Source organism: Streptococcus mitis, assembly GCF_009496285.1.
GTDB lineage: Bacteria > Bacillota > Bacilli > Lactobacillales > Streptococcaceae > Streptococcus > Streptococcus mitis_BP.
The window spans coordinates 1-57,671 of the sequence record NZ_WIJK01000011.1 but is presented as its reverse complement, the minus strand read 5'-3'; the positions used below and the strand labels follow the sequence as shown (position 1 = coordinate 57,671).

Below are 57,671 nucleotides of genomic sequence, written 5' to 3'. Positions count from 1 at the left end.
ACCACACCACCAGTGACAAAAATATATTTCGTAGACATAGATTCCTCTTTCTAAAATGCTCAAGGTCTTGTTTACTAACAGGGGATTGAGGAAACAAGACCTTCATCAATAACTACACCCCAAGAAGAAAAGCTTCCTGGAAAAAACAAAAATAGCTCCCTAATAACTAGGGAGCTCCGACCTCTAAAAGAGGTGCCCGAACAATATATTACCTCAAAATGAATCATTTGTCAAATAGAACAAATCGTTGACTTGGCATTCCATCTTGCATAACTCATTCAAACTAAAAAGTAAAAAGAGGCTGGATCTAGGAAATCGAGACTTGAGCGACCGATACCTGTTCCAACGCCTTTTTATTTTTATTCTTCCTCTTCTTCAGAGTCTTCGTCGTCTTCTTCATTAAGATCGACTTCTTCATCTAGATCATCTGGGGCGATTTCATTGATTTCAGCATCGTAGGCTTCCACTTCATTCTTCTCATCATCTGGATTTTCATCATCATAAGAAAGAGCTGGATCTTCTTCGTATGCATCCTCATCTTCTGGATCATCTGCACTGTAATCAATAGCATCTGCATCACCATCCATAAAGGCGTTGACACGTTTTTTCTTAGCCTTAGGTGCTACTTCTTCATCATCACTTTCTTCAAGAGCAATGATTTCCTCATCGATTTCATCGACTCCATACCATGAACGAAGCCCCCATTTGTTATCTCCAAGTGAGATAAAGCTACCGTCAAAGTTCAACTCTGTGTAGAACAAAGGCAAAGCTTCACGAATATCGCTATTAGAGGTACCGAGATAGTTTTGGATTTCATTAACCAAATCACTAAAATGCATTTCGTGATCACGACCACGGCGTTCCAAGATGGCACGAGCCACCTCAATCATAGATAGTTCACTTTTTTCTTGCCCAGCAAATACTTCTAATTCCAAAGCGTTTCTCCTCATTTTTTACTACTAACGCCAGAGTGGATAAACTCTGATCTCATTTTATCATGTACTCTTTATTGTACGATAATTTTGCCTAATAGTCAAAGGTTTAGGAGAAATAAATATGAAATATTTCAGCTAATTAATACTCAATGAAAATCAAAGAGAAAACTAGGAAGCTAGCCACAGGCTGCTCAAAACACTGTTTTGAGGTTGCAGATGGAAGCTGACGTGGTTTGAAGAGATTTTCGAAGAGTATAAAAGACCTGGGAGATACACTCACAGGTCCGTGATTTTATTTATAACTTAAAGCTCGTTTAAAGGTTTTCCAGATCCCCAAATCATCTGTTTGCAGAACGAGACTAGCATACATGCGTCCGATAAATCCTGTTGCTACCACCGCAAAAATCACTGTAATAGCAAGTGAAATCCATGCTTCTACTCCCCCTGCATAGCCATTAATAGCTCTAAATGGCATGAAGAAAGTCGAAATAAAGGGAATATATGAACCAATCTTCAAGATGAGATTGTCACCAGCTGCACCTAGAGCTGTCACTCCAAAAAAACCACCTATAATCAAAATCATCAAAGGCGACAAGGCTTTTCCTGCATCCTCAGGACGAGAAACCATAGAACCTAGGAAGGCTGCTAAAACAACGTACATAAAGAGGCTAACCAAGACAAACAATAAGGTGTTGAGCGAGAAAGCCTCTCCTATATGGTTTAAAATACCAGATTGTGCCAAGATTGGTAGATCTTTAAAGAGAAGAATGGCAGCAAGTCCACCCACGACGTAAATGCCAATATGGGTCAAAATCACAAGAAGCAGAGCCAGCATGCGAGCGTAGAAATAATGACTAGCTCGGATACTAGAGAAGACCACCTCCATAATTTTGGTTCCTTTCTCGCTAGCCACTTCCTGAGCAGTGACACTAGCATAGGTAATCAAAATCATATAAAGGAAGAAACCAAGCCCTGCGGCCGCAAAGGTTTGAATCATTTTTTTATTTTCCTTGGATTCATCAATTTTCTCCGTAAAGTTAACTGTTTGTTCCAAGCGTTTTTCCTGTTCTTGTGACAAATTGGCTGCCGAACGATTGAGTTGATCTTGAAGCTCATTTAACTTGCTCGTTACTCCTAGCTTAATAGCAATCTCAAGGGAAGTTTCACCGTGATAAACTGCCTTTAGAATACTATCTTCTTGATCAATAGTCAGATAGCCTTTTAATTTTTCATCTTTAATCGCTTCTTTGGCACTTGCTTCGTCTTTATAGTCAAAGTTAACACCATTTACATTCTTCAGTCCTTCTGCTACAGACGGCACTGTTGTCACTACTGCCACTTTATCATTTTTAGCCATAGAAGAGCCTTGGAGATAGCCAATTCCTCCAGAGAGACCGATAAACAAGAATGGTGAAATCACCATAAAGAAGAAACTCCACGATTTGACATGTCGAAGATAGGTTTCCTTGATTACAACCCACATATTTCTCATACTTCCACCCCTGATTCTAGTTTAAAGATTTCATCGATTGTTGGCGCTTGCTGGTCAAAGGTTGCGATATATTGCCCTTGAGTCAAGATTGGGAAGAGTTCCCTTCCAGCGCTCTCATCATCTAGAATTAATTTCCAACTGCCTTGTTTGGTCAAGCTCACCTGTTTGACATGAGGAAGGTTTTCCAATTCTTCCTTGCTTCGTTCACTTGAAACAAAGAGACGCGTTTTCCCGTATTGATTGCGGACATCCTGAACCGGTCCATGCAAGACCACACGACCATCTCGAATCATCAGAATATCATCACAAAGCTCCTCGACGTTGGTCATGACATGGTCAGAAAAAATAATGGTTGCTCCGCGCTCTTTTTCCTGAAAAATGACTTGCTTGAGTAATTCTGTATTGACTGGGTCCAATCCACTGAAAGGCTCATCCAAGATAATCAAATCTGGCTCATGAATCAGAGTAATAATGAGCTGAATCTTCTGCTGATTTCCTTTTGACAGACTCTTAATTTTATCTGTCAGCTTCCCTTTCACTTCCAACCTCTTCATCCATTGAGGGAGTTTTTCCTTGATTTCTTTAGCATCCATACCTTTTAGAGTCGCCAAGTAACGAACTTGTTCAAGGACTGTCAATTTAGGCATGAGACTGCGTTCTTCAGGCAGATAGCCAATCCGAGCGTAGGTCTCTTGACGAATATCCTGACCATCTAGACTGATTTCTCCCTGATATTCTAAAAACTTCAAAATACTGTGGAAAATCGTTGTTTTCCCAGCACCGTTTTTCCCGACTAGCCCCAAAATACGACCTGGTCGCGCTTGAAAGTCAATACCAAACAAAACTTGCTTGGATCCAAAACTTTTCTCTAGACTTCTTACTTCTAGCATCTTTCACCTCCGAAATGTCTTGCACTCATTATACTCCTTTTTGATAGCCTTTACAATAATTTCTGTCCATTTTATCATCCTCATTTTAGTAAAAAATCTTAGGGTACTTTGAGTTATGAGTACATTATACACTGGTAAACTCCAATTTATCTTCTCTGTTCCTCAACTGTCTATTTTTGATCCTGAATTGTTATTTGAAAAGCAAAAATCCACCCCGAAGGATGGATTGATACTTTAACGCACTTCTGCATTGACTTTTTCTTCAAGTGATGCTTGGATTTTTTCCATGTAGCGTGCGACTTGTTCGTCTGTCAAGCTATCTTCTGGATTTTGGAATGTCAAGCTATAAGCCATTGACTTCATACCAAGTCCTAGTTTTTCACCTGAGAAGACATCAAAGAGTTTGATATCTGTCAAACGTTTCACGCCTGCAGATTTGATGGCATCAACCACATCTTGGTGAGTCACATCTGCTTTGAGGAGAAGAGCGATATCACGGCTGACTGCTGGGAATTTAGTAATTTCCACAAATGGAGCAGCTGGTTGAAGGGCTGCTTCAATAGCTGAAAGGTTGAGCTCTGCTACATAAGTTTCTGGAATGTCGTAAGCCTTAGCTGTAATAGGATGTACTTGACCGAGGAAACCAAGGACTTGGTCACCGAGTGAGATCAAGGCTGTACGTCCTGGATGAAGACTAGCAATTTCAGAGGTTGCTGTATAAGTCACTTCTAGTCCCAAGCGAGAAAATAGCGCTTCAAGGATTCCCTTAGCATAGAAGAAATCAACTGGAACTGCTGCTGTTTGGAAATCTTTTTCAGCAACCAAGCCTGTCAAGGCAAAGGCAAAGCTGTTGATCTCATTTGGAAGTTCTTCTTTTGGATTTCCTGTTTGTTCAAAGACTTTTCCAATCTCGTAAAGGGCCAAGTTTTTATTCTTACGAGCCACGTTGTAGGCAACAGTATCAAGGATACCTGAGATCATATTTTGACGGAGGACAGAACGATCCACAGTCATTGGCCACATGAGTTCCGTAAGGTTACTTGGTTGAGCCGTAAACTCAACTGCTTTTTCAGGAGTTGTTAGAGCATAGGTGATGATTTCTGTCAAACCTGCTCCTTCAGCAATCGTACGAATTTGACGGCGAAGTTTTTGTGTCGCAGTCAATTCACCAGCTGTACCGTCATCTTTTGGAAGACTAGTTGGCAAGCGGTCATAGCCATAGATACGAGCGATTTCTTCAAAGAGATCCGCTTCGATGGTGATATCCCAACGGCGACGTGGGACGCTGACTGTGAAGGCTTCTGCATTTCCAGAAAGGCCAAATCCAAGACGACGGAAGACATCCTCTACATCCGCGTAGGAAAGCTCCGTACCAAGGACACGGTTAACATCGGCAAGAGTTGAAGAAACTTCTACATCGGAAGTATCAAGCTCACCCGCTGAAACGATGCCTTTACGCACTGTCGCACCAGCCAATTCCGCAATCATGCTTGCTGCTGCATCAAGGGCTTCATTAACGGTTGCCACATTGATGCCTTTTTCAAAGCGAGAAGATGATTCTGAACGAAGGTTGAGGCGACCACTTGTCTTACGGATAGATTTGCCATTGAAGACAGCAGCTTCAAGAACGACACGACTAGATTTTTCAGAGATTTCTGTAGCCTGACCACCCATGACACCTGCAAGGGCTACTGGTTTGTCAGCCACAGTGATGACTAGGTCTGTTTCTGCAAGTTCACGCTCTTCCCCATCCAAGGTCACTAATTTCTCACCAGCACGCGCTTCACGTACACGGATGTCAGTCCCTTCAAAGGTATCCAAGTCAAAGGCATGCATAGGTTGGCCAAAGTAAAGCAGGATATAGTTGGTCACGTCGACGACATTATTAATCGGACGGATGCCTTCGTTCATGAGGAGGTTTTGCAACCATTGTGGACTTGGTACGATGGTCACATTGTCCAGGATACGAGCGGCATAGTAAGGCGCCTTGTCTGTGTCGATGCTGACAGAAAGAGCATCCGCTGCAACTTGGTCTGTTTCTGTTAAAGTAAATTCTTTGAAGTTGACTGCCTTGTCATAGATAGCTGCTACTTCGTGCGCTACCCCACGCATAGAAAGAGCATCTGCACGGTTTGGAGTGATGGAAAGTTCGATGATTTCATCATCCAAGTCTAGATAAGAAAATACTTCCTCACCTGGAACAGCCTCATCTGGAAAAATTTGGATGCCATCTGCAAATTCCTTTGGTACAACGGAGTCAGAAATGCCCAATTCACCAAGTGAACAGATCATCCCTAGTGACTCTAAACCACGGATTTTACCTTTTTTGATTTTGTAGTTATCTGCTATACGAGCACCTGGAACAGCCACCATAACCTTAATGCCTGCGCGCACATTTGGTGCACCACAGACGATTTGACGGGCTTCTTCTTCACCCACATTGACTTGGCAAACATGCAAGTGTGTTTCAGGTACATCTTCGCAAGACAAGACTTCTCCGACGACAATTTTTGAGAGACCAGCAGCTGGTGATTCAACACCTTCTACCTCGATCCCTGTAGTTGACATTTTTTCAGCCAACTCTTGTGATGGCACATCAATGTCCACCAATTCTTTTAACCATTTATAAGATACAAGCATAATTTAGTTTTCCAGAATGACAGTTATCACTCTAGTTCTTTTCCTTTCCTATCATTTCAATAGAAGAATCCTCTTCTTACCTTAATTTCTTTCTCAGTAACCAATCCGTATCTACTTTTTGACCAACCATAAAATGATGTTGGCTAAATTTTTCAAAACCATATCGATTATAAAATGCTTGAGCTTTTGTATTATGCTCCCAAACACCTAGCCAAGCCCAAGAAAAACTATTTTTTGTAGCAAGTTCAAGAGCAAATTCAAACAGTTGCTTACCTAGTCCAAATCCTTGGAATTTTTGTAGCACATAGAGACGTTGAATTTCAAAAGCATTCTCTAATTCTCTCTCAGTCTGAGCACTTCCCCAGTTGACTTTGAGAAAACCAGCTATCTCCTCTTCATGCATAATGAAATAGGTTTCGGAGTCAGGATTTCCCAACTCAGTTGACAAAACTCTCATACTATAAGCCTCTTCAAAGTATTCCTGTAACTGCTCTTCTGTATTATCATGAACAAATGTTTCACGAAAGGTTTGTTTGGCAATTTTGGCCAACACCTCAACATCTGGCATTTCTACTTTTCTAATCATTATTTAAACTGTTCTGAGAAGCGGACATCTCCTTGGTAGAAGCCACGAATATCGTTGATTCCATAACGGAGCATAGCTACACGCTCTTGACCAAGACCAAAGGCAAATCCAGAGTAAACAGTCGCATCGATACCACTCATTTCAAGGACACGTGGATGAACCATACCGGCACCCATAATTTCGATCCAACCTGTTTTCTTACATACGTTACAGCCTTCTCCACCACACTTGAAGCAAGAAACATCCACCTCAACAGATGGCTCTGTGAATGGGAAGTAAGATGGACGCAGACGGATCTGACGCTCTTCACCGAACATTTTTTGCACAATCAACTGAAGGGTTCCTTGAAGGTCTGCCATAGAGATATTTTTCCCAACAACCAAGCCTTCAATTTGGTGGAACTGGTGACTGTGAGTCGCATCGTCCGTATCACGACGGAACACACGCCCTGGCGAGATCATTTTCAAAGGACCTTTAGAAAAATCATGGGCATCCATAGCACGCGCCTGAACTGGAGACGTGTGGGTACGGAGCAAGATTTCTTCAGTGATATAGAAAGTATCCTGCATATCACGAGCTGGGTGGTCTTTTGGAAGGTTCATACGTTCAAAGTTATAGTAGTCTTGCTCCACTTCAAAACCATCTACGACTTGGTAACCCATCCCAATGAAAATATCTTCGATTTCCTCACTGGTTTGTGTGAGGACATGACGGTGACCAGTCGCAACTAGACGACCTGGTAGTGTAACATCGATGCTCTCACTTGCTAGTTGAGCTTCCACTTTCTTTTCTTCCAAGAGCTTAGCTGTTTCTTCAAAGGCTGCTGTCAAGACATCACGAGCTTCATTGACGTGTTTCCCAATGATTGGACGCATCTCAGCAGAGACATCTTTCATTCCTTTAAGAATCTCCGTAAGCGAACCCTTTTTACCAAGGACAGAGACACGCAAGTCTTGCATCTCTTTTTCATTTTCAGCAGTAATCTGCTTCAAGCTAGCCAGCGTTTCTTCGCGCAGCGCTTTTAATTGTTCTTCAATAGTTGACATAATTCCTCCATCAGTCTCTCGTAGATAAAAAGAAAACCACATGCCAAAAACTCCACTCGGAGCGTTGACACGCGGTACCATCCGTTTTTATCTGACAAGTCAGACCTTCATTTCTAAATCCATGCGCAAGTGAATTCACCCAACTTTCATATAGAGAGCTTGCAGTCACGGCTCTCCTCCCTGATATATTTCCCTTGAGTTACTAGTCTTGCAGATTTCTATTTAATTATTATTCATTTTATCAAAATTTAAGTAATCTTGCAAGATGTTTTGCGACTAATCAACATAGTCTCCACCTTCAAATCCATAGTACTCTTCTAAACTGAGACCACTAGCTGCAATTTCTTTGGCTTCTTTGCCAACATAGCGAAGGTGCCATTCTTCAGCCATATAACCGGTTTCCTTTTCCTTACCTTTTAGATAACGAACGACAAAGCCATAGTCTGCTGCATGGTCCAAAAGCCATTGGGCTGCCTTTTCTTCAGTGACTAGGTCTCCATTTGTTCCGATCAGGTCAAAAGCCAGACCAGTTTGGTGTTCACTATAACCAGGTCTTGCCGAATAGCGGTCAGCCTCTGCCTTTCCATCTTGATTAACGTATTCCTGGTAAAGTTGAGTCTGAGTCTCATAACTTCTAAAGCCACTGTAATGATCGCTAATCGGGAATCCTGCCTCTTGCATAGCTTTGATGAGTTTGACCAACTCAGCCTTGGCTGTTGGATTTTCCCCTGGATTATAGTCTTTAGACAATGGATAGTGTTTATTTGCTACGATGATTTCATCGTACTTGCCTTGAATGCTAAAGTAGTCTCCCTTATTGACCACTTCTGCCTTTTTTGGGCTCGCTTCCTGAGACTTACTTCCCGCGGTTCCTTCTTGTACAGTCTTTTGCTCTGAAGAAGCTTTTGCGTCAGAAGTTGCTGGTTTTTCTTGCGAACAAGCCGCCAATGTTAGGGCTAGTAGTCCTGACAAGATAAGGTATCTTTTTTTCATGATTTATCCTTTCATATGATAACTTTATCCAATTCAACAGATAAAGTTTGGATTAAGTTTTCTAATTGTTTCGGTTGCGCTTGGCAATCTTCTGCTGCCATTTCTTCCCAAGGAACCCACCAAACTGGACCACGACCATTAAGACCGTGTCCCTTCATATCACCCTCTCGTCTGGGGAAAATATGCCAGTGAGCATGTGCATCTCCATTTCCCAATAACTCTACATTCATTTTTTCAGCAGAAAAAGCTTTAGAAACTGCTTCCTGAACCAGACTCATTTCCTCTAAAAAACGAAGTTTAACACTTGGAGGTAGATGATGTAATTCTGTGACATGTTCCTTGGCTAAAAACAGAGTGTAACCTTCAAAATACTGATGATCACCAATAACAACATAGCCTGTTTCCAGTTCTTTTACAAAATAGGGATTTTCCCCCGCCTTAATCAATTCAATTCGTTGACAGATGAGGCACATCTTAGTCTACCAATCCACTATTGAGGTAAGCATCCACCATACGCTCAGTAGCAACTACAGAATCGATATGAGTACGCTCATAAGAGTGACTTGACTCAATACCTGCTCCTAGAAGAGCGTGCTTAACCTCTGCTCCAGCTGACATCGCTGCAGAAGCATCAGAACCATAAAATGGATAGATATCTAGTTTGAATGGAATGTCTTGCTCTTTTGCAAGGGCAACCAAGTGTTGACGGAATTCATAGTGATAAGGACCTGAAGCATCCTTGACACAGATAGAGACTGTGTAATCGTCTGTCTGCTGATCATCTCCCATTGCTCCCATATCCACAGCTAGATATTCGACAACTTGACTAGGGATGCTTGAGTTAGCACCATGCCCCACTTCTTCAAAGACTGAAAAGGCAAAATGCGTAGTGACAGGAAGTTCAATTCCTTCTTCTTTGTAGACTTTGAGGAGATTAAGGAGAATAGCTGCGCTGACCTTGTCATCCAAATGACGAGACTTGATAAAGCCTGTCTCAGTCACGACAGTTCGTGGGTCAAAGCTGATAAAATCACCAACCTCGATACCGAGTGCGCGTGTTTCTTTTTCATTGGTCACTTTTTCATCCAAACGAACTTCCATATTGTCCTGTGTACGTTCCGCTGTTCCCGCATCTTTGTAAACGTGACAAGAAGTTTGGTGGATCAAAATCGTACCTGAAATAGTTTTCCCTGTATTAGCTACATGGACCGTACAGTTTTCACCCTCAATCATATTCCAAGGATAACCACCGATACGGTCCATTTTGAGACGACCATCTGGTTTAACAGCGCGAACGATAGCTCCCAGGGTATCCACATGGGCAGTTACATAGCGATGTTGCTCATTATTTTTACCTTTAATGGTAACATTCACTCCACCTTTAGCAGTACGAATAGGTTGATAGCCTAGTTTTTCAAGCGTCTCAACTAAATAATTCGTAATTTCACGCGTAAAACCTGTTGGTGACGCAATAGCAGTTAGTTCTTTGATATATTCTACAGTTTGATTCATTTCTTCACCTCTTTTGCTACCTATTATAACACATTTATCATCGGATAAAAAAAGAAAATCACTCCTGTAGACTTAGCTACAAAAGTGATTTTAGTGATTATTCCATTTCAAAAGCTTCACTTTCTTGTTTATTTGGAAGAACAAGAGAAAGCAGAATACCGATAATAGCTGGTACCAACCATGGCAGAGAAGCCTCCGCAAATGGTAGAGCGTTCACGATATTTGCAAGGACCTCAACTTTAAAAGTAGATCCTAAAACACTTGCAATAGCAATGGCTGTGACAATACCAACCGTTAATTGCATTCCTGGTTTTGAAAGAGCAACAAACTTGTTCACAATCACAATCATGACAATGGCAATCGTAATTGGGTACAAAATAACGAGAACTGGTACAGAGTACTTAATAATAGCACTCAAACCAAGATTTGCAATGGCAAAACCAATCAAGGTAAAGACTGTCGCATAAACCTTGTAGCTGACTTGTGGGAAACGTCCGTTAAAGAACTCGGCAGTTGATACAATCAACCCTACAGTCGTTGTAAAGCAAGTAACGGTTACCATAGCCGCAAGGAAAAGCTGAGCAGTAGAACCAAAGATTTCTTGAGTCGCTTGAGACAAGATATAAACTCCAGGAGTTCCACTCTTCATTGCTTCTTCTGTTACTGGGAAATGATTGCCCAAGAAACCTAGACCGATGTAGAGAGCACTAAATCCGAGTGCTACAACGATTCCAACAACCCAAATGGTTGAAATGTACTCTTTCTTACTTGAGAAACCAAGTTGTTTCAAGGTTTGTACTGCAATAACACTGAAGGCAACCGATGCAAGCGCATCAAGCGTATTGTATCCTTCAAGGAAACCTGCACCAAAGGCTGATGCTTGATAAGCTCCTGACGCTGCTTGTGGTGCGTTCCCGCCATACTTGAAAGCTCCAAGAATAACCAGAATAACAATTAAGATGGCAAAAACTGGAGTCAAGACTCGACCGATACGATCCAAGATTTTTGAAGGATTCAACGAGATTAGGTAGGCAGCTACAAAGTAGAGAATGGTGAAGACAATCAAACCTAAACCTTTATCTGCTTGATCCAAGAGTGGACTAATACCCACTTCAAACGATGTCGTTGCTGTACGAGGGATGGCAAAGAATGGGCCAATCGACAAGTACAAAACTGCAAGATAAATCGTCGCAAACCATGGTGAAATTTTCTTAGAAATTTCATAGATATAACCCTTCGGATTAAGGGTTCCAATAATCAAAGTTAGGACGGCAATCCCAACACCCGAAAATACAAATCCTGCAATGGCAGGGAGAAAGTTTTCTCCAGACTGTGCGCCTAGAGTTGGAGGGAAAATCAAGTTACCTGCTCCAAAAAATATTCCAAACAGGAGTAATCCTGTTAAAGCACCTTTTTTAGCCATAAACTCTCCTTATTAAAAATAAAATACTTTCTTAGTATAACATGATTAAAGGCTAGAAAAGGCTGTCACGAAATAATTCTAAAATGTTTTCAATTTTCCGAATTTTAATGCAAAAAAATCCTTCGAGTCCTTTCTCATTTTTAAAAGGTTTCGAAGGAAATTTTTCTTATTCTAAGGCATCCATGCCACCTTGGACATTGACAACCTCATAGCCTTGTTCTGTTAAAAATTGGCAGGCACGTGCTGAACGGATACCTGACTTACAAATCACATAGTAAGGCTGGGTTTTATCTAGTTGTTCATAAGCATCAGCCAGTTGACTGAGAGGGAAATTACGAACACCTTCTAAATGAAGAGCCTCAAATTCCTCTACTTCTCTCACATCCAATACAGAAAGCGACTCTTTCTGATAAAGCTGGTAAAAATTGTTAAAAGTAATTTCTTTCATTTTTCTTCTCCGAGAATTTTTTGTATTCTATCTTTCAAGTCAGGCACTACTTCTGCCTCAAACCAAGGATTTTTTTTCATCCAGATTTGATTACGGGGTGAAGGATGTACCAGAGGGAAATAATCAGGCAAATAATCCTTGAACCGATGCACACGGTCTGTCACCTTGCCACTAACTTTCTCATGTAGATAGTAGGCTTGGGCATACTGACCAATCAAGAGGGTTAATTGAATATCTGGTAATTCCTTCAAGAGTTCTGGATGCCATTTTTCTGCAAAACCTGGACGAGGTGGTAGGTCACCCGATTTCCCATGACCTGGAAAGTAGAAATCCATGGGCATGACTGCAAAGTAACCTGAATTGTAAAAGGTGTCTTCATCCACACCTAGCCACTCGCGCAGGCGGTCACCACTTTTATCCTTCCAGTATAGTCCTGCTTCCTGGGTTTTGAGACCAGGTGCCTGGCCAATGATATTGATACGAGCTGTTTTTGGTGCTGCAAAGAGTGGCTCGATGCCTTGCTCAGTATAGCTGGCATTCTGTGGATCTTCCATGATAGCTTGCTTGATTCTTTCGATTTGAGACATCTGCTTTCCCTCCAAAAAGAAGTCTAAGCATTAAATCTCAGACTTCTATAGCATTATTTGATCAATTCATAGATAGCTTCGGCATAGATTGCTGCAGCACGGAAAAGATCGTCCAAGGCGATAAATTCATTGGCTTGGTGCATGGTATCGATAGAATCTGGGAACATAGCACCGTAGGCTACACCACGCTCTAAGAGACGTCCAAATGTTCCACCACCGATAACTTGTTCGTGACCTTTAAGACCTGTTTGTTTTTCATAAACATTCAATAAGGTTTGAACGAGTGGATCTTCCATTGGTACGTAGTGAGGAGTGTGACCATGTTCAGAGAGGCTAACTGAAGCAACTGGCAAGGTTTCAAGAACTGACTTGATTTGCTCTGGGCTTGTTCCTTTTGGATAACGGAAGTTGAGGGCAATGGTATTGTCAGCACTTGATTCGTCGAAGCGGAAGACACCAGCATTCATAGAAAGGGCACCCATCTTTTCATCCACATGAGCCACTTTCAAGTTTTTCCCTTCGTGGTCATTCAAAAGAATCTTACCAGCAATGTCAAGGAAGTCTTTTGCAGGTCCTTCAAAAGCAAACTGGCTGAGGAAGAGGGCAAGATAAGTCGCACCATTGACACCTGAAGCAGGCATAGCACCGTGAGCAGATTTACCGATAATCGTAACCTTGTACTTGCCGTTCTCTTCTTGAATGTCTCCTCTAAGCTTGTGCTCTGCAACAAAGGCATCTAGTTTCGCTTGCAAATCAGCCAAATCCCCTGAAACAACTGCCGTTGCTGATTCTGGCACCATGTTTTCACGCAAACCACCTGTGAAGCTGTGAAGACGAGCTTCACCCTTGTTTTCACCAGCAAAGTGAAGATATTCTGTGATATTTCCTTTTTCACCATTAATAATAGGGAATTCAGCATCTGGAGAGAATCCAAAGTCTGGCTTCGCAAGTCCTACATGCTCAAAATAGTAGTCCATATCTGCCCAACCTGATTCTTCATCAGTTCCGACAATAAAGCGAACTTTTTTAGAAGTTGGAAGACCAAGCTCTTTGATGATTTTCAAACCATAGTAACAAGCCGTTGTAGGGCCCTTGTCATCTGAAGCACCACGCGCATAGAGACGACCATCCTTGATGGTTGGAGTATAAGGATCAGTGTCCCATCCACTACCTGCTGGCACTACGTCCATGTGGGCAAAGATTCCGAGAACTTCTTCCCCTTGACCAAACTCGAAATGACCTGCATAGTTATCAACATTTTTTGTTGGGTAACCATCACGGTCTGCGATTTCAAGGAATTTCTCCAAAGCTTTTACTGGACCAGGTCCAAAAGGATGTTGCGCATCTGCCTTACTGTCATCGCGTTCTGAGTTGATTTCCAAAAGGCTAAACAAGTCAGCCAAGAGGTCTTCTTTACGTTTTTCTACTTCTGCTGTAAAATCAATAACTGTCATTTTTTCTTCCTATCTTTTTTCGATAATTTCATCTACTGGCAAGCGGTAACTTGGTTCCAACTTCTCGTCTGTGTATCCTACTGTAATCAAGAGCTCTGGACGGAAGCGTTCTTCGATTTCCAAGACTTCATTGGTTTTTGATTTATCAAAACCAAGGATAATGTTTGAACCGATTCCCTGGTCAGTCAATGCAAGGACTAAGTTCATCGCAACCAACCCTGCATTAAGGGCTAGGTAGTCACTGATTTGTTGTTCATTGTAACGCGCAAACTCTGCTGGAAGATTTTTCATAAAGTACTGAAGTTGTTCTTCTGAGAAGTTCTTTGCTCCACCAACACGGGCAATCTTGCGAGCACGTTTAGCTAGGTCAGTATCTGTAAACAAGGCAATGGTTACAGGGGCAGATGCTACTTGCTCAAAGTTTGAACCGTAAGCTAATTTTGCTAATTCAGCATTTCTCTCACGAACCACAACAAACTTCCAAGGTTGACTGTTGTGAGCACTCGGTGCCAAGGTTGCGATTTCAATAGCTGTTCGAACATCCTTGGGATCAACTGGTTTATCAATAAAATGCTTAGTCGCATGACGTTTTTTATTTAACTCAAGAAATTTCATAATCGATTTCCTTTTCTAATTCTACTGCTTCCATTTTACCATATTTTGAAAGAGCTTGCAGAGATTTTTCATTAGTGAAACAAATTATCTTTTTTCAAATTCCACTTTCAGTTCTAGGCTCCATTTTAAAATTATAATGTTTCTCTATCATCTCCATAAAAAATATATATTGGATATCTGATTGATTGTCTGGTAAGCTAGATACCATTAAGTAAAGGAGACTCTTATGAAAAATTATTCTTATTATTAGCCATTAGTCCCTTGTTGGTGGCCTGTGGACAATCTAAACAGGAAAGTGCTTCAACTTCTACTACTAGCCCTAAAACCATTGTCGTAGCAACTGCTGGAGACATCCCTCCTTTTGATTTTGAAAAAGATGGTAATTTGACCGGACATGATGTTGAGGTTTTCAAAGCAGTCGATGAAAAACTGGATCAATACAAGATTGAATTTCAAAAAACAGCTTGGGAAAGTATCTTTCCTGGAGTGGATGCTGGCCGTTACCAAGCTGCTGCCAACAACTTAAGCTACACCAAAGAAAGGGCAGACAAATACCTCTATTCACTCCCCATCGCTAAAAATCCTTTGGTTCTCGTGAGCAGAAAAGACAAGGCTCTTACCTCTCTTCAAGATATCGCTGGTAAAACAACCCAGGATGACACTGGAACTTCTACCGCCAAGGTTGTTACGGACTGGAATCAAAATCACTCCGACACTCCTGCTACCATCCAATATTCTGGCGAAGATGTGGCTAAGCGTCTGACTGACCTCGCCAACGGTGAATTTGATTTCCTAATCTTTGATAAAATCTCTGTTCAAAAAATTATCCAAGACCGAGGTTTAGACTTGAACCTAGTCGACTTGGAAAGCAATGACAATCCAAACAACTACATCATCTTCTCAAGCGACCAAAAAGAATTTAAAGAACAATTTGACAAGGTTCTCAAAGAACTCTACCAAGATGGAACCCTTGAAAAACTCAGCAAAACTTATCTCGGTAGTTCTTACCTACCAGATCAATCTCAATTACAGTAAGATATATTAAAAACGATTGGCTCGTCCAATCGTTTATTTAGTATCTGTTAATTAAAGCAACTCTTACAAAAAATCAAAATAATTCTTGACATCCTCTACATAGTCATGCTTTTCAATTAGACTAGCTAACAAATCTCTATTATGTCCTTGGTAATTGTCCTCTCGCCGCAATTCTTCATACATTTCGATAAAAGGAAGTCCTTTGGCCTTGGCTGATTCTAGTTCTGCTTCATAGTCATAGGCAATTTTTCGAAATTGAATATTGACTAATTCACCATTTTCAACTTCAAGTAAGGCATACTGAGCTCGGTGATTTTTCAGCCCATTCCAGTCAAAATAAGGCATACCAATCGAACCTGGATTGATGATTTGTTGACCTTGACTACCATAACGCAAAAGCTGTTTATGGACATGTCCATAGACGGCTACATCTGTAGCTTCATCAAGTAGCTGGTCAAATTTTTCTGTACCATTTTCGACCAGCAAATCACCACCGTAATTTTTCTCAGGTAAATTATGAGAAAGAGAAAAACGCAAGCCTTCAACTTCTTTCTTGGCTACCATAGGTAGATTCCTCAACCAATCAATATGCTCTGGGTTTAGGCGCTCCATCAGATACTGAGTCATCCTGAGAAGCTGAATTTCTTGAGGATCCTCTAAACCATATTGCCCATCTAAAGCCTCTAAAACACAATCATCCCAGTTTCCTCGAACGGATGCTGTAATGGGTAGGCCTTTCAAAAGAGCCACCAAGTCATTTGCTCCCGGCCCAGGAAGAAAAATATCTCCCAAAAGCCAATATTCAGTCGCTCCCAAATTTTTAGCGTCCTCAAGTACTCCAGCTAAGGCCGTCATGTTGCCATGTATGTCTGATAAAATTGCAATCTTATGGTTCATTTTCTGCTCTTTCTTTAGTGGATAGCTTTCGGTTTATTCAATCCACTCTTATATTTTTTACTTTTCTTCATTATAGCATAAAATAGCTAGAAGATTTTATAATGGAAATATTCTCATCAACTTTCTTTTAAAAATATGTCAAAAATAGTTGACATTTTATTTTCAAAAGAATATACTATAGTCAAATATATGTGACACAATCTAAAAAGGAGGAAGCATGAATCGTGTAAAAGAATTTCGCAAGGAACTGGGCATGTCCCAACTCGAACTTGCCAAGGATATCGGCGTCTCGAGGCAAACCATCAACATGATTGAAAACGACAAGTACAATCCAACCTTGGAACTCTGTCTCAATCTCGCCCGAAGCCTCCAAACTGACCTCAACAGTCTCTTTTGGGAGGATGATTGTTAAAAAGGAGAAGAAAAATGAAAAAAGAAACTTTCACTGAAAAGCTCATCAAACGCACTTACGGTATTTCTGATCCACTGGACGAATACAAACGGCGCGAAGCTGACCGCATCGGAAATAAAGTCTTTATAATTCTCTTTTATCTGATGATTTTCGGCAATGTTATTCCACTCGTTCTAGCCTATAAATATCCTCAACTAGTGGCTCTAGTCTATCCTCCTCTGATTTTAGTAATTGCCCTCATCTCTGCCGGCTACGTCACCTACCAAATGCAAAAAACAGGGATTACAACTATTGAACCAGATATGTTGAATGAGAAAGAAAGTAAGCAACTACACTACCCTGGTCTTAAAGCTGGTTTATTCTTTGGCCTATGGATATTTTTTATAACCCCTCTTCTCCATATACTTACTGGTGAAGGTCAGGACTATTTCCATTCTCTTCTCACTATAAGAAATGGTTTAGCAAGCATTTTCGGTTCTATCTTCTTCGGAGCGAGCATACAGTTCCTCATCTCCCGTCGCATTGCAAGAGCTAAAAAAGAGCAGGATAAGGATTAGGAGGTGCCCTATGAAATCACTAGTAACTTTACTTACCTATCATCTTTTGTTTGCTTCACTGCTCATCTTCATCATCTTTTCAGGGAACTTGCCAATCTACGATATAGTCCTCCTTCCAGTCTTTGTTCCAGCACTCAACAAAGGATTGACTTACCTAAAGATAGATTCTCAAAAAACGCGCATACTCAACTTAGCACTATTCTTTATGATTCTATCCTTTCTATCCTTACCACAACTGACGCTCATCTCAAGCAATTGGAAATATTATATACTGCTAACTATCGCTATCCTTTCTTCTATCACTTATCTTTATTATCTCTATCAATTCGTAAAAGAAACAAAATAACATCGTTCATTTAGGAGAAATCACCCATGAAAAAAGAACCCCTCTATGAAAAACTAATCAAACGTATCTATGGCATTTCAGGACCACTTGATGAACACAAACGACGCGAAGCTGACCACATCGGGAATAAAGTCTTTATGATTCTCTTTTACCTCATGACTCTAGGCAATTTCATCCCCTTTGTCCTTGCTTATAAATATCCCCAAATGGTCGCTTTCGGATATCCAATCATTATTTTTCTGGTTTCCTTGGTTTGTGCTTTCTATGTCACTACTCAAACTAAAAAAACTGGTATTGCTGCTATCGATCCTGATATGTTGAGCCAGAAGGAAAAGAAACAGTTACGTAATCCTGGCCTTAAAGCTGGTCTGGTCTATGGAATAGCCATGTTCATTGGAATGCCACTTCTCAATATCCTAATGGATGATAGCAAAAGCTATCTTACCGCTCTTTTGAATACAAGAAGCATCTTGTCAACCATCGTTGCAGCCTTCTTTTTCGGATTAACAGTGCATATTGTCATCACTCTTCGTATTCAAAAAGCTAGAGAAGATCAAGACGACGATTAGGAGGAAACTTATGAAATCACTACAAACTTTAATTCTCAGTCATATTTTGGTCAGTATCTTTATGACAGTTTTCCTAGTTTATGGGCAGATTACGCGTCCTTTTCTGATCATCTTCCTCTTAGCCCTTCCTGTCTTGAACAAAGGACAAAGATTTCAGAAAATCACATCAAAAAAAATACGCCTCTTAAACGCATCACTCTGCTTTATCCTCGTATCTTTCCCACAACTGTTAACGAATTCTATGGATTGGAGATATCTACTATTTCTAACCATCTGTATCGTTTTTAGTCTAGTCTACTTCTATACTCTCTATCAACTCTTTAAAGAAGCTAATCAAAAACAAGGTTATTAAGAGGTCACTACCATGAAAAAAGAAGACTTAACCACTCGCTTAGTTCGAAATTTCTTTCATATCCAAGGACCCTTTGATGAATGCCGTCAAGAGGTCATCTACAAGGCTTGCGCCCGTTCCATGGTCCAAATCTTTTACTCTTCCTTCTTTCTCTTCCTATTCTATCTTTTATTTGGGCGCTTTATAGAGATAGTTCGAACGGCTATGCCCTATCTCTACTTCTTGATGATTTTTGCCCTCAGTCTCAAGGCAAGATATACTACTAGAGGGCTCCACTTAGAAGATGATGATCAATCCGAGATTCCACAAATCACTTACAGCAAGCGCCAAATCAAGTTAAGAAGTTGGTTAGTTGGAACTAGCATCCCAACTCTCTACTTATTTATCCTATTTTCCAAAAAAGTAATCCTTGAAAATCACTCGATTACAGATTTCTTCTTGCAGTTTCTAGAACTCAAAATGATTGCATTTTTCCTACTAGTAGGACTTGGAGTAGGATCAATCTTCGGTACTATGACTTATTATTTTTTATCCGAACATGAAGAGCAGTAGGAGAAAGCTGAACTAATTGATTGTTTCTATGCTCGACAACAAACCCCTAACACTTCTCAGTGCTAGGGGCTTTTTTAGTTTCTTAAATACCGCATATATTCTACTAATACATAGACAAGAATCGTTAAACAAATGATAATCTCTAACCAAACGAGAAAGTTAAGGACTGGAAACTGCAGAATGCCTTGGGCCATTTTCAATGAAGTTGCTGTGATGATAGTTGGGAAGGTTAGGGCTGAAAAAGCTGGTTGAAATCCCTGTTTTAAAATCCTTGGTAAACGACTGAGAACAAAGAAAAAGAAAGTCTGTGAGGCAAGGATCATGACTAGCAAAATCCAGCCATGAAGTCCTGAACCTCCGATCCGAACGAGTGCTGCTAACAGTAGAGAAAAGGGAGCACAATAGATTCCTTCTTGCCCCAGTAAAGCCCGTGGCAATGGATTACTTTTCAAATCTTGATAAATCAGAGGATAAAGGAAAAGGGTTAAGGTAAAGCCAAAAATCCAAGCGCCATAGGCAATCTCGACTATGCCCACCACTGGGTAGGTCAAGCTTGCTACTGCTATCCCTACATAAAGAACTGTCCAACTTGGCGTTGCGCTCGTTCTTGGTTTAGTCTGCACATAATTTTTAGTGAAGTAGATGATTAAACCTACATCCAGTAGAAAGGCAAACCACCAAAGAGCTTGTGCTATGATACTCATACTCGTAGGTAAGATTCGCTGTAAGTAGGTTGATAAAATCATCCCTGCCATGGGAAAGGTCGCCATTCCCGATAATAGAGGAGCTTTCTTAAGTTCTTGCTGGCTTTCTTGCCAATCACTAAGATGACTGTATAAAAAATAAAACCATAAAATCAAGCCTGACAAACTAAAGACGTGCGATAATAGTGGAAAAATATCCAATATGAGATTGCCTGCTCCAGCCAATCCCAATAAGCACCCTGAAAAGGCCAAGGGGAGTTTTTTCATGTGAACCTCCAATAGTCATGTTATTATCAGTATAGCATAAAAGCGCTTAAATGAAGTATTAAAAAACGAAGTTTAAAAAGATAAACCTCGTTTTTATTTTCTTTATTTTTAGTTTGTCGCTAGAATATGTCGCAATTGCACAGCACTAGGAGAAACAATTGGTAAAAATGCGCCTTCATTCCAACGACGTATGAAACCGGATGTCGATTTACTAAAGTATCCTCTACCGCCACCAGCTTGTAGTTCTAACAAGAGACTTTGGGCAACAACATCAACAATATCGATTCGTAACTGGAATAGTTCACGCGGATTTTTAACGAAATAGGACTCTTCAGATAGTCCTTGATAGAGAGAATGTCGAATATCATCTAACTGTTCGACCTGATGTTGCCATTCTTCCTTCAAGACACCTCGTTTCCCCAATTCTTTTTCGACTTCTGAGAGTGAACGTTCAGCCAAACCAAAGGCTAGGCCAAATTGGTAGCCTAAAAAGGCTGGACGATTTTGCGCTAAAAATTGATGAGCATCCTTGGATAGAATCCACTCTTCCTTTAAAGGGACCTTGTTAAAAGTCAGGGCTGCTGTATTCCCTCCTTGGAGAGAGACAAATTCCAAATCTTCGGAACGACTAAAGTTTTCTGCGTCCGATGGTACGGCTACTACATAACTTTTACTCGAGTCATCTGCAAATCCTGCTACAAAAATAGTGAGGAAGCGATCCTTACGAGCATTGGTTACCCAAGGAAGTCGTCCTTTTAGGTAATAATTCCCATTTTCTTCAAGGATACGAACATTTAGTTCCTCTAAGTCAGATAGATACTTGACCGCATTAGATAAGGCCGTAGCACCTGTATATTCTCCTGATAAGAGTTTTTCCAAGTAAACTTCTTTGAAATAAGCATTGTCAGTATGTAGAATATTGTCTATTAAAGTTCGTTGCCCCCATGAGATAAAGGAGGCTGTTAAGGAATGTTGAGCGAGTTCTGCAAGGATATCGATAACATCTTGGTCACTTCCACCTAGCCCTCCAAGAACTTTTGGTACTCCTACACGAAAGGCACCTTCTGCAGCAATTTTCTCAATCAGCTCTTCTCCAGCTTGACATGATTTTTTGTCAATTTCATCGGCGTGCTGGTCTAACCAGCTAAAAAATTCTTCTGAAAAAAATCCCATACTTTGTCCTCCTCTTATGCATAAGGTTGTAATTCTGGATTAATCGGTGTATTAGCCAGATTATTGGCATAGTTACAAAGACTTGCTAGACTGACACCGAGAACAACATCCAAGGCATTTTCTTGCGTGTAGCCAGCTTCAAGGAATTCACCCAGTGCTTCATCTCCTACGCGCCCTTTGGTATTGATAACTGCCAAGGTAAACTTAGCTAGGGTATCCAGCTTAGGATCGCTTTCGATTGGAGTACGATTGCGAAGGGCTTGAAGTAGGTCATCATTCATCTGGATTTGCTTGATAGAAAAGGCTGTGTGACCAGCGACGCAGAAGGCACAACCATTAGTTACGGCTGCAGTGATTTGTACCACTTCACGCTCTACAGGTGTTAGACTGTTGCGACGGTTAATAGCGCCGACAGTGCGATAAGCCTCTAGGGCTGTAGGGGCATTGGCCAAAAGACCGATTAGATTTGGGATATAGCCATTGTTGTCCTTTTGTACTGTTTTAAGAACTTCTTTCACTTCTGCTGGTGCTGATTCTACTGTGTGGATAGTAAATGTTGTCATAAGGGGACCTCTTTTCATTTTGTAATTAAATGGTTTCTGCGAAAATCTTACGAAATCTCATCAGCCTATTGAACAAATCCTTGCCTTGATTGATGACTCATTAGCTTTTCGTTGACAATAAGTCTAACACAGAATCTATACCTTGCATAATATATATTTTAAATTGCACTGATAAAAAATTTTTATGAAAACAAAAAAATCACACCAGATGTGTGATCATAACTGTTAATTTATCTGATGCTTGTTTCTTAAAACTAAGATGTACTCTACTAGCAAACAGAATATAGCCAAGCCAAAGCCAGTAAATACACCAAAATATTCTGTGATAAAACTCATTAGAAAAACAGAGACAAAAAAGGCCAACGTAGAGACAACTTCGATAACGGAGTAAACATTCACAAGTTCCTTCTCATCAACCGATTCCTGTAATAATACACTCTCAGGAACTTCCTTAATCTGAGATAAAAAACCAATTACTAGAGATAGGAATAGAAAAGCAGGTGGATTTGGAAATAACACTATCAACAGAGTTACTAGTGCTGTCGCTAACAAAGAAAAGGTCATAGTTTGATATTTATAGGTAACAACTTTCTCTGCTAGACGGAAGACAATAGCACCTCCCAAGATAATCCCCAAGGAATAGGATGTATTGACGTAGCCCCAATAGCTTTCTGACCGATGTAAAATCTCAGTCACAAAAACAAGTAAAACAGAAGATACCCAGATAGCATTGGCTAGAATTTCTAAAAGATTGGCTTGGACAATAAAGCCTAATCTTGATTCTTTAGCCACCAATCTCCAACCTTTTGTTAACGTCTCAACATGCGTTTCTGAGGACAACTCTTCTTTTTCGACTAGTGGCAAACCGAACATCAAAATCGTCGAAAATGTAAACAAGGCTAACACAATGAGCAGGCTAGGATTCATTCCCAGACTCGCAAATAAGAAACCTCCTAAGCCCCAACCAACTAGTTGTACACTTTCACCACTCATAGAAATAGCTGCGTTCGCTTTAGCTAAATCACTTGCATATCGTGGAACAATCGCATAGGAAACAGGCGCTGCAAAACCATCCAAAACGGAGATTAAGGTAACAATAGCATATAAAAGAGGGAGGGAAATAGTTTCAGATTGCTTGAGTAGAAAAAACAAAATCGCTAGCAGAATCGTCTTACCAAATTGAGTCAAGAAAAGAACACGATTTAAAGCTAATCTCTTCGTTACTAATGGAACTAAGAAACTGGCTAAAAAGGAGGATAGTCCAATCAAAATTGGCACTAGGGAGGTTGAAATGACCGAACCAGATAAGACAAACACATTTGCAATCACAATGACTCTAAAAAAGACATCTGCTAGATTCGCTAGTCCCTGTGAAGTCACTAATTTTCGAATATCTTTTGACATAAACACCTCCAGTTTATTTCTCTTTCGTACATAGATGAAACAAGACATATCAGAACAGAAACAGATTTATGCTGACTATTATACAATAAATAAAAGTGCAAATAAAGGATATCATAAAAGAAGTACTCTTGAATTTCATTCATCTTATGACATAATACTCTTCGAAAATCTCTTCAAACCGCGTCAACGTCGCCTTGCCGTATATATGTGACTGACTTCATCAGTTTCATCTGCAACCTCAAAACAGTGTTTTGAGCTGACTTCGTCAGTTCTATCTACAACCTCAAAGCAGTGCTTTGAGCAACCTGCGGCTAGTTTCCTAGTTTGCTCTTTGATTTTCATTGAGTATAAAATAAAAGACTAGCCCTAGTAGTGAAAAAACTAGCATCTCACAAACAGATGCTAGTCTTATCTATAAATGGTAATATCAATCTTACATTATTTATCAAAATACTTTTTAGTCTCAGCGATAACGACTGGTGATAAGGCTAAGAGTGCAATCAAGTTTGGTAGAGCCATGAGGGCATTAACAATATCCGCAATGACCCAGACCATATCCAGCTCGATGAATCCACCTAGTAAGACCATAAGCACAAAGACCACACGATAGAGCCAGATAAAGCGAACGCCAAAGAGAAATTCAAAACAACGCTCTCCGTAATAGTTCCATCCCAAAATCGTAGTAAAGGCAAAGAGTACCAAGAAGATTGTTAGAAGAGCAGGTCCAAAGAAAGAAAATACTGTAGAAAAAGCTGACTGAGTTAGAGCAACACCATCTAAATTACCATTCCAAACCCCTGTCACCAAGATTGTCAAACCAGTCAGGGTACAGATAATCAAGGTATCAATAAAGGTTCCTGTCATAGAAATCAAACCTTGCTCCACCGGTTCGTTGGTCTTAGCTGCCGCAGCCGCAATGGGAGCTGAACCCAATCCAGACTCGTTTGAGAAGACTCCACGCGCCACACCATTTTGAATAGCAGTTCGGATACTGGCTCCTGCAAAGCCTCCTACTGCAGCCGCTGGACTAAAAGCTGATGTAAAGACCAAGGCCAGAGTTGCAGGGAGTTTCTCGATATTAAAGAAAATGACTGTCAAGGTTCCCAAGATATAGACAATAGCCATAAAGGGAACAACTGTAGTTGACACCTTTGAAATAGACTTGAGCCCACCAAAAACTGCGATCCCTACGAAAATAGATAAAACAAGTGCAGTAATTGTCGGATCAATACTAGCCGTATTTTGCACGGATTCTGTAATGGAATTCACTTGGGTAAAAGTACCGATTCCCAAAAGTGCAACTAGTACTCCAGCAACAGCAAAGAAGATTGCAAGAGGGCGCCATTTTTCGCCCATCCCTAGAAGGATATAATGCATCGGTCCTCCTGCTACCGCACCATGATCATCCTTGGTTCGATATTTGATAGCAAGTAGTCCTTCTGCATACTTGGTTGCCATTCCAAAGAAAGCAGCCACCCACATCCAAAAAAGAGCACCTGGTCCACCAACCTTGATAGCCGTTGCAACCCCGATAATATTTCCTGTACCAACAGTTGCTGCTAGGGCTGTACACAAGGCAGCAAAGCTCGACACATCCCCATGCCCTTTATCCTTGGTAAAAATAAGCTGGAAGGCCTTGGGGAGACGCAAGATCTGTAAGAGTTCTAAACGAAGAGTTAAATATATTCCTGTACCAACCAATAAAATCAAAAGGGGTGGGCCCCATACCAGAGCATCTAGCTCTTTTAGCAAATTTAACATACCATTCTCCTATCTATTCAACCCCAAAAGAAAGAGTACATGTTAAAAACATGTACTCTGGAATGCATCGATAAATGCCAAAAAGCGCTCTATCATTGCTCTGTCCTTTTACCTGAGAGTTTGAGCAGTTGCCTGCCTTGCCCCTTCGGTGCCTTTACGGTCTCTCCAGAGTTCCGTCCATTTACAGTCATGAAAAATCAAACGATTTTCCACTTCTATTAAACTTCATTCGGTGTTGTATTTAATTTTTATTTATTTTACAAGAAAATTCAGCTCTTGTCAATTATTTTCAGAAAATTTTATTATACTTTTTATGATTTTTGCTTTACTGAAAGTTCTATAATGAAGTTAGCCATCCAGTCCTCCTAAAAATTAGATGCTTCAACTAGCTTATAGCTAGTACTCGATTTCATTTGATAAGCGGCTTGATGATGTTAGGCTGGTGTCCAAGGCTAAGACTAGCCTTGCTTTAGCTGACAAAACAGCTTCAGGGGCTCCTCTTGTCACATGAAATCTCTTATAGGCATAAAAAAACAGCTCTGTGTTATACTTGTTGTTCAAACACAAACACAAGAAAGGCACAGAGATTCAAAGCCATTATACTACAAAAGCCAAACATTTGACAATCGATAGCCGTCGGTTAATCGAACGATGGAAAAAAAGGGAAATCAAATAGAGAAATTGCCCCTCTACTTGGAAAAACTCCTCAAACTATCCATACTGAAATCAAGCGTGGGACAGTCCTACAATGTGTTGGAATAGGGCGCTTCAAAAAGGTTTATTCGGCCGACTATGCTCAACAGTCTTATGAAAGTGCTGGCATTAAAATATCCTCACACATCACGCAAGGAAATCGATATATCAAGCAAGCTTTGACTATGTCGGAATTGATTGCAGCAAATTCTAAGGATCCAGCTTTTTCCTCTTTTTACAATCGAATTTCCCAAAGAGGAAGTAAGATGAGAGCCATCATTGCTTACGCACATAAGATTCTCAGAATCATTTACAAACTACTCTCCACCAAACAGACTTATCAAAAAGAAAAGGCGCTAGGACTGAGGAAACAGTTCTAACGCCCAAAATAAAAAATTTTCAATTACAGTGTAGCACAGGAAGTGATCTTTTGCGCTTTTTTACTGTTTTTTTCAAATAAAACACTAAATTATTTTTAAAAATCAACTTGTGATAATTCCCTTCAAATAAACATTTTGAATTTTCTTTGTCTTTCTTTACATTACTAAAAATGCCGATTGCAGGGATCGAACCTGTGACCTTCGCGTTACGAGTGCGGTGCTCTACCAACTGAGCTAAATCGGCAAATCCACTTATAGTATAGCACTATAAGGAAGGATGTCAAGAAATTTTCATCACAATTAAAAAAGCCTGTCCTGAGACAAGGCTTTGAGATTCTTCCTTTTAAGAACCCGCACTTTCGTAAGCGTCTAATCCCCTATCCCAGAGTTTTAAAGAAATAACAAAGAAAACAAGGGAAATCAAAATCAACCCACCAATGTTAAAGAGCCCGTCTTTGTCCTGCAAGAAATAGCTGGCAGGATAGTAAGCTGTAAAGGCAAAAGGCACGATAAAACTGATCAACCAACGAAGAAGTGAATTGTAAATGGAAATCGGATACTTGGCAAAGTCATTGAACATATAGAAGATGTAAATCATGGCGCCTGACTGCTTGGTCCAAAAAGCGATGCTGGCTGTTGCAATTTTCAAGGAAGTATAAATCAAGGTCGCAAAAGGAATACAAACTAGAAAAATCAGGAATTTTGGAAGAGTCCAAGCAATGCTAGTCACTGTTGTTCCTAATAGAATGCCACCGACCAAGAGTTCACCCAAGGCATCAATCTGAAAGGTCTCAACGAGGATGTGAAAGAGAGGATTGATAGGACGAGTCAGATACTTGTCAAACTCTCCCTTTCGCACCAAGCGCTGCCCCAGTGCCCAGAGATTGTCAAAAAAGAGATGGTCCAATCCCTTGGGAATCAAGGAAAAGCCATAGATAAAGGCAATCTCTTGAAAGGTCCATCCTTCTAGCGAAGGGATGTGTTGAAAGATGACATTGAGAAACAAGAGATTCAAGCCTTGGGTCAGGAAAACACCTAACACACCAACCACAAAATCAACCTTGTATTCCATGATTTGTTTGATGTATTGTCTGATAAAAATCAGATGCATGCGTTGATATTTTTTCATACTAACCTCCCTGAATGGTGATAAAGGACTGGACTCGTTTCCAAATCAACTGAGACAAGCCCACCATCACTATAAGCCAGAAAAGCTGAAGCAAAAGTGCTTGAAGAATCTGACTAGCATCGTATTTCCCAACAATAATCATGACCGGAGTGTAAATTAAGGATGAGAAAGGTAAGAAGGACAGAATATCTGAAATGACCTTTGGAAAGAAAGCCAAGGGAATCAAACTCCCAGACATAAAGGCCACTATGGAAGTCTTAAGTAGGTTGGAACCCCATAGGTTTTTAAATACAAAGGCAGAAAATCCAAAGCAGATATTAAAGAAAAAGTTAATCAGATAGGCCAGCGTTAAGCTAAAAAGATAAAGGACAGTTAATCCCAGCACTTCTACAATCCCTTGCCCAGATAAGATTTTCATCAAAACAATGACACTTAAAAATGGCAGTCCTACGCTGATAAAAATCAACCACTTAGAGCCCAGCTCGGTAAAGAGATAAGAAGCCGCAAAATGCACTGGTCTCAACAAACGCATGATAATGGAACCATCCTTGACCTCCTCCCCAATCATAAAGGAGCTATCCGACCTAGTCAGAAGATTGGTCACAAAACTCATGATGATGTAGAGGGTGATATCTGCCATACTGAAGCCCTGAATCAAAGACTCTTGTGAGGAATCAAAGACTGCCTTCCAGAGATAAAAGGCCACAAAAGCCCCCATGACATCGCCTATCCGATAGAGAATAAAGTTGACTCGGTAGGTGATTAATTCCTGAACACCTGCATTGATAAAGGGTTTATAACGTCTCCACAATTTGATCATCTTAGAGCTCCTTTCGATAGAAGCGACGGATAATATCCTCAATATCCGTATCCATCATCTTCAAATCGCGAATCTCAAAATCAGACAAGGTTTGCTTGATAATGTCAGCTGACTGGTAGCGAGAACTATCGAATTCAATGTTGAGGCTATTCCCTTGTCTATCAATAGTCATATCCGAAAAGCCTTCATAGTGAGAAAGGAGATGACTTTGACCTGGTAGCAGTTCAAAGGAGAGAGTCTTCATCTTGCCAAAGGTCTCCTTGAGCTGGCTCACCGTTCCATCAAAAATCTCCTGCCCCTTGTCAATCATAAAAATTCGATCACAGAGTTGCTCAATGTCGCTCAGGTCGTGAGTGGTCAAAAGAATGGTTGTTTCTTCCTCCTGATTGATCTGGGTGATAGCCCGACGAATATTGTCCTTGACCGAAACGTCCAAACCAATAGTCGGTTCATCTAAAAAGAGAACTTTGGGATTGTGAAGCAAGGAAGCCGCAATATCCGCCCGCATCCGTTGACCTAGTGAAAGAGTCCGCACAGGATCCTTGATAAATTCCTTCAAATCCAAAACTTCATTCAAAAAGTCCATGCGCTTATGGAAAAGCGAGTCTGGCACATCGTAAATCTCTTTCAAGACCGTGTAGGTCTCTTGCAGTGCCAAATCCCACCATAGCTGGGTGCGTTGTCCGAAAACGACTCCAATATCCTTGACATAATCTTGGCGATTGTCCTGGGGAATCTTGCCGTTAATCCGACAATAGCCAGATGTCGGCTTTAAAATCCCTGTCAGCATTTTGATGGTGGTTGACTTCCCAGCACCATTTGCCCCGATAAATCCTAAAATCTGCCCCTTGGGCACCTCAAAGGTCAAATCTTTGACCGCTTCAAAGGTCTGCTTTTCAGGATGAATAAAGGAGCGCAAAGCTCCCTTCAAACCCGGTTCCTTAACAGTCTTCACAAAATTTTTCTGAAGATGTTCCACTTCTATCATTGCCATATCTATCTCCCTTTAGTAAGAAACAAGATTGTATTTTTGACTACAAATATTCTAAATCCTTACTTTCTACACCTTCTTAATATTATTACAGAAGGATTTATACCAACCTATTATAGTCTAATAAAAAAAGGAATGCAAGCGTTTGCTTATAGATTATGAAATTAGAGATTTCTCTCTTAAAATAATACTTTTGAATCAGAAGTTCTGGTTTATTAGTTTCCTTAAAACACCAAAAAACCTGCCATTAGGGGCAGGTTGCTGTTTTATATGGTGCAGCTAGATTAAGCTTTACCTTCTTGAACCTACTGAGCAGTGTCACATGTTTTTTAGAAAGTTTTAACTACGATTTTATATAAAGTGCCATGAAATAGAATATAATCTGACTAAATACGTATACGTCAATCGGATTTGTTCCCGATTTCAAACAGTAATCTGTCCAAGCTACTTGATTGATGTAACACTCTCAAGATGGTAACTGTATCCTTATCAAAGCGATAAAACACTGAATAATTTTTTACTAGCAGTCGTCTAACTTTAATATCTAAACTGAGCAATTCTTCTACAATAGCGCATCTTTCAGGAAATATTTCTAAGGTTTGAATCCCTTCTGCAATAGCTTCAAAGTGATTCATGGCAGTTTTCGGTGATTGAAGCTCTTCTGCAATATAATGATAAATGGCTTCCATATCACTTTCAGCTCTTTTTAAAATATTAATGGTTATTTTAGTCATGCATTCCGTTCCTTAAATTCTTTAAAGAACTCATCGACCGATCGAACCTGACCGTTTTCTGCTTCATGATAAGCTTCAACCATCATTTGTCCAAATCGATCAGCTGTCATTTCCTCTACATTCACTGATGAAGGTGCGTCTGGCAATGAAATATCAAAAGGGATTTTCTTCGTTAATGATACTTGTTTCAATAATAGTGTAACTAATGTTGACATCGGCATCCCAAGCTGCTTCAAAACCTGTTCAGCTGATTGTTTATCTAATTCATCAACTCGAACACTAATTGTAGCTGTTTTTCCCATTCTTATCACCTCACTTAAGTTTTGTACTGTAATTGTACATCAATTTACATTACTTGTCAATTTAATGTTTTTCTGAAAACGAAATACCACTATTACACTGTTGAAAGATTAGATTAGATTAGTCATCAAAAAAGTGGTTATACAGAAAACTATTGATCATGTAGCGCTCTCGTAATCCTAACCCCCAGATGTTTTAAAAACTTACTGGTTGATTGAATGTTGCGGATATAGAAAGTAAAATTCTAAGAAAAATCTCATTTATTAAAAAATGAGGTCGTAATTTTTTCCTGACCTCATTTGTATATTTACCCCAAAAACATGAATTCTGAGGGACATTTACCACTTATTGATTTTTATAATTCATCAATTTATTTACAAAACATTAAAAGATTTTGTAGACATATATGACATTGATTTTAATTGACTAGGCTACAAAGTTTCTATGCCTTAATAAGCAGTCATTTTCTGAAATAATTTTGACAATCTGGAATTAAGAATATTTTCTTTCATTTCCTTCTGATACACTAAGAGAAATCGTTTATTACTTTCTAGTATTAAAAGCTGAAATAACAGAGCCGACAGCTGCAACACGTGCTGAACTAGCAATATCATGCTGCAAAGCGCGCGTTTCTTCTTGAATAGAAAGTTGATTTTCTTGAAATTGTTGTGTTTCTAAAAGATTATACGCCTCCTGCAATGTCAAAGCACGTCCTTCTTCAACCAGTTTATAAAGACGGTAAGTATCACTATAATTATAAAATTTCTCTGGAAAATTCTTTTTCCCATTAATGTACCCTGGTTGACTAATTTCTGTATTATGTAATTTCTGAGCCTGTTCCAGTTCCGCTTCTGCTGGTTGTATCAAAAATAACTGACGACCACCAAATAATACAATTCCTATCATCAGAAATACAAAACGTTCCAAACCTCTACCACTATCAGTAATCAAAATTAGTAAAGTAAGTACAAACATTGAAATGATAGTTTTTCCTAAGAACTGCTTAGCTTTCGTTAACTTAGCTTGTTTTTCCTGTAAATTTTTCAAAGTTACTGCTACTGGAGCTGTCAACTCACGTTTATCTTGTAAGTATTGTAAAATTTCCTCTCTCGTCATTTCCATTTCCTTTTCTTTATACTAACTCCCACTCACGGTTCATAAAGAATTTGTCCGTCTTCTTGTAAGATTACCCCGTTTTGATAGACCCAAACTACAGAACCATCTGTACTATGAACTGCATTATAGGGGATTTCATCTGTCATACCGTAGTTTCCTGCAAATACTTCACGCTCTTTAAAACCTAGCTTTTCGTTTGCATAATCAACGGAGGACTGTCCACCACTTAACCAAACACCAGTATTACGCCGTTTACGTGCATCTTCTCCACTACGTTTCACAGTAGTTCCTGTCGTATCTAAAAGCTCCGTGCTCATCTTGTAGTAAAAATCATTTGCATCTGAAAATATACCTTGTTGTCCAGTCCAGATTCTATCTTTTGAACTATCAGAAGCATCATGTTTTCCATCTACTCCATCTGGAAAAACTGTTCCACTGGGCGCCAAGTAAATCATTGAACCAGTAAATCCATGCTGTAAACTAGCCTTTAAAATCCCTCCTTCAAGAGTGGATCGATTTGTATTCAATCGCGTATCTTGTGGTTCGACAAGACCTTGTCGATCAAATTTCAAGACTTTCCCATTAGCATTCTGCCAGGTTCCAACTAGACTAGAAAACTCTCCTGACTGGATAGCAGTCACATCCAAAGTGGTCGAGGACTTTTCTTCTGTAGAACTACTCTTTTGTGAGCTTTTATTAGTTGATGATTTTGTTGATGTTCCAGCATCTTCACTCTGAGTTGAAGAAGAGTGCTTTTCTGATTCTTTTTCACCATTTCCGGTTATTTTTTTCAGTACAACTGAATCTGAGGTGATTTTTAAAGCTCCTGAATTTTTCGGTGTTAAAGTCAGAGACTCTTCCTTCATTTCATAAGATAAGCTTACTTCGTCATCCCTATATGTTCCAGTTAACTCCTTATTTTTAGAATCAACAGATAGATCCACATTATCCTCAAAAACCAAGGCATTCATTCTCAAAGATGCTACTTTATCTTTGATCTCCAAGCGATATGAAACTATCCCATTTTTCCCTTCATAAATACCGTTAAGATTCTTACCACAACCTGTTAACAAAACTAATAAGAATATCAATGAAACAAATATACTGACTCTTTTCATTATCTATCCTCTTTTTTGCGTTTTGAACGTGTTACTCCAAGTAAGCTAAGTGCACCTAGGCCAATCAAGGTTAAAACAGAGCTTGCACTACCAGTTTTTGGCAATTCTTTATTTCTAGCTACACGGCTATAGCTAACAACCTGATTCGCACTTTGAGTCTCTTTTTTCCCTTTCAGATTTTGATCTTTACTATCTTTTACATCGGTTGATGGTTTTAGCGTTGCTTGATATGCGTCATATTGAGCTTTAATTACTTGATATTCATGAGTTGCGTTAGTAAGCTCAGAAATTGCCTTTTTCAATTCTAGTTCACTTGTATGTTGTAAGTCTAGAGCTTTTTCATACTCGTGTGTGAGTTGATTAAGTGTATGTTTTGCAGCTTCTAATAGTTTAGGTCCATTTTTCAAAGCAGTAACTTTATCTTGTGCAGTTTTAAGTTCTTGTTTTGCTTCCGTTAATACGTTTAATGTGATATTAAAGTTTTCTTTAGCATCTGTCAATTGCTTAACTGCTTCATTATAACGTTGTTCAATAGCTGAAAGGTTATCTTTACGAGATTTTAATTCGTTATTATCTTGACTCAACTTTTCTTTAGCTGCAAGTAGATCTTTTTCTTTTTCTTCTTTTGTTTTAGAAATCGATTTAAGTTTTTCTTCTGCCGTTTCTTTTTCAAATTCAGCTTTACGAAGGTTATCTTTGGCTAATTCTAGTTTTGTTACTGCATCAGGAGTCTGTTCTTTAGATTCCTTAGCTTTTGTAAGTGCTTCTTTTGCATCTGCAAGAATGAGACCTGTTGCTTGAGCCTGTTCTTTTGCAGTTGCTAATTCGGTTTGTTTTTCAACTAATTCAGTCTTTGCTTTAGAAAGAGTAACTTCTGCATTCGTAACTTCAGCTTTTGCTTGTTCAATACGTTCGGTTGGTGACTCCACTTTAATTTCAGTAGTATCAAATTTTGATGGATCTTTAATATAACGTGGTTCTACATATTCGAAATGTGTCTTACCAACGGCTAATCCATGTCCAATAGCAAGGCCAAAATATGCTGGTTCATTTGTATAACCTACAACACTTCGTGCGTGTTCCCATTCATATCCATTGAATAAGAATGCTTCTAATGATTTATAAATGGTAGCTTTAGCTTCATCCATTGTTTTAGTATAGAACTGATCAGCATTTACACCTAAGTGTTTGTACTCATTTTCATAATCATCGTCATTAAATCCATATGAAAATAGGTTTTCATAAAATTGAAGATTTTTACCGGTTTTTAGGCCAAACTCATGTGCAACCTCATTAATGACCTTAACATCATGCCCATCATCCATTTGATAACCATTTGCTTCATCTCTACGTACAACTGTATTTGCAAATTTAAGAGAGTCTTTTGTAATTGTAACAAGTGGTGATCCGTATTGCTTACGTACTTGATTAATCAAATCAGCTGCAAATTGTGTCAATTCTAATTGTTGGTCATATGTTAAATTTCGAATATCAACACTTCGAGTTTTATCAACTTCGTTTGACTTGTATTCATTTTTATCACCAACGATTTCATTAATACGTTTCAAGGTTACTTCGTCATCTTCTTTTAGTGCTTTAATATATTCATCACTAAGAGTTAATGTATTTACGACTTGATTCGTTGTTAATGTTTTTAGTGTTGTGGTCGCTTCATTCAGCATTTGTTGTGCTTCTTGCACTCGTTGTTCTGCTACCTTAACCTCTGCTTCTTTGTTTGTTACTGTATTATTTGCAATAACATTGTTGGTTGTTGCTTGGGTAACTTTTTCGTCTAAGATATTGATTGTTTCATTACGTTTGTTATCAGCTGCTTTTGCATCGTCGACTTGATGCTCAGCTAGTGTAACCGCATCTTTTGACTGCTCTACAACTGTTTTTGCTTGAGTAAGTGCATCAGTTAGTTCACGTTCATTTGTATGACGAATAGATTCTTCAACTTCTTGAACACGATCTTGTGCTGATTGAACGATATGTTCTTGTTCGTTTACTTGTTCAGTTGCTTGTTTGAGTTTTGTTATTTCAACTTCAATGGTTTGATTAGCATGAGTTACTTGATCAGCTGATACTGAATGTTGCATTGTTGCATTATTAACCTGTTCAACTGCATTGGTTAGTTTATCTTCCGCTTCAGCAATAGATATATCAGATGCTTTTTGATTCGTTTCTGCATCTTGTACATTTTGTTTCGCTACAGATACCTGTTTTTCAAGTTCTGTTACTGTTTGAATGGCATTGTCATTCACTGTACGTGCATTTTCAACAGTTTGTTCAGCATGTTTCACGTTTTCTTTTGCGTGATTGACTTGTTCTTTTGTAATTTCTACGGTTTTAGTTGATGTTTGCTCAGTGACTACTTGAGAAGAAAGTCCTTGTTCAGTTAATTCCTTAGCATTGACATCTTCAACCTTTGCTAGGCTAGCTGTAACAAGTGCAGCTGCTGCTAAACTCCATTTTGTGCGTTTATCCATATTTCACTCCTTATAAGTCGTTCTTCCATTAGTTTAATACAAAATACCTATTTTGTAAAGTGATTTCAGTATAATTTTAACTCTACAGAGGGGATTTGTGGTGATAATTTAAGAGTTACAATAGAGAAATTAGGGGATTATATGAACAAATACACATTACAAAAACATATCTCTCTTCGAATCCGACATTTAAGAAAGCAGAAAAAAATGACACAGTGGGAGTTGAGTGAGAAAGCCAATCTAGGTATTAATTATATCTATAATATTGAAAATAAAAATTTAAATATAAAATTAGAAACGTTAGAGAAAATTATCATTGCTTTGGAAGTCACTGAAGCTGAATTTTTTAACTTTTTTAATCAAGAAACTGATTTTGAGACGACAAAAACATTTGAACTGATTTCTGAACTACCCATTTCAAAACGAAAAAAACTACTTGATGCTATTAACCTCATCTTAGAAACTTTAGAAGAATAAAATGCTAGACTTTTTTATCTAGCATTTTTCTATTGACACTTCAATTTTATAGTGTGTTGAATAAACAATAGTACAGTCTGGCTTCTAAAATATTACTAGAAATTGATTTGATTTTCCTAGTCAATTTGTTCAGATTTTATTTCATTACACTATATATCTGATAAAAATATGATTCAAATTAGGTCGATGCATCCTTGATGTAACTAGGTTACTGACTTTATCAGTTTTATATAAAATTTAAGGCAGTTCTTCAAGTTGACTTTGTTAGTCATATGAAGTATCTTAGATAAAAAATTAAATCTACCATATAAGTTAGTGAATATTCCCAAAATGAAACGCATATTATCAAGGTTCTTACCACCTGATAATATGCGTTTTTCTAATTTTAAAGACTTGTTTATCAACATCTTTGATTTACATTTATTCTCACAACTCTATAAAAAATTAAATTGAAAAAAACCCACCCTCAGGGGCAGGTTTCTGTTATGTTTTGTTCAGCTAGATTAAGCTTTACCTTCTGAACCGAATACGTCGATACGTTCTTCAACTGATGCTTGGATAGCTTTTACACCGTCAGCCAAGAATTTACGTGGGTCGAAGAGTTTCTTCTTGTCGTATTCTGCTTCGTTTGCTTCGTAGTCACGAGCAAATTTACGAGTTGCGTTAGCGAATGCGATTTGGCATTCAGTATTAACGTTAACTTTAGCAACACCAAGTTTGATAGCTGCTTGGATTTGGTCATCAGGAATACCTGATCCACCGTGCAATACGATTGGGAATCCTGGTACAGCTTCAGTCAATTTTTGCAAGTGGTCAAGGTGAAGACCTTTCCAGTTTGCTGGGTAAGGACCGTGGATGTTACCGATACCAGCTGCCAAGAAGTCGATACCAGTTGCAACCATTGCTTTAGCGTCTTCAATTGGAGCCAATTCACCGTCACCGATGATTCCGTCTTCTTCACCACCGATAGTTCCAACTTCAGCTTCTACTGATACACCATTTGCGTGAGCAAATTCTACAACTTTACGAGCTTTTTCAAGGTTTTCTTCAACTGGAAGGTGTGAACCGTCAAACATAACTGAAGTATAACCAACTTGAATACACTCAAGTGCATCTTCGTAGTGACCGTGGTCAAGGTGGATAGCTACTGGTACAGTGATACCCATTGATTCAACAAGGTTAGCGATCAAGTTGCGAGCAACTTTGTAACCACCCATGTATTTAGCAGCACCCATTGAAGTTTGGATCAAAACTGGAGCTTTTTTAGCTTCTGCTGCACGCAAGATAGCTTGAGTCCACTCAAGGTTGTTTGTGTTAAATCCACCAACTGCATAACCGTTGTCACGAGCTGCTTGGACAAATTTTTCTGCTGAAACGATTGCCATTTTATCAGGCCTCCTGTATATTTTTATGGGACATCCCATTTACATTGTTCATTTTATCACTTTTTCACAAAAAAAGCTAGTTTTTCCCGTGGTTTCGATTGAATTTCTTCTATTTTTAGATATGTAAACCTTTTCCCACTTGGTCTAATCCTTGTTCTGAGGCAGGTTCATGTAAAATGCCAAGTGGTCGTTATATCTTTCGAAACGATAGTAGATTTCTTCGTTTTCCAATAAACTTTTAACTACGAAGAGTCCCAAGCCAGCTCCCTTACTTTGTCGACTAGAAGTCGTAAAGGATTGTTCAAACTTATCTTGCTCTTCTGTTGTACAGGTGTTTTCTATAAAAATCCAGCCATCTTTTACTCCAATTTTTAGATAACCTCCTTGGACAGAGTGTTTCACAGCATTACTGATAAGATTGGAAAGAATCAGCTTTAGTACCGAAGGATTTAGATAAGTTTGTTGGTCAGTCAGTTGATTCACAACTGAGATTTCCCTCTCCTTGGCTAACAAGTCATAGTCCTTCAATAGAAGATTGGTCATATCCAGAAGATTGATGTCTTCCTTCTTATCTCGCAGTTCCTGTACCGAAGAAAGGGATAGGATTTGCTGGACATGGTGACTCAAATCGTCAACGATACCCAAAGAAACTCCCAGATAATGGTCTCTATCTTTGTAGCGTCCGATATTGGCTTGCATATTTTCCAGAAGAATCTTTAGACTAGCTAGAGGTGTCTTGAGCTCATGGGAAGCTCCTCGTAAAAACTCAACCTTCATCTTTTCCAGCTGGAGGATGGCCTCGTTTTTCTCATGCAAATCTGCAATCACAGTCAAGAGATGCTGATAAAGGCTGTTGATTTGTTCTTTAAGATCGCCAATTTCATCCTTAGAATCCACGCGCAACCTCACTTCTGCATCCAAATCCATCATCCGTCGAGTCACTCGTTTGATTTCCAAAATAGGAGCAACAATGGTTCTAGCATAGATTAAGGCGATGAGGAGCGAAATGATGAAAGACGCTAATAAAGTATAAGGCAGAAATTGAAGACTGATGTCTTCTGCTTCTTTTTGCAAATCCATAGAAGCTAAAAACTGCAAGGTCATAGTCTGACCATCCTTGATTTGAACTTCTCTTTCCTCAATGACCAAGGAAGCCGTCTGTCGTTCTTTATCAATGGGAAGATTGTCCTTGACCTCCAACTTATCCTGGGTCATCTCTCCCTTGATGGATCCCTTAATATCACTACTTTGAGAATAAAGTTCAAGGACTTCCTGGATAGTTTGACTGTCCTTTCCTTGGAGGGATTGTGCAATTTCTGTAGCCTTGAGCCCTATGTTCTCCTGACGGTGACTGAGATAGGTTGATGGAAAGAGGAAATAGATGGCCAAATGTAAACAAATGACTAAGGTAGAAAATACCGAGAAGGTATAAATAAATATCTTTTTAAATAGACCTGAACGTTTCATTTTCTCTCCAATTTATAGCCAACATTGCGCACGGTAAGAATACAATCTAAATCCAATTTTTTCCGTAATTCCTTGATATAGACATCGATCACTCGGTCAAAAGGAACCTCATCTGTCATCTTCCATACAGCATCGATAATCTGCGACCGTGTTAAGGCACGACCTTCATTTTTAACCAGATAGTCTAAAATTTCTAATTCTTTTGCATTCACTGCAACTTCTTGATCAGCCACTGTGGCACTATAACTGTCAAAATCGACCTTGGTATCCTTATAGGTAAAGCTACGACCTGCATCATAATAACGTTTAAAGATAGCATCCACTCGTACTTTTAACAAAGATAGAGAAAAAGGCTTTTCCAAATAACCATCAGCTAATGCAGCAAAGGCACTCATCTTATATTCTTCGTCCTGAAAGGCTGTCAACATGAGGACTGGAACTTGACTGCTTTTTCGGATTTCTGACAAAACCTCTAAACCATTGAGTTTCGGCATTTGAATATCTAGGAGAATCAGAGCAACTTGGTGATTGGAAAATTGTTCTAAGGCCTCAAGGCCATCTGCTGCCTGAATGGTTTCATAGCCACAATCCGTCAAATAGTCACTAATTCCCTCACGGATCATGTCTTCATCTTCTACAATTAGAATTTTCATATAAATCCTTTTCTATCAAAAATGCTACCTATATTATATCTCATTTGAATGAGAATAGGTAGCAGGTTTTTTATTCACTATCCAACAAGAGTTCTTTTGGTTGTTTAAAGAGGAGATTGCTGGAAGCAAGTGCCATAACTAATACTACAAGAACTAAGCCAAGTACAAAGATGATAGCAAAGTCAGAAGGTTGAATGGAAATATCCAGACTTGAAAGTGTCTTGCTAAAGCCGTCAACTTCTGCACCACCACCGAGATTGGAAGCTTGGGCTGCCTTACTTGCCTGCTTAGCCACATCTGATGTGACATTGGCTAGTACTGTATTTCCAATAGCACGAGCTGTATAATTAGCTAGGAAGTAGGCTGAAATGAGAGCTGGAATAGCAATCATAACTGCTTCTGTGATAAATTGTCCTAAAATACTTGCTTGTTTTAGACCAATTGAAAGGAGAATTCCAACCTCTTTACGACGAGCGTTAATCCATAGTGTCAGTAAGAGAGCAAGTAGAAGAACAGAGAAGCTCAAGCTACCCCAGAAAAGCAGATTAGCCATCTTGTACATGCCTGAGATTGATTGTTCAAGGGCAGGGTAGTTAGATGAACTCTTAATCAAGCTATACATCTTCCAGTTGATACCGTTGATAGAGCCTAATTCTTGCATGACACTATCTAGGTTCTTATCTCCAGCCACAAAGAAGGTAGCATCGCCATAGATAGCTGTATCTTCTGTATAACCATAGAGCTGGGCAGCTGTGTGAATATCTGTGATAGCTGTATTCTCATATAGTTCTTGTGAGTAGGTCACAGCAGATTTATTATGTCCATCAAAGAGTCCTTTGATCGTTACTTCTACTGTTTCCTTGGCTCCTTTTTCATTATCGGCATCGTAGATATTGGAGTTGAGTTTGACCTTGTCTCCTACTTTCCAACCGTGTTTAGCAGCCAAGTTTTTGTGCATGAGAATTTGGTATTTGTCATCGTTTGTTAAATGCTCACCTTCGACCAGTTTGTAAGAGCCTGACACAAACTTGTCTTCTTTAGAAGAGTCATTGACTCCTGTTATCATCAAGCTACTTCCAAAACGTTGAGCTCGATCTGGCGTTAGATTTTTCTTAGTTTCAGGTGTCTCAATCAATTCATAGCCTGTTAAATCACCGATAGCGTTGATCCGTTTGATGTAGGATTCGATGGCTTTATTCTCTGTAATTTTTTTGATATCTTCACCCTTGATATTCCCTGCACCACGTGGAGTTCCTTGATTGACTCTACGATTGATTTGCATGGAAAAACTATTGGTGATATTTTTAAAGGTTTCCTGAGAAGCCTTGGCTGTCGCACCCTTGATAGACAAGCCGACCAAACTCAAACTAGCCATCAAGAGAATGATAAGAAAGATCACAAGGGACTTAAAAAATTTTCTTGTGACATAGGCAAATGCGTTGTGTAACATAAGATTCCTTTCTAGATTTACTTCAATTATATATTTAAAAGATTTAGTTACTATTTTTTCTTGTTTCAGTCAGTTTCTTATCCTTCAATTCAAGTGTAATATCTGATGCCTGTGCTACTTCCTTACTGTGGGTCACAACAATCACACACTTGCCTGTTTTCTCAGCAAGAGATTTGAGCAGGTCAATAATATCTCCAGCAGTCTTAGGATCTAGGTTTCCTGTTGGTTCATCTGCTAAAATCACTGGCGCCTCAGATACAAGACTACGAGCAATGGCAACCCGTTGTTGCTGCCCACCTGATAATTGGAGAACATTCCGCTTGATCTGACTTTCATCTAAACCAAGTTCAAGAAGGGTATCCTTGCTGGCCTTTTTATTGACCAAGCGGATATTTTCCAATGGAGAAAGATAATCAATCAAATTATAGTTTTGGAAAACTAGCGAGATATGGTGCATACGGTGATAAGAATAACCTTGTTCACGAATGTCCTTTCCCTCAAACTTAATAGCACCTTCGACTGGGCTATCAAGTCCTGCTAATAGAGATAAGAGTGTTGACTTCCCAGCTCCTGATTCTCCAATGATGCTATAGAATTTTCCATGTTCAAAATCGTAATTGATTTTATATAATACAGCTTCTGCAGTGTTTTTGTAACGATACGTAAGATCTTGTAATTGTAGTAAAGTCATGATTTCTCCTTTATTAACTGATGGATGATAAAATTTCCTTAGGTGATTTTCTAAATAAAAAGATAAAACAAAGTGCAACTGACAAGCAGCTAATCACAAGTAGAAAGACGTAAGATTCTCCAAATGATAGAATACTGGTTGAAAGATTCGTTGCCTTTGCTAGCGTATCTTGTAGTGCGGCTTGATCGCCACTTGCTAGTACAGTCTTCAAGAGATAGGAAGTAATGGCATTCCCAGCCACAAATGCTGGCAGAATAGCTGCCAATGAAACTAGGATGACTTCCAGGCAGAATTGGCTAAAGATTGCTATTTTTCCTTTTCCTAGTGCCAATAAAATACCAACCTCGTAGACTCGCTCTCGTAACCAAAGTGACAAGACCAAAATCAGCGCTCCCACACCAGCAATCATAATGCCATAGAGGAAAATTTGGAGGAAGGTTTGGAAGGTCGAAACTGAATCCTTGATTTGTTCAAAAGCCTTATTTTCCTTTTCTACTTGGAAACCTTGGTTTTCCAGAGATAACTTTTCAACCTCTTGAAGGATGCCATCCATATCTTTGGGATTTTCTAGATAGAAACGAGCAGCAGAAACTTGAGCTTCCTTATTTCCAAGAAGAGTTTGGCTACTTTCGTAGTCAGTATAGACCGTATTTTCACTAAAGTCTGATGATAGACCGGTAAATTTCTCTTGCTTCTGCCCTGAGAAAATACCTACGATTTCATAATCTAGCCTTTGTCCACTATTTCCTTCTACTGGAACAGGATTTAAGCTAATCTTATCACCTATTTTTAGATTGTTTTTCTTGGCTAAATCTTCATGGATTAAGATTTTTTTGCTATCTCCTTTTTCTAAATGCCTTCCTTCTTTAAGGGTAAAGGCGGAACTTGTAAAAGAAACATCCTTGGAAGAATCTTCCAAAGCAATCAAACTGACGAGATTTTTTTCAGCCTCTGTCAAATCATCCCTTTGAATACTTTGTTCTCCAGTAACGACTTCTTTGTCAGTTAACTTGGCTATTGTTTCTAACTCAGGTGAAATATTCTCAAGACCCTTTATCTTTTTCAGGCAATCTAGTTGAGACAATTGAAAAGTCTGATCCGGTTCGATTCTTTTAATCGAGAAAGATGTATTCAATGATCGATAGAGATTATTTTCTACTGTTTTGTTGGACTTCATGAGCGTCAAACAAGCCGATATTCCAGCCAATAAGACAAATAGAATCAGGAATAATATGAGACTTCTCAGTCGTTTTCTGCTGACGTAAGCCCAAGCTCTTTGAATGGGATTCATATAGCACCTCCATATTTGTAAGACTATTATAATATCCAAATATGAAATGTTTATGAAATAAGAAAAATTTTTGAAATAAAATAAGCCAGTATTTCTACTGACTTTATATTTATAAATCACCCAGATTAAAACAGAGAAAATGCAGCAACTATCCCAGAGAAAATGTTAGCTACAGCATGTATGATCCAACTTGTTAAAATGGACCCTCCAGCTTTCTTTTCATTAACAAAACCAAGATAAGCTGCTATTGCTCCAGTAAAAAATATAATGAAAAAAGTGACTTCTAAACTTACTACTGAAGCAAATAATACTCCATGAAGCAATCCAAAAGCGATAGCCTGTATCGTATTTGCAAAGACAAACGGCATGTGATTTGCCATTCGTTTCAGTAGAAATCCTCTAAATAGCAGTTCCTCTGGCAAAGATGTTTGCAAAATACTATAAATTAGAATACTTGGTAAAGCCTTATAGCCCATACCAGAAAAAGTCGAAGTAGCCGTTTCTATACTACGTGTTAGAGGAAAGATAAGCATATAAAAAATGGTAAACAAGAGAAAACCACCAATTATCCATGTAATTAGATAAGAATCTTTATCCCTTTTAATAGATTTTAAACCAATCCATTCCATAAATGGGACTTTCCCCCTCACAGTCAGAAACCACCAGATAGAAGGTAGTAAAATAATAAAGAGAATTTGAATAAAGGCGCTCATTATTCGTTGAAGTTCATTAACCATCGTAATCCCCCTTTACATTTTTGAAATACTTATTTTAAATCAGGAAATACAAGTCTTTAACTATGAAAGCTTTCCGATAAGAACCCTTATAAACTAGGATAGATTAAACTTTTCTACACTACTACCTCTCTAATTTTTTCAAAACTGAACTTTTGCCATCTTTTCTATATCTATTATAGCACTTTTTGAATTGAAAGAAAAAAACCACAAGAAAAAGGTATTCTTCTCCTGTAGATTTATTGCTATGCATTTCAACAAAAAAGAGCTAGCTGAAGCTAACTCTTTTCCTATGCGGAGAGAGGGACTTGAACCCTCACGACCTAAAGCGGTCACAGGATCCTTAGTCCTGCGCGTCTGCCAATTCCGCCATCCCCGCGTCGATTACTTTACTAGTATATCAACTTTCACAAACTTTGTCAACACTTTTTTCAGATTTTTTTCATTTTTTTTGAATACATTATTCTTTGATTTCAACTAGATTTTCATCAAGGAGTTTCGCTCCTAATGTATTCTTAAAATGTCCAAGTGCAAACTGGTGATTTTCAGGCCAGATTGATGCAACTGCTGGCTTAACAACTTCTATCTGATACCCAAGATTATAGGCATCGATAGCCGTATGCAATACACAGATATCTGTAAGAACACCTGTTAAGATGACTGTATCCACGCGACGCTCTCTCAGACGGATATCCAAATCTGTGCCAGAAAAAGCCGAATAGTGACGCTTGTCCATCCAGAAAACACGACTATCGCCAGCATATTCCTGATAGAACTCGGCTAACTTACCATATAGATTACGCCCGCTGGTCCCAATCAGATTATGAGGGGGAAATAGTTTACTTTCTGGATGAAAGACATCATTTTCCTCATGAGCATCAATGGTAAAGAAAATATAATCTCCACGGTCAAATGCTAATCTAGTCACCTGATTGATCGCTTCTGATATAGCTTGAGCAGGAGCTCCAGCTGTCAATTTTCCATAATCCGCTACAAAATCTTCTGTATAGTCAATTGAAATTAAAGCATTAGCCATTAATAGTCCCTCTTTTTCACTTCTTCAAAGATATCTGGGATCAAGACCTTAAGATAAGTTCCCTTCATCCCCAGTGAACGACTTTCAATAATTCCTGCTGATTCGAGTTTTCGAAGAGCATTGACAATCACAGAACGCGTAATACCGATACGGTCTGCAATAACTGAAGCAGTTAATTGTCCTTCATTGCCATTCAATTCACCCAAAATAGCTGATACTGCTCGTAACTCAGAGTAAGAAAGAGTATTGACTGCCATTGTTACGGCTGTACGACGGCGGATATTTTTCTCATCTTCTTCACGTTGGAAGTTCAAAAGCTGAATACCAACCACCGTGCTGGCAATCTCAACAAGGATCAAATCCTCATCTTCAAATTTCTTATCATTACGCCAGATAATCAAAGATCCCAAACGAATCCCAGAAACATGAATTGGAGCAATCGTTGTCAAACCATCTGGGAAATCTGCACGACTCTCAACTGGAAAGATGCTTAATTCGTGATCTACAGTCAGATTTGCTTCTGTATCGTAAATCATATTTGCCCCTTGGATATAATCCTCAGGGAAAATCTTTGTTTGGAAGAACTGCTCTACACGATCGGTGTTTGTTTTATAGCGCATAAAGTAGCCCAATAAACGCCCCTTGCTATTGACAATACAAGCATTGCAATCGATGATATCTGCTAATTGACGTGTAATGGCATTATAGGGAAGCTCATCCTGTAGTTGCTCCTCCGAACGCTTTAAGATAGATGTGATTTTTCTCGTTTTTTCTAATAAATGTGCCATTTTTCACCTCGTATTTAATCGCTCCCATTATATCACAAAACTGTCTTTATTTCAATAATTATCTGAAAATTGCTTATTGTATTGCAATTCTCTTACATTTGCAATTTTTTATATTTTTTTCAATTTTCTTGTTGACAACTCCCTCATTTTTTGATAATATAATATTACAAGATAACAAGTATATAGATATTACTTATAGTATTGATTTTTACTTAACTCTCGGTCTCCTTATATAGAAAAGCGATTCACCTCAGTGAACCGCTTTTTTTATTATTTATCGCCCTTGTTTCGAATAACAAAGCCTGTTTGCTTTTCGCTAGATGTTGTGCGAGGTTTTTTGTTGTCTTTACGGTAACGTTTTTCCTTATCAAAGCGGTCATTTTTGCGACTGCCTTTTTTGAAGTCATCTCGACGTTCACCACGACGATTGTCGCGACGGCGACGGTCTCCACGGCCTCCCTTGGCTTTACCACCGAAGCCACTACCTGATGGTTTAAACGGTAATGGTTTTTCACGCGCAATCTCCACTTCAGGCAGACTATCTGGATCTTGAACAGTCAGACTCAAGATATACATTGCCAATTCTTCTGGGCTGAATTCTGAGGCCAATTGACGAGCATCCTTGCCAAACTTCTCAAAGTTGCTACGAATTTCCTCATTAGCAAAATCACGTTCGATTTTCTTAAGAGCTACTTGCTTCTTAGCTTGGAAGGCTTCTTCTGCACTTGCAGGTTTAAGACCTTTCATGCGTTTCTTAGTCAAGTTTTCAATGATTTGGAGGTAGCCCATTTCATTTGGTGATACGAAAGTAATAGACTGACCTGACTTACCAGCACGACCTGTACGACCGATACGGTGAACATAACTTTCAGGATCTTGTGGAATATCGTAGTTATAGACATGGGTCACACCTGAAATATCCAAGCCACGCGCTGCAACGTCCGTCGCAACTAGAACATCCAGATTACCGTTTTTAAAATCACGAAGGACACGAAGACGTTTGTTTTGGTCCAAATCACCATGAATTCCTTCTGCACGGAAACCACGGATTTTCAAACCACGAGTCAATTCATCTACACGGCGTTTTGTACGACCGAAGACGATTGACAACTCAGGTTGATCAACATCCATAAGACGAGTCATGGTATCAAATTTTTCTTGTTCCTTAACGCGGATATAGTACTGGTCTACCAATTCTGTTGTCAACTCTTTAGCCGCAATCTTCACATGCTCAGGTTCTTTCATGAACTGAACCCCGATACGTTTGATAGCATCTGGCATAGTTGCTGAAAAGAGCAAGGTTTGACGATTTTCTGGGACACGAGAGATAATGGCTTCAATATCCTCAAGGAAGCCCATGTTAAGCATCTCATCTGCTTCGTCAAGGATGAGAGTTTCAATATCTTGCAATTTCAAGGCTTTGCGTTTAATCAAGTCTAGGAGACGACCAGGCGTTCCAACTACGATATGAGCTCCTGACTTAAGAGCCTTGATTTGTTTTTCAATACTTGAACCACCATAAACAGAACGGACTTTTACACCCTTGCTACGTCCAAAGCGGAAAAGTTCTTCCTGACTTTGAACAGCTAGTTCACGAGTTGGGGCAATCACCAAAGCTTGAATGGTTGCTTCTTCTGTACGAATCTTTTCAAGGGTTGGCAAGCCAAAGGCTGCAGTTTTCCCTGTACCGGTTTGAGCTTGTCCGATAACATCTTTCCCTTCAAGAGCCAAAGGAATAGTTTGCTCTTGGATAGGACTTGCTTCTACAAATCCTGCTTTTTCAATTTCTGCCAATAAATCAGCAGAAAGATTAAATTCATTAAATTTCACGTTATTCTTCTTTCTAAAGATGGTGCGAAGCCATCCTATAGCGCTTAGTTTATACTTTTCTTGTCATGACGTACTTTCAGTTTTTATGAAAGACCGTGTTGCTTCTTTTCCACTAAAGAAAAGTACTGCTTTCTTTGCAACTTATCTAGTATAACACAAGAGAGAGCCAAAAGATAGTCTAACCACTTGATTAAATCATGTAAACGATTTTTCTATTTTTTGAACTTGATTCTCAAAAGCTTTCGTAAGACTAATTTAGTCCAATATTTTTTCCCGTAGCAGAATTGTGAAAAAATTTTTTTCTTGTGTTAGAATGAAAACAAACAGGAGGATTTAAAAATGTTAACATACGATTTAATTGTTATTGGATTTGGTAAGGCAGGTAAAACTCTTGCTGCCAAACTAGCTTCAGCTGGTAAAAAAGTTGCCCTTATCGAACGCAACAAGGCTATGTACGGTGGAACTTGTATCAACATCGGTTGTATTCCAACTAAAACCTTATTAGTTGCTGCAGAAAAGGACTTGTCATTTGACGAGGTTATGGCAACTAAAAACACTGTTACTACACGCCTCAATGGTAAAAACTATGCTACTATCGCTGGTACTGGAGTTGATATCATTGATGCCGAAGCCCACTTTGTTTCTAATAAAGTCATCGAAATTCAAGCTGGTGATGAAAAACAAGAACTAACAGCTGAAACAATTGTTATCAACACTGGTGCTGTTTCAAACGTTTTATCAATTCCAGGTCTTGCGACCAGCAAGAATGTCTTTGACTCAACAGGTATCCAAAACTTGGAACAATTACCAGAAAAACTCGGAATTCTTGGTGGTGGAAACATTGGTCTTGAATTTGCTGGTCTTTACAACAAACTCGGAAGCAAGGTAACAGTCTTGGATGCTCTAGATACTTTCCTACCTCGTGCAGAACCTTCCATCGCAGCTCTTGCTAAACAATACATGGAAGAAGACGGCATCGAATTGCTTCAAAACATCCATACTACTGAAATCAAAAACGATGGTGACCAAGTTCTTGTTGTGACTGAAAATGAAACCTATCGTTTCGATGCCCTTCTCTATGCAACAGGACGTAAACCAAATGTTGAACCACTTCAACTTGAAAATACAGATATTGAACTTACTGAACGTGGCGCTATCAAGGTCGACAAAAACTGTCAAACAAATGTTCCTGGTGTCTTTGCAGTTGGAGATGTCAACGGTGGCCTTCAATTCACTTACATTTCACTTGATGACTTCCGTGTTGTCTACAGCTACCTTGCTGGTGATGGCAGCTACACACTTGAAGACCGTCTCAATGTGCCAAATACCATGTTTATCACACCAGCACTTTCACAAGTTGGTTTGACTGAAAGTCAAGCTGCTGAATTGAAGCTTCCATACGCTGTTAAGGAAATCCCTGTTGCAGCCATGCCTCGTGGTCACGTAAACGGAGACCTTCGTGGAGCCTTCAAAGCTGTTGTCAATACTGAAACCAAAGAAATTCTCGGGGCAAGCATCTTTTCAGAAGGATCACAAGAAATCATCAACATCATTACTGTTGCTATGGACAACAAAATCCCATACACTTACTTCACAAAACAAATCTTCACTCACCCAACCTTGGCTGAAAACTTGAATGACTTGTTTGCGATTTAAGTTAATTCAGGCAGCCCTCCTTGGGCTGTTTTTCTTTTTCTAAAATCTCAAATCTGTCTTTTTCAGCTTTTATGATATAATAGAAACATGAAATTAGAAACTACTTTTGGGCTCCTTGCTGGACGTTCTTCTCACTTTATTTTGAGTCGTCTCGGACGTGGAAGTACGCTCCCAGGGAAACTTGCCCTCCAATTTGATAAAGATATTTTACAACATTTAGCGAAGAACTACGAGATTGTCGTAGTTACTGGTACCAATGGAAAAACCCTGACAACCGCCCTCACTGTCGGTATTTTAAACGAAGTCTATGGTCAAGTTCTGACCAATCCTAGTGGTGCCAATATGATTACAGGGATTACCACCACCTTCTTGACAGCAAAATCCTCTAAAACAGGTAAAAACATTGCAGTTTTAGAAATCGACGAGGCCAGTCTTTCCCGTATCTGTGACTACATCAAGCCAAGTCTCTTCGTCATCACCAATATCTTCCGTGACCAAATGGACCGCTATGGTGAGATCTACACGACTTACAACATGATTTTGGATGCTATTCGGAAAGTTCCTACTGCTACTGTTCTGCTGAATGGTGACAGTCCTCTTTTCTACAAACCTACAATTCCAAATCCTGTTCAGTATTTTGGTTTTGATATGAAAAAAGGTCCAGCGCAACTTGCTCACTACAATACCGAAGGTATCCTCTGCCCTGAATGTCATAGCATTCTTAAGTATGAGCTTAATACCTATGCCAACTTGGGGGCCTATATCTGTGAAAATTGTGGATGCAAACGTCCTGAGCTGGATTATCGTCTGACTGAACTGGTTGAATTGACCAACAATCGCTCTCGTTTTGTTATCGACGGCCAAGAATACGGTATTCAAATCGGTGGTCTCTACAACATCTACAATGCTCTGGCTGCTGTCGCTATTGCCCGCTTCCTCGGAGCTGAGCCACAACTAATCAAGCAAGGATTTGACAAGAGTCGTGCAGTATTCGGTCGCCAAGAAACCTTCCAGATTGGTGACAAGGAATGCACACTGGTTCTTATTAAAAATCCTGTTGGTGCTACCCAGGCCATCGAAATGATCAAACTAGCTCCTTACCCATTTAGTCTATCTGTTCTCCTCAATGCCAACTATGCGGACGGGATTGATACCAGCTGGATTTGGGATGCTGACTTTGAGCAAATTACTGATATGGACATTCCTGAAATCAATGCGGGTGGAGTTCGTCATTCTGAAATTGCTCGTCGTCTACGTGTTACTGGCTATCCAGCTGACAAGATCACTGAAACGAGCAGCTTGGAACAAGTTCTTAAAACGATTGAAGCTCAAGAATGCAAGCATGCCTATATCCTTGCGACTTATACAGCTATGCTGGAGTTCCGAGAACTTCTTGCCAATCGTCAGATTGTTAGAAAGGAGATGAACTAATGGTTTTTACTTCACTTTCCTCAAAAGACGGCAACTATCCATACCAGCTGAATATCGCCCACCTCTATGGAAACCTCATGAACACCTACGGAGATAATGGAAATATCCTTATGCTCAAGTACGTAGCTGAAAAACTTGGGGCTCATGTAACAGTTGATATCGTTTCACTTCATGATGATTTCGATGAAAATCACTACGACATCGCCTTTTTCGGCGGTGGTCAAGACTTTGAACAGAGTATTATTGCTGGTGATTTGCCAGATAAAAAAGAGAGCATTGACAACTTTATCCAAAATGATGGTGTTGTCCTTGCTATCTGTGGTGGCTTCCAACTATTAGGCCAATACTATATCGAAGCTTCTGGAAGACGTATCGAAGGTTTAGGTGTTATGGGACACTATACACTCAACCAAACCAATAACCGTTTTATCGGTGACATTAAAATTCATAACGAAGAATTCGACGAAACCTACTATGGCTTTGAGAACCACCAAGGCCGTACCTTCCTCTCAGATGACCAAAAACCACTCGGTCAGGTTGTTTACGGAAATGGAAATAATGAAGAAAAAATCGGTGAAGGTGTTCACTATAGAAATGTTTTCGGTTCTTATTTCCACGGACCTATTTTATCCCGTAATGCAAACTTAGCCTATCGCTTGGTCACTACTGCACTCAAGAAAAAATATGGTCAGGACATTATCCTTCCAGCTTATGAAGATATCCTTAGCCAAGAAGTAGCTGAAGAATACAGCGATGTGAAAAGTAAGGCAGAATTCAACTAAACTTTCTATTCCAACATGCTATTAGCTGTTGGAATTTTTTTGTAGTCTTTTCCCCTTCTCTCTTGCATTTTCTACTATTTTTTGCAAAAATAGAGGGGTAGAAAGAAGGTAACATATGTCTAAATTACAACAAATTGTAACATATCTCGAATCTGAAAAGTTAGACGTCGCAGTCGTATCTGACCCCGTCACTATCAATTACCTCACTGGTTTTTACAGTGATCCACACGAACGCCAAATGTTCCTCTTTGTCCTTGCAGACCAGGAACCACTTCTCTTTGTTCCAGCCCTTGAGGTTGAACGTGCGACTAGCACTGTCTCTTTCCCAGTTGTTGGTTATGTAGACTCTGAAAACCCTTGGAAGAAAATCCAAAACGCTTTGCCACAGCTTGATTTCAAACGTGTTGCAGTTGAGTTTGATAACCTCATCTTGACTAAATACCACGGTTTAAAATCTGTCTTTGAAACTGCTGAATTTGAAAACTTGACTCCACTAATCCAACGTATGCGCTTGATCAAGTCAGCAGACGAAGTGCAAAAGATGATGGTTGCAGGTGTTTACGCCGACAAGTCTGTCAAAGTTGGTTTTGATAATATTTCTCTTGACAATACCGAAACAGATATCATTGCGCAAATCGACTTCGCTATGAAACGTGAAGGCTATGAAATGAGTTTTGATACTATGGTTTTGACAGGTGATAATGCTGCAAATCCTCATGGTATTCCTGGAGCCAATAAGGTTGAAAACAATGCTCTTCTCCTCTTTGACCTCGGTGTTATGGTCAATGGTTATGCATCAGATATGACTCGTACAGTCGCTGTTGGTAAACCTGACCAATTCAAGAAAGACATTTACAACTTGACTCTTGAAGCCCAACAAGCTGCCCTTGACTTTATCAAACCTGGTGTCACTGCGCATGAAGTAGACCGTGCTGCCCGTGAAGTTATCGAAAAAGCAGGTTATGGTGAGTACTTCAACCACCGTCTCGGGCACGGTATCGGTATGGACGTCCACGAATTCCCATCTATCATGGAAGGAAACGACATGGTTATCGAAGAAGGTATGTGCTTCTCAGTTGAACCTGGTATCTACATCCCTGGTAAAGTCGGTGTCCGTATCGAAGACTGTGGTGTTGTTACAAAAGACGGCTTTGACCTCTTTACAAGCACTAGCAAAGATTTGCTTTATTTTGATTAAAATCAATTTATAAAAAATAAGATGGAAAAGTGAGACTTTTCCATCTTATTTTTTGATTTGATAATAAATTTTATCAGCTATATAACCTTTTCGTTCAACTGCATTTGGGATCGTCTTCCAAAAAGTCATACCTGCTTTTTCCATGACACGACCAGATGCTGGGTTTAGACTTACATAGCAAGCATCAACCTCTTCAAATCCAATCTCATCTAGACAGTATGATAAAACTGCCTTCAAGGCTTCTGTCATGAGTCCTCGTCCCCAGTAGTCCATCCCTAAGATATATCCAATCTCACAGCTAGAGTTATTTTCATCTGCACTGACAAGACTAATATCTCCGATGACATAATCTGGATTTTCTTTGAGACAAATGGCCCATTTGTAGTAATTTGGATCGTCATAGGATTTTACCCAATTGCCAATAGAATTTCGAGTTTGTTCAACATTGAGGTGTGGATTCCAAGTCACATAAGTCAGATTTTCTGAGCGTGAAGCCCAATTATCAAACATGGCTTGAGCATCACCTTCCACAAATCTCCTCAGTATCAAACGTTCTGTCTCAATAGTTTGTGTCCCTACTGCTTTCATAATCGTAACTCGCTTTCTATTTGAATCTTCAAGCTAAGAAGGTCCACTGGACCTTCTTAGCTTTCTTATTTCTAGGCTCTGGGTAAAAACACTACACTCATAAACATTGAGAAAACAACAGTTTCCTCTAATTTCATGACGCAGTCGCTGTCTGGCTTGAAATGCACTTTAGCAAGTTTTTTCAAGCCTAGTCATCGTTGCGGGGGTGAGACAAGGAAAATCAAACTCTTCGAGTTACCGACCTGCCTCGTTTCCCTATTTCTAGACTCGGGGTAAAAACACTATACTCATAAACATTGAGAAAACAACAGTTTCCTCTAATTTCATGACGCAGTCGCTGTCTGGCTTGAAATGCACTTTATCAAGTTTTTTCAAGCCTAGTCAGCCTTGCGGGGGTGAGACAAGGAAAATCGAACTCTTCGAGTTACCGACCTGCCTCGTTTCCCTATTCCTAGATTCGGGGTAAAAACCTCCACTGGAGGTTATTCTTGCTTTCTAATTTCTAGGCTCAAGGTAAAAAGGTCCCCCGGACTTACTCTCACTTTCTTATTTCTAGGTGAGAGGGTAAAAACCTCCACTGGAGGTTTTTACTCCCAAAACTTATCAAATACGGTGATTGGTAAGTGGCGTTTGTGTTGGCCTTTGTACCACCATTTTTCAATGGTGGCTTGGGCTTCTGGGCTGACTTGCTTTCCTTCGAGGTAATCATCAATTTCATTGTAAGTGACTCCCAAGGCTACTTCATCTGCAATGCCTGGTTTTTCTTCTTCCAAATCTGCTGTTGGGATTTTTTCATAGAGGGCTGGATCAGCTCCAAGCTCTTTCAAGAGTTGTTTTCCTTGGCGTTTATTGAGGCGATAGAGTGGGAGAATATCTGCACCACCATCACCAAACTTGGTAAAGAAACCTGTGATATTTTCCGCAGCATGGTCTGTCCCGATAACAGCTCCGCTATGAGCACCCGCAAGGGCATATTGGGCAATCATACGACTACGAGCCTTGATATTTCCCTTGTTAAAATCTGAAACAGAACTTCCTGTTGCTTCCACTGCTGCCGTCATAGCATCAGCAGATTCCTTGATATTAACGACCAAGCTCACATCTGGCTGGATAAAAGCTAGGGCTTTTTGGGCATCTGCTTCATCTGCTTGCACTCCATAAGGCAAACGAACAGCGATAAATTTATAGCTGTCATCACCTGTTTCTGCCCGCATTTCTTCCATGGCTAATTGAGCCAAGCGTCCTGCCAAAGTCGAGTCCTGTCCCCCAGAAATTCCTAAGACAAATGTCTTTAAAAAAGGATGTTTTTTCAAGTATCTTTTCAAAAAGTCAATCGAACGACGGATTTCTTCCTGGGCATCAATCACTGGTTTAACCCCCAGTTCTTGGATAATGGTCTCTTGCAAACTCATTCTTCTTCTCCTTCACCTAGAGCTTCCTTACGCATTTTATCAATCAAGTCCATCTTGTCTTGCCATACATCACGGGCCAAGTCGACAGGGTAATGTTGTGGGTTAAGAACACGTTTGTATTCGTCCCAAAGCTTGTCAAATTCCTTACGAGCATAGGCCTGAATTTCAGGAAGACTTGGTAAATCATAGACCAACTTACCGTCCTTGAAGATGTTCACCAAGAGAGGAACGGCATCAAAATTGCGGACAGTTTTCTTGATGTAAGTATAGGTCGGATGGAACATCTTAATCTCCGTCATACTAGTAACATCTACACCATCGTAGGTAATGTAGTCACCTTCAGACTTGCCTTTTTCACGGCTGGTGATGCGCCAAACTTGCTTCTTACCTGGTGTTGAAACCTTCTCTGCATTGTTTGAAAGTTTGATAGTATTGCGCATCTGACCATTTTCATCTTCAATGGCAACAACCTTATAAACCGCTCCTAGAGCTGGTTGGTCATAGGCTGTAATGAGCTTAGTTCCTACACCCCAGACATCAATCTTAGCTTTTTGCATCTTGAGGTTAAGGATGGTATTTTCATCAAGGTCATTGGATGCATAAATCTTAGCATCAGTGAATCCTGCCTCGTCCAGTTGTTGACGAACTTTTTTAGAAATATAGGCAATATCACCAGAGTCAATACGAACGCCCTTAAAGTTAATCTTGTCACCTAATTCTCTTGCAACCTGAATGGCAGCAGGAACACCGATACGAAGAGTATCATAAGTATCTACAAGAAAGACACAATCACGGTGAGTTGAGGCATAAGCCTTGAAGGCCTGATAATCATTGCCATAGACTTGAACTAAAGCATGAGCATGAGTCCCTAAAACCGGAATTCCAAAGAGCTTACCAGCACGGACATTACTGGTTCCATTAGCACCACCAATGACAGCCGCACGTGTTCCCCAGATAGCTGCATCCATCTCTTGCGCACGACGTGTACCGAACTCCATCAGAGGTTCATCTTCAATGACCGAGCGAATACGAGCAGCCTTAGTCGCAATCAAGGTTTGAAAATTAACAATATTTAAAAGAGCTGTTTCAACCAATTGACACTGCGCCAAAGGTCCTTCCACTTGAACGATCGGTTCATTGGCAAATACCAAGTCCCCTTCTTGAGCAGAACGCACCGTCAACTCTAACTTGAGATTACGGAGATATTCCAAGAAGGCGCCATGATAACCAAGTGACTCCAAATAAGCTATATCGCTATCAGAAAAGCGCAGGTTTTCTAGGTAGTTCACAATTCGTTCCAAACCTGCAAAAACAGCATAACCATTTTTAAACGGTTGTTGGCGGAAATAAACTTCAAAAACTGCTTTCTTGTTATGAATTCCTTGGTCGAAGTAAACCTGCATCATGTTAATCTGATACAAATCTGTGTGCAATGTTAAACTGTCATCTGGGTACATATACTGTCCTTCTTCCCTATTTGTAAAAAGATGAAAATATTTCTTCTTTTCTCATAAATTAGTACTATTATAACACATTTTACCAAGATGGAGAAAAAGCTAACAAGCTATTCCATACTCTCAAGTTCATCCATATCCTGCTCAAACTTTTTCTGGGCCCATTCACCATAACTTTTCAAGCCTAAGTTGCCAATAAATACCCAAGGAAGATAAAAGATATAAGTAAATACACATGCATAAATGTACTTAATATACAGAGGATTGTGCTGATAAATTTCGATATTAAACTGGTAGTTTTGTAGCATCAAGCTAGCTGTAATCACTAGAGTTAATAATAGGCATCCTAAAATTGTAAAATGAAAACGACTATAGTAGGTCACACCTAGACTTCGAGCACGATTGAAAAAGTAAAAATTCCCTATGATGATAATAACGAGAAGCATGCTGGGAGTAAATAGGCTTGGTGCTAACACTGATATGATATAAGCTAGAAACAACAATCCGATAGAGATATGAAAACTCTCTGCCCATGCTTTATTCATCAGTTGTTCTTCTCTTTCGTCTAGTAATTGATAATAATAAAATTTATTTTTCATCTTCTTCCTCCCAAAATAATTGATCTAGAGTTTTCCCTAGGCATCTGCAAATGGATTGGCAAAGTGAAAGCGAAGGATTGTACTTTCCAGCTTCTATCAAACCGATAGTCTGCCTAGTGACACCCACAGCTTCTGCCAAATCACCCTGCGTCATATCAAGCTCTACTCGAGCTAGTTTTAATTTTAAATTCTTAGCCACTTGTTACCTCCTCCTTAATTTTAAAAGTCGCGCTTCTTTTTTTAACTTTATTATATCATATATTTTACATTATGCAATATATATCTGTCATTTTGTGAGATTTTTTTAACAAAAAGCCTCTCTACCACCTACATGATAGAGAGTTCTCTGTTTATTCAAATTTTTTCAAAATATCTACAACGTCACTTCTCTGTTTGACTTGGTAGGCTTTAATGCCTAAACTTTCAAGCAAGAGCTTAGTCATAGTTCTTGTAGCCCATTTAACATAACTTTTATATAAAAAACCACCATATTTAAAACTACATCTTATATTTAAAATTCAAAATTACTTTTCTTTATTCAAACCAGAAATATATAGTAAGCCTAATAGCAATTTTATTTCTTGTGTTTTTTTCATTACATCAACTTTTGTTATAATTCTAGTTCCCCCATGCGTTGACAGGTTAAGAAATGCTAAAAAGCTTTCACTTTCATCTCTAGAACTAATTGTGCTACGTAAAGAATTCAAAACTCGCTTATCCGCATCGTCTAATTCACTACTGTCAATCAAATCTTTTCCTTCTTCAATTACTTTTCTATAGTTTTGCAATAAACTTTCTGTCTTACCTATTTTACTGTTATCCAAAATATCATTTACAACAATTTCAATTAAAGTTCGATAAGCAGCAACTGCTACAAAACTATAATCTTCAGTACTAAAAATTCGATTAATTTCTCCTATAAAACTGACAACATCTGACCTAAAGTTAACTTCTTTGTTTATAGGCATACTGACTAAATTACTACTAGACGATTCTGGTTGAGCAATATAAAAGTTATCCTCTACTACTCTAAACGTAAAATCAGCCTCATGAATAAGCCTTGTTTTCTTATCTGTTATTTTAATTGCAATTGTATTTTCATTTAATCGGCCAAAACTTATTATACCTTTATTAAAATTAATAGTAGGATTATTTTTTGTATCAATTTCAAAATGTAAGCCCTTATCCTCTTCACCAAAACTATTTGTAAAATTGAATAAATTATCAACTTTATAATCTATCCCCTTCTTGAGTATATTTCCTTTTTGACTGATTTTAGGTTGAGCCGGCTTCCTTAAAATTATCTTTAGAGAAGATACCGTAGTATCTGTCTCTTGACTAATCACCCATTCCCCTTCTTGGAGTTTATTAAATTCACTCACTTTTTCTTCGTTAAAATAAATGTCTGTAGCAACTTGAATTAATTCCTTTAAATTAGGAATCTTCTTGTCTAAATCATCTATATCAATCCATGATTCAACTACCCCAAAATTTATTGTTTCTTTAGTCTTTGGAATAATATCCAATAGAATTTCCTTATCAAAAAGAGTACATTTTAATTTGTCTCCTTGTTTTTCAAAAATTATAAAATCTTTTAATTTAAAATTTGGTATAATATATTTTTTAAGATTGCTGAGATCAGAAGTCTCTTCTTCAGCTATCCTACTTTGAATAAATGTTTCGTGAGAAAAATCTCTTAATTCATTTTTTAACAAGGAACCGATTCTCTGAATTTTTTCGTTTATTTTTTCAATGAAATTTGCTAT

56 protein-coding genes, 2 tRNA genes, 2 pseudogenes and 1 riboswitch (1 of these 61 running past the window's edge) are annotated in these 57,671 nt (G+C 39.2%); of the genes and pseudogenes, 13 read left to right on the top strand and 47 right to left on the bottom strand.

Translation table 11 applies throughout. The features are described from left to right. The 15 genes from GEZ89_RS05090 to GEZ89_RS05020 form a co-directional block, all read right to left on the bottom strand. A protein-coding gene (locus GEZ89_RS05090; protein ID WP_153225204.1) for a CTP synthase crosses the window boundary here: on the bottom strand, positions 1-38 show its beginning. It extends 1,570 nt beyond the left edge of the window; only the first 38 of its 1,608 coding nucleotides appear in the window; its start codon is at positions 36-38; its stop codon lies beyond the left edge, outside the window. A gap of 321 nt (positions 39-359) precedes the next feature. Continuing rightward, positions 360-935: a DNA-directed RNA polymerase subunit delta gene (rpoE, locus tag GEZ89_RS05085; protein ID WP_322741485.1), complete on the bottom strand. Its 576-nt coding sequence runs from the start codon at positions 933-935 to the stop codon at positions 360-362. A 292-nt stretch (positions 936-1,227) separates the two neighbouring features. Then, positions 1,228-2,427: an ABC transporter permease gene (locus GEZ89_RS05080; RefSeq protein ID WP_153225202.1), complete on the bottom strand. Its 1,200-nt coding sequence runs from the start codon at positions 2,425-2,427 to the stop codon at positions 1,228-1,230. After that, positions 2,424-3,317 carry an ABC transporter ATP-binding protein gene (locus GEZ89_RS05075; protein WP_153225201.1) on the bottom strand — a complete coding sequence of 298 codons (894 nt, stop codon included), beginning with the start codon at positions 3,315-3,317 and terminating at the stop codon, positions 2,424-2,426. Before GEZ89_RS05075 ends, GEZ89_RS05080 begins: the two co-directional genes overlap by 4 nt. A 234-nt stretch (positions 3,318-3,551) precedes the next feature. Then, a complete protein-coding gene (pheT, locus tag GEZ89_RS05070) occupies positions 3,552-5,957 on the bottom strand; it encodes a phenylalanine--tRNA ligase subunit beta (RefSeq protein WP_153225200.1) in 2,406 nt (801 codons plus the stop codon). Positions 5,958-6,033: 76 nt separating this feature from the next. Beyond that, positions 6,034-6,543, bottom strand: coding sequence for a GNAT family N-acetyltransferase (locus tag GEZ89_RS05065; protein WP_153225199.1), 510 nt, complete (start codon positions 6,541-6,543; stop codon positions 6,034-6,036). Continuing rightward, the gene (pheS, locus tag GEZ89_RS05060; RefSeq protein ID WP_153225198.1) at positions 6,543-7,589 is read right to left on the bottom strand and encodes a phenylalanine--tRNA ligase subunit alpha; all 1,047 of its coding nucleotides are present in this window, start codon (positions 7,587-7,589) and stop codon (positions 6,543-6,545) included. Before pheS ends, GEZ89_RS05065 begins: the two co-directional genes overlap by 1 nt. 276 nt (positions 7,590-7,865) lie before the next feature. Next, the gene (ldcB, locus tag GEZ89_RS05055) at positions 7,866-8,582 is read right to left on the bottom strand and encodes an LD-carboxypeptidase LdcB/DacB (protein WP_153225197.1); all 717 of its coding nucleotides are present in this window, start codon (positions 8,580-8,582) and stop codon (positions 7,866-7,868) included. Positions 8,583-8,593: 11 nt separating this feature from the next. Then, positions 8,594-9,055, bottom strand: coding sequence for an HIT family protein (locus GEZ89_RS05050; RefSeq protein WP_153225196.1), 462 nt, complete (start codon positions 9,053-9,055; stop codon positions 8,594-8,596). Between the two features lies 1 nt (position 9,056). After that, entirely contained in the window at positions 9,057-10,094 is a 1,038-nt protein-coding gene (locus GEZ89_RS05045) for a M42 family metallopeptidase (protein WP_153225195.1), read from the bottom strand. 97 nt (positions 10,095-10,191) lie between these two features. Beyond that, positions 10,192-11,517, bottom strand: a complete 1,326-nt coding sequence (brnQ, locus tag GEZ89_RS05040) for a branched-chain amino acid transport system II carrier protein (protein ID WP_153225194.1) — start codon at positions 11,515-11,517, stop codon at positions 10,192-10,194. 166 nt (positions 11,518-11,683) lie between these two features. After that, on the bottom strand, positions 11,684-11,965 hold the full coding sequence (locus GEZ89_RS05035) for a rhodanese-like domain-containing protein (protein WP_153225193.1): 282 nt from the start codon (positions 11,963-11,965) through the stop codon (positions 11,684-11,686). Continuing rightward, positions 11,962-12,552: a uracil-DNA glycosylase family protein gene (locus tag GEZ89_RS05030; protein ID WP_153225192.1), complete on the bottom strand. Its 591-nt coding sequence runs from the start codon at positions 12,550-12,552 to the stop codon at positions 11,962-11,964. The genes GEZ89_RS05035 and GEZ89_RS05030 overlap by 4 nt, the downstream gene beginning before the upstream one ends. 53 nt (positions 12,553-12,605) lie before the next feature. Next, complete coding sequence (pepV, locus tag GEZ89_RS05025; RefSeq protein ID WP_153225191.1) at positions 12,606-14,006, bottom strand: dipeptidase PepV; 1,401 nt, start codon at positions 14,004-14,006, stop codon at positions 12,606-12,608. Positions 14,007-14,015: 9 nt separating this feature from the next. Further along, positions 14,016-14,621, bottom strand: coding sequence for a nitroreductase family protein (locus GEZ89_RS05020; protein WP_075229925.1), 606 nt, complete (start codon positions 14,619-14,621; stop codon positions 14,016-14,018). Positions 14,622-14,822: 201 nt separating this feature from the next. Here GEZ89_RS05020 and GEZ89_RS05015 point away from each other — a divergent pair, with 201 nt between their 5' ends. Then, positions 14,823-15,656, top strand: coding sequence for an amino acid ABC transporter substrate-binding protein (locus GEZ89_RS05015; RefSeq protein WP_322741488.1), 834 nt, complete (start codon positions 14,823-14,825; stop codon positions 15,654-15,656). 63 nt (positions 15,657-15,719) lie between these two features. Here GEZ89_RS05015 and GEZ89_RS05010 read toward each other — a convergent pair whose 3' ends face one another. Further along, positions 15,720-16,553 (bottom strand): metallophosphoesterase family protein, encoded by an 834-nt coding sequence (locus GEZ89_RS05010; protein WP_153225189.1) that lies wholly within the window; start codon positions 16,551-16,553, stop codon positions 15,720-15,722. Between the two features lie 217 nt (positions 16,554-16,770). On the opposite strand from GEZ89_RS05010, the gene GEZ89_RS05005 reads away from it, so the two are divergent. Genes GEZ89_RS05005 through GEZ89_RS04980 form a run of 6 tightly spaced genes read left to right on the top strand, consistent with a single transcriptional unit; the run spans position 16,771 to position 19,341 of the window. Next, positions 16,771-16,965, top strand: coding sequence for a helix-turn-helix transcriptional regulator (locus GEZ89_RS05005; RefSeq protein WP_153225188.1), 195 nt, complete (start codon positions 16,771-16,773; stop codon positions 16,963-16,965). A 14-nt stretch (positions 16,966-16,979) separates the two neighbouring features. After that, positions 16,980-17,522 carry a DUF3278 domain-containing protein gene (locus tag GEZ89_RS05000; protein WP_153225187.1) on the top strand — a complete coding sequence of 181 codons (543 nt, stop codon included), beginning with the start codon at positions 16,980-16,982 and terminating at the stop codon, positions 17,520-17,522. A 10-nt stretch (positions 17,523-17,532) separates the two neighbouring features. Beyond that, complete coding sequence (locus GEZ89_RS04995; RefSeq protein ID WP_153225186.1) at positions 17,533-17,868, top strand: hypothetical protein; 336 nt, start codon at positions 17,533-17,535, stop codon at positions 17,866-17,868. A gap of 26 nt (positions 17,869-17,894) precedes the next feature. Then, complete coding sequence (locus tag GEZ89_RS04990) at positions 17,895-18,437, top strand: DUF3278 domain-containing protein (RefSeq protein WP_153225185.1); 543 nt, start codon at positions 17,895-17,897, stop codon at positions 18,435-18,437. Positions 18,438-18,447: 10 nt separating this feature from the next. Next, positions 18,448-18,789: a hypothetical protein gene (locus tag GEZ89_RS04985; protein WP_153225184.1), complete on the top strand. Its 342-nt coding sequence runs from the start codon at positions 18,448-18,450 to the stop codon at positions 18,787-18,789. A gap of 12 nt (positions 18,790-18,801) precedes the next feature. Continuing rightward, positions 18,802-19,341: a DUF3278 domain-containing protein gene (locus GEZ89_RS04980; protein ID WP_153225183.1), complete on the top strand. Its 540-nt coding sequence runs from the start codon at positions 18,802-18,804 to the stop codon at positions 19,339-19,341. 74 nt (positions 19,342-19,415) lie between these two features. Here the strand turns inward: GEZ89_RS04980 and GEZ89_RS04975 are convergent, their stop codons facing one another. From GEZ89_RS04975 to GEZ89_RS04955, 5 genes are all read right to left on the bottom strand, one after another. After that, the gene (locus GEZ89_RS04975; RefSeq protein WP_153225182.1) at positions 19,416-20,312 is read right to left on the bottom strand and encodes a TDT family transporter; all 897 of its coding nucleotides are present in this window, start codon (positions 20,310-20,312) and stop codon (positions 19,416-19,418) included. A gap of 108 nt (positions 20,313-20,420) precedes the next feature. After that, positions 20,421-21,485 (bottom strand): acyl-CoA dehydrogenase family protein, encoded by a 1,065-nt coding sequence (locus GEZ89_RS04970; RefSeq protein WP_153225181.1) that lies wholly within the window; start codon positions 21,483-21,485, stop codon positions 20,421-20,423. Between the two features lie 14 nt (positions 21,486-21,499). Continuing rightward, on the bottom strand, positions 21,500-22,048 hold the full coding sequence (locus GEZ89_RS04965; protein WP_153225180.1) for a carboxymuconolactone decarboxylase family protein: 549 nt from the start codon (positions 22,046-22,048) through the stop codon (positions 21,500-21,502). A gap of 225 nt (positions 22,049-22,273) precedes the next feature. Further along, positions 22,274-23,452, bottom strand: a complete 1,179-nt coding sequence (locus tag GEZ89_RS04960) for a ryptide export MFS transporter (RefSeq protein ID WP_153225179.1) — start codon at positions 23,450-23,452, stop codon at positions 22,274-22,276. Between the two features lie 438 nt (positions 23,453-23,890). Then, positions 23,891-25,213: an alanine/glycine:cation symporter family protein gene (locus GEZ89_RS04955; protein ID WP_153225178.1), complete on the bottom strand. Its 1,323-nt coding sequence runs from the start codon at positions 25,211-25,213 to the stop codon at positions 23,891-23,893. Positions 25,214-25,303: 90 nt separating this feature from the next. Continuing rightward, a riboswitch (glycine riboswitch) is annotated at positions 25,304-25,392 on the bottom strand. A 407-nt stretch (positions 25,393-25,799) separates the two neighbouring features. On the opposite strand from GEZ89_RS04955, the pseudogene GEZ89_RS04950 reads away from it, so the two are divergent. Further along, positions 25,800-26,025, top strand: a pseudogene (locus tag GEZ89_RS04950) (helix-turn-helix domain-containing protein); the annotation flags it as partial. A 432-nt stretch (positions 26,026-26,457) separates the two neighbouring features. On the opposite strand, the gene GEZ89_RS04945 reads toward GEZ89_RS04950, so the two are convergent. From GEZ89_RS04945 to GEZ89_RS04905, 9 genes are all read right to left on the bottom strand, one after another. Beyond that, a tRNA-Thr gene (locus tag GEZ89_RS04945) sits at positions 26,458-26,530 on the bottom strand. Between the two features lie 99 nt (positions 26,531-26,629). Then, positions 26,630-27,415, bottom strand: coding sequence for an ABC transporter permease (locus tag GEZ89_RS04940; RefSeq protein WP_153225177.1), 786 nt, complete (start codon positions 27,413-27,415; stop codon positions 26,630-26,632). A 1-nt stretch (position 27,416) separates the two neighbouring features. Further along, positions 27,417-28,235: an ABC transporter permease gene (locus tag GEZ89_RS04935; protein ID WP_153225176.1), complete on the bottom strand. Its 819-nt coding sequence runs from the start codon at positions 28,233-28,235 to the stop codon at positions 27,417-27,419. A gap of 1 nt (position 28,236) precedes the next feature. Beyond that, entirely contained in the window at positions 28,237-29,229 is a 993-nt protein-coding gene (locus GEZ89_RS04930) for an ABC transporter ATP-binding protein (protein ID WP_153225175.1), read from the bottom strand. A gap of 398 nt (positions 29,230-29,627) precedes the next feature. Then, on the bottom strand, positions 29,628-29,960 hold the full coding sequence (locus GEZ89_RS04925) for a type II toxin-antitoxin system RelE/ParE family toxin (protein WP_153225174.1): 333 nt from the start codon (positions 29,958-29,960) through the stop codon (positions 29,628-29,630). Beyond that, a complete protein-coding gene (locus GEZ89_RS04920) occupies positions 29,957-30,262 on the bottom strand; it encodes a type II toxin-antitoxin system RelB/DinJ family antitoxin (RefSeq protein WP_153225173.1) in 306 nt (101 codons plus the stop codon). Before GEZ89_RS04920 ends, GEZ89_RS04925 begins: the two co-directional genes overlap by 4 nt. A gap of 541 nt (positions 30,263-30,803) precedes the next feature. Continuing rightward, positions 30,804-31,376, bottom strand: a complete 573-nt coding sequence (locus GEZ89_RS04915) for a hypothetical protein (protein WP_153225172.1) — start codon at positions 31,374-31,376, stop codon at positions 30,804-30,806. Between the two features lie 32 nt (positions 31,377-31,408). Continuing rightward, entirely contained in the window at positions 31,409-32,494 is a 1,086-nt protein-coding gene (locus GEZ89_RS04910) for a DUF6287 domain-containing protein (protein ID WP_153225171.1), read from the bottom strand. After that, entirely contained in the window at positions 32,494-34,983 is a 2,490-nt protein-coding gene (locus GEZ89_RS04905) for an SEC10/PgrA surface exclusion domain-containing protein (protein WP_153225170.1), read from the bottom strand. Before GEZ89_RS04905 ends, GEZ89_RS04910 begins: the two co-directional genes overlap by 1 nt. Before the next feature lie 141 nt (positions 34,984-35,124). On the opposite strand from GEZ89_RS04905, the gene GEZ89_RS04900 reads away from it, so the two are divergent. Beyond that, a complete protein-coding gene (locus GEZ89_RS04900) occupies positions 35,125-35,460 on the top strand; it encodes a helix-turn-helix domain-containing protein (RefSeq protein WP_075232165.1) in 336 nt (111 codons plus the stop codon). Between the two features lie 503 nt (positions 35,461-35,963). Here the strand turns inward: GEZ89_RS04900 and GEZ89_RS04895 are convergent. The 11 genes from GEZ89_RS04895 to GEZ89_RS04845 form a co-directional block, all read right to left on the bottom strand. Then, positions 35,964-36,845, bottom strand: coding sequence for a class II fructose-bisphosphate aldolase (locus tag GEZ89_RS04895; protein WP_001019005.1), 882 nt, complete (start codon positions 36,843-36,845; stop codon positions 35,964-35,966). Positions 36,846-36,989: 144 nt separating this feature from the next. After that, a complete protein-coding gene (gene vncS / locus GEZ89_RS04890) occupies positions 36,990-38,312 on the bottom strand; it encodes a sensor histidine kinase VncS (protein ID WP_153225169.1) in 1,323 nt (440 codons plus the stop codon). Further along, the gene (gene vncR, locus GEZ89_RS04885; protein ID WP_153225168.1) at positions 38,309-38,965 is read right to left on the bottom strand and encodes a response regulator transcription factor VncR; all 657 of its coding nucleotides are present in this window, start codon (positions 38,963-38,965) and stop codon (positions 38,309-38,311) included. Before vncR ends, vncS begins: the two co-directional genes overlap by 4 nt. 70 nt (positions 38,966-39,035) lie before the next feature. Further along, positions 39,036-40,415 carry an ABC transporter permease subunit Vex3 gene (gene vex3 / locus GEZ89_RS04880; RefSeq protein ID WP_153225167.1) on the bottom strand — a complete coding sequence of 460 codons (1,380 nt, stop codon included), beginning with the start codon at positions 40,413-40,415 and terminating at the stop codon, positions 39,036-39,038. 43 nt (positions 40,416-40,458) lie between these two features. Beyond that, on the bottom strand, positions 40,459-41,106 hold the full coding sequence (vex2, locus tag GEZ89_RS04875) for an ABC transporter ATP-binding subunit Vex2 (RefSeq protein ID WP_153225166.1): 648 nt from the start codon (positions 41,104-41,106) through the stop codon (positions 40,459-40,461). Positions 41,107-41,119: 13 nt separating this feature from the next. Continuing rightward, positions 41,120-42,397: an ABC transporter permease gene (locus tag GEZ89_RS04870; protein ID WP_153225165.1), complete on the bottom strand. Its 1,278-nt coding sequence runs from the start codon at positions 42,395-42,397 to the stop codon at positions 41,120-41,122. Positions 42,398-42,522: 125 nt separating this feature from the next. Next, positions 42,523-43,134, bottom strand: a complete 612-nt coding sequence (locus GEZ89_RS04865; RefSeq protein WP_153225164.1) for a CPBP family intramembrane glutamic endopeptidase — start codon at positions 43,132-43,134, stop codon at positions 42,523-42,525. 290 nt (positions 43,135-43,424) lie between these two features. Beyond that, a tRNA-Leu gene (locus tag GEZ89_RS04860) sits at positions 43,425-43,510 on the bottom strand. Between the two features lie 81 nt (positions 43,511-43,591). Further along, a complete protein-coding gene (locus GEZ89_RS04855) occupies positions 43,592-44,167 on the bottom strand; it encodes a cysteine hydrolase family protein (protein ID WP_153225163.1) in 576 nt (191 codons plus the stop codon). Beyond that, positions 44,167-44,955, bottom strand: a complete 789-nt coding sequence (gene codY / locus GEZ89_RS04850; protein ID WP_153225162.1) for a GTP-sensing pleiotropic transcriptional regulator CodY — start codon at positions 44,953-44,955, stop codon at positions 44,167-44,169. The genes GEZ89_RS04855 and codY overlap by 1 nt, the downstream gene beginning before the upstream one ends. 270 nt (positions 44,956-45,225) lie before the next feature. Beyond that, positions 45,226-46,785, bottom strand: a complete 1,560-nt coding sequence (locus GEZ89_RS04845; protein ID WP_322741484.1) for a DEAD/DEAH box helicase — start codon at positions 46,783-46,785, stop codon at positions 45,226-45,228. 339 nt (positions 46,786-47,124) lie between these two features. On the opposite strand from GEZ89_RS04845, the gene GEZ89_RS04840 reads away from it, so the two are divergent. The 4 genes from GEZ89_RS04840 to GEZ89_RS04825 all read left to right on the top strand — a co-directional run bounded on the left by GEZ89_RS04840 (position 47,125) and on the right by GEZ89_RS04825 (position 51,852). Continuing rightward, positions 47,125-48,441, top strand: coding sequence for an FAD-containing oxidoreductase (locus GEZ89_RS04840; RefSeq protein ID WP_153225161.1), 1,317 nt, complete (start codon positions 47,125-47,127; stop codon positions 48,439-48,441). Between the two features lie 87 nt (positions 48,442-48,528). Beyond that, a complete protein-coding gene (murT, locus tag GEZ89_RS04835; RefSeq protein ID WP_153225160.1) occupies positions 48,529-49,872 on the top strand; it encodes a lipid II isoglutaminyl synthase subunit MurT in 1,344 nt (447 codons plus the stop codon). Continuing rightward, entirely contained in the window at positions 49,872-50,654 is a 783-nt protein-coding gene (gene gatD, locus GEZ89_RS04830; protein WP_153225159.1) for a lipid II isoglutaminyl synthase subunit GatD, read from the top strand. The genes murT and gatD overlap by 1 nt, the downstream gene beginning before the upstream one ends. Before the next feature lie 115 nt (positions 50,655-50,769). Beyond that, positions 50,770-51,852 (top strand): M24 family metallopeptidase, encoded by a 1,083-nt coding sequence (locus tag GEZ89_RS04825; RefSeq protein ID WP_153225158.1) that lies wholly within the window; start codon positions 50,770-50,772, stop codon positions 51,850-51,852. Between the two features lie 45 nt (positions 51,853-51,897). Here the strand turns inward: GEZ89_RS04825 and GEZ89_RS04820 are convergent, their stop codons facing one another. The 6 genes and pseudogenes from GEZ89_RS04820 to GEZ89_RS09560 all read right to left on the bottom strand — a co-directional run. Beyond that, entirely contained in the window at positions 51,898-52,440 is a 543-nt protein-coding gene (locus GEZ89_RS04820) for a GNAT family N-acetyltransferase (RefSeq protein ID WP_153225157.1), read from the bottom strand. A gap of 587 nt (positions 52,441-53,027) precedes the next feature. After that, complete coding sequence (nadE, locus tag GEZ89_RS04815) at positions 53,028-53,852, bottom strand: ammonia-dependent NAD(+) synthetase (protein WP_153225156.1); 825 nt, start codon at positions 53,850-53,852, stop codon at positions 53,028-53,030. Next, on the bottom strand, positions 53,849-55,309 hold the full coding sequence (locus tag GEZ89_RS04810) for a nicotinate phosphoribosyltransferase (RefSeq protein WP_153225155.1): 1,461 nt from the start codon (positions 55,307-55,309) through the stop codon (positions 53,849-53,851). The genes nadE and GEZ89_RS04810 overlap by 4 nt, the downstream gene beginning before the upstream one ends. 107 nt (positions 55,310-55,416) lie before the next feature. Then, on the bottom strand, positions 55,417-55,905 hold the full coding sequence (locus tag GEZ89_RS04805; protein ID WP_153225154.1) for a DUF6773 family protein: 489 nt from the start codon (positions 55,903-55,905) through the stop codon (positions 55,417-55,419). Beyond that, the gene (locus tag GEZ89_RS04800) at positions 55,895-56,104 is read right to left on the bottom strand and encodes a helix-turn-helix transcriptional regulator (protein WP_001107501.1); all 210 of its coding nucleotides are present in this window, start codon (positions 56,102-56,104) and stop codon (positions 55,895-55,897) included. Before GEZ89_RS04800 ends, GEZ89_RS04805 begins: the two co-directional genes overlap by 11 nt. 325 nt (positions 56,105-56,429) lie before the next feature. Further along, positions 56,430-57,671 (bottom strand): annotated as a pseudogene (locus tag GEZ89_RS09560) (ATP-binding protein); the annotation flags it as partial.

What these genes read in the sequence shown, in the direction of transcription:
- GEZ89_RS04980 (WP_153225183.1), top strand. Translation starts at nt 18,802, where the DNA reads ATGAAAAAAGAAGACTTAACCACTCGCTTAGTTCGAAATTTCTTTCAT.
- GEZ89_RS05075 (WP_153225201.1), bottom strand. Translation starts at nt 3,317, where the DNA reads ATGCTAGAAGTAAGAAGTCTAGAGAAAAGTTTTGGATCCAAGCAAGTT.
- GEZ89_RS05020 (WP_075229925.1), bottom strand. Translation starts at nt 14,621, where the DNA reads ATGAAATTTCTTGAGTTAAATAAAAAACGTCATGCGACTAAGCATTTT.
- GEZ89_RS04970 (WP_153225181.1), bottom strand. Translation starts at nt 21,485, where the DNA reads ATGGGATTTTTTTCAGAAGAATTTTTTAGCTGGTTAGACCAGCACGCC.
- GEZ89_RS04810 (WP_153225155.1), bottom strand. Translation starts at nt 55,309, where the DNA reads ATGTACCCAGATGACAGTTTAACATTGCACACAGATTTGTATCAGATT.
- gatD (WP_153225159.1), top strand. Translation starts at nt 49,872, where the DNA reads ATGGTTTTTACTTCACTTTCCTCAAAAGACGGCAACTATCCATACCAG.
- GEZ89_RS04865 (WP_153225164.1), bottom strand. Translation starts at nt 43,134, where the DNA reads ATGGTTAATGAACTTCAACGAATAATGAGCGCCTTTATTCAAATTCTC.
- GEZ89_RS04925 (WP_153225174.1), bottom strand. Translation starts at nt 29,960, where the DNA reads ATGACTAAAATAACCATTAATATTTTAAAAAGAGCTGAAAGTGATATG.
- GEZ89_RS04935 (WP_153225176.1), bottom strand. Translation starts at nt 28,235, where the DNA reads ATGATCAAATTGTGGAGACGTTATAAACCCTTTATCAATGCAGGTGTT.
- GEZ89_RS04805 (WP_153225154.1), bottom strand. Translation starts at nt 55,905, where the DNA reads ATGAAAAATAAATTTTATTATTATCAATTACTAGACGAAAGAGAAGAA.
- GEZ89_RS05030 (WP_153225192.1), bottom strand. Translation starts at nt 12,552, where the DNA reads ATGTCTCAAATCGAAAGAATCAAGCAAGCTATCATGGAAGATCCACAG.
- GEZ89_RS04900 (WP_075232165.1), top strand. Translation starts at nt 35,125, where the DNA reads ATGAACAAATACACATTACAAAAACATATCTCTCTTCGAATCCGACAT.
- GEZ89_RS05065 (WP_153225199.1), bottom strand. Translation starts at nt 6,543, where the DNA reads ATGATTAGAAAAGTAGAAATGCCAGATGTTGAGGTGTTGGCCAAAATT.
- GEZ89_RS04975 (WP_153225182.1), bottom strand. Translation starts at nt 20,312, where the DNA reads ATGAAAAAACTCCCCTTGGCCTTTTCAGGGTGCTTATTGGGATTGGCT.
- vex2 (WP_153225166.1), bottom strand. Translation starts at nt 41,106, where the DNA reads ATGACTTTACTACAATTACAAGATCTTACGTATCGTTACAAAAACACT.
- GEZ89_RS04870 (WP_153225165.1), bottom strand. Translation starts at nt 42,397, where the DNA reads ATGAATCCCATTCAAAGAGCTTGGGCTTACGTCAGCAGAAAACGACTG.
- codY (WP_153225162.1), bottom strand. Translation starts at nt 44,955, where the DNA reads ATGGCACATTTATTAGAAAAAACGAGAAAAATCACATCTATCTTAAAG.
- ldcB (WP_153225197.1), bottom strand. Translation starts at nt 8,582, where the DNA reads ATGAAAAAAAGATACCTTATCTTGTCAGGACTACTAGCCCTAACATTG.
- GEZ89_RS05045 (WP_153225195.1), bottom strand. Translation starts at nt 10,094, where the DNA reads ATGAATCAAACTGTAGAATATATCAAAGAACTAACTGCTATTGCGTCA.
- pepV (WP_153225191.1), bottom strand. Translation starts at nt 14,006, where the DNA reads ATGACAGTTATTGATTTTACAGCAGAAGTAGAAAAACGTAAAGAAGAC.
- GEZ89_RS05010 (WP_153225189.1), bottom strand. Translation starts at nt 16,553, where the DNA reads ATGAACCATAAGATTGCAATTTTATCAGACATACATGGCAACATGACG.
- GEZ89_RS04940 (WP_153225177.1), bottom strand. Translation starts at nt 27,415, where the DNA reads ATGAAAAAATATCAACGCATGCATCTGATTTTTATCAGACAATACATC.
- GEZ89_RS04920 (WP_153225173.1), bottom strand. Translation starts at nt 30,262, where the DNA reads ATGGGAAAAACAGCTACAATTAGTGTTCGAGTTGATGAATTAGATAAA.
- GEZ89_RS04895 (WP_001019005.1), bottom strand. Translation starts at nt 36,845, where the DNA reads ATGGCAATCGTTTCAGCAGAAAAATTTGTCCAAGCAGCTCGTGACAAC.
- brnQ (WP_153225194.1), bottom strand. Translation starts at nt 11,517, where the DNA reads ATGGCTAAAAAAGGTGCTTTAACAGGATTACTCCTGTTTGGAATATTT.
- GEZ89_RS05050 (WP_153225196.1), bottom strand. Translation starts at nt 9,055, where the DNA reads ATGTGCCTCATCTGTCAACGAATTGAATTGATTAAGGCGGGGGAAAAT.
- GEZ89_RS05005 (WP_153225188.1), top strand. Translation starts at nt 16,771, where the DNA reads ATGAATCGTGTAAAAGAATTTCGCAAGGAACTGGGCATGTCCCAACTC.
- GEZ89_RS04990 (WP_153225185.1), top strand. Translation starts at nt 17,895, where the DNA reads ATGAAAAAAGAACCCCTCTATGAAAAACTAATCAAACGTATCTATGGC.
- GEZ89_RS04820 (WP_153225157.1), bottom strand. Translation starts at nt 52,440, where the DNA reads ATGAAAGCAGTAGGGACACAAACTATTGAGACAGAACGTTTGATACTG.
- nadE (WP_153225156.1), bottom strand. Translation starts at nt 53,852, where the DNA reads ATGAGTTTGCAAGAGACCATTATCCAAGAACTGGGGGTTAAACCAGTG.
- GEZ89_RS04825 (WP_153225158.1), top strand. Translation starts at nt 50,770, where the DNA reads ATGTCTAAATTACAACAAATTGTAACATATCTCGAATCTGAAAAGTTA.
- GEZ89_RS04840 (WP_153225161.1), top strand. Translation starts at nt 47,125, where the DNA reads ATGTTAACATACGATTTAATTGTTATTGGATTTGGTAAGGCAGGTAAA.
- murT (WP_153225160.1), top strand. Translation starts at nt 48,529, where the DNA reads ATGAAATTAGAAACTACTTTTGGGCTCCTTGCTGGACGTTCTTCTCAC.
- GEZ89_RS05080 (WP_153225202.1), bottom strand. Translation starts at nt 2,427, where the DNA reads ATGAGAAATATGTGGGTTGTAATCAAGGAAACCTATCTTCGACATGTC.
- GEZ89_RS04930 (WP_153225175.1), bottom strand. Translation starts at nt 29,229, where the DNA reads ATGGCAATGATAGAAGTGGAACATCTTCAGAAAAATTTTGTGAAGACT.
- GEZ89_RS04995 (WP_153225186.1), top strand. Translation starts at nt 17,533, where the DNA reads ATGAAATCACTAGTAACTTTACTTACCTATCATCTTTTGTTTGCTTCA.
- pheS (WP_153225198.1), bottom strand. Translation starts at nt 7,589, where the DNA reads ATGTCAACTATTGAAGAACAATTAAAAGCGCTGCGCGAAGAAACGCTG.
- vncS (WP_153225169.1), bottom strand. Translation starts at nt 38,312, where the DNA reads ATGAAACGTTCAGGTCTATTTAAAAAGATATTTATTTATACCTTCTCG.
- GEZ89_RS04905 (WP_153225170.1), bottom strand. Translation starts at nt 34,983, where the DNA reads ATGGATAAACGCACAAAATGGAGTTTAGCAGCAGCTGCACTTGTTACA.
- pheT (WP_153225200.1), bottom strand. Translation starts at nt 5,957, where the DNA reads ATGCTTGTATCTTATAAATGGTTAAAAGAATTGGTGGACATTGATGTG.
- vncR (WP_153225168.1), bottom strand. Translation starts at nt 38,965, where the DNA reads ATGAAAATTCTAATTGTAGAAGATGAAGACATGATCCGTGAGGGAATT.
- GEZ89_RS04855 (WP_153225163.1), bottom strand. Translation starts at nt 44,167, where the DNA reads ATGGCTAATGCTTTAATTTCAATTGACTATACAGAAGATTTTGTAGCG.
- GEZ89_RS05000 (WP_153225187.1), top strand. Translation starts at nt 16,980, where the DNA reads ATGAAAAAAGAAACTTTCACTGAAAAGCTCATCAAACGCACTTACGGT.
- GEZ89_RS05035 (WP_153225193.1), bottom strand. Translation starts at nt 11,965, where the DNA reads ATGAAAGAAATTACTTTTAACAATTTTTACCAGCTTTATCAGAAAGAG.
- GEZ89_RS04955 (WP_153225178.1), bottom strand. Translation starts at nt 25,213, where the DNA reads ATGTTAAATTTGCTAAAAGAGCTAGATGCTCTGGTATGGGGCCCACCC.
- GEZ89_RS04965 (WP_153225180.1), bottom strand. Translation starts at nt 22,048, where the DNA reads ATGACAACATTTACTATCCACACAGTAGAATCAGCACCAGCAGAAGTG.
- vex3 (WP_153225167.1), bottom strand. Translation starts at nt 40,415, where the DNA reads ATGTTACACAACGCATTTGCCTATGTCACAAGAAAATTTTTTAAGTCC.
- GEZ89_RS04910 (WP_153225171.1), bottom strand. Translation starts at nt 32,494, where the DNA reads ATGAAAAGAGTCAGTATATTTGTTTCATTGATATTCTTATTAGTTTTG.
- GEZ89_RS04985 (WP_153225184.1), top strand. Translation starts at nt 18,448, where the DNA reads ATGAAATCACTACAAACTTTAATTCTCAGTCATATTTTGGTCAGTATC.
- GEZ89_RS04915 (WP_153225172.1), bottom strand. Translation starts at nt 31,376, where the DNA reads ATGACGAGAGAGGAAATTTTACAATACTTACAAGATAAACGTGAGTTG.
- GEZ89_RS04960 (WP_153225179.1), bottom strand. Translation starts at nt 23,452, where the DNA reads ATGTCAAAAGATATTCGAAAATTAGTGACTTCACAGGGACTAGCGAAT.